Genomic DNA, 54,992 nt, shown 5'->3' on the forward strand with positions numbered 1-54,992 from the left:
CGAAACTTCTTCAAGGCAGCAGGATATGAGGCTGAATAGATGCGACACGCTTTAGAATACAAGCTTTCTCGTTTACGCCTCATGAAGGCCTGCATGTCATATCGGCCGAAAGGGCCGGTTTTGGGCAATGTCCGGTCTGCGAATAAGAGGGATGGGGAACGACATGAACGTCGGGAGCTTCGATCGCATTGGCCTCCGCAGGAAGCCGAAACAGGAACGCAGTATTCAGAGGCTGGACCTGATCTTGTCCGCTGCCTCGGAGCTGATCGCGGCCAAGGGTGTCGGCGCCATGCGCATGACCGAACTCGCCGTCGCCGCCAATGTGCCGATCGGCTCGGTCTACCAGTATTTCCCCGAGAAAGCGGCGATCGTCAAAGCGCTGTTCGACCGCCATTCGCTGGCCATCCGCGCAAGGGTCGCGGACGCCTTCGCGTCGGTGCAATCCGTACCGGAAGCGCTCGATGTGCTCGAAGCCACAATCGACTGGCATTATGAGGACTATCGCAATGATGCCGCGAGCCTCGGCATCTGGCTCGGCACCGAGACCGATCAGGACCTGTCGCAGCTCAACGTGGAGCACAACAGCCGCATCGCCAGGATCTTTCGCGAAACGGCCCAGCGCATCGCGCCAGAGCTCAGCGATGTCGATACCGAGGCGCGCACCTATCTGTTCAGCCACCTGATCGGCTCGTCGGTCAGGCTCGCTGTCACAAGCGATCCCTTCTTCGCCGCACGCATCCTGCAGGAATGCAAATGCCTCGTGCGCACGTCCTTCTTTACAGCCATGCCCGCGGAGCTGGTCGGCTGATGATGCGGATACCGGCTGGTGCCAATTACCAGCTGGTCACGGTGTTCGCGACCTTCAGGCGCGGCTGGGCGCGCACGTAAGTGCCCTTCACCTCCGCGTCGAGATTGTCCTCCACCACGGCAGGCGTGATGTTGTCGAGGCAGGCGGTGATGTGTGCGGTGATCGCGTTCATCAGCGAGATCGAGACGCCCGGCCGCTTCATGATGCCGATCTGCACCGGGGGGAGCGCTGGGAAGCCGTCCGCCTGGGTCAGCACCTTCATGCCGGTGCGTAGCGCCGATTCCGGCATGGTCGAAACAGCAAGCCCGGAGAGAACCGCGGCCGCGATGACGGTGCACGACCAGCTGGTGAACAGGATTTGATGTTCGCGCCCGCCCGCGTCGAGCGCGGCTATGGCGGTCTGCCTCCACGGGCAGTCGCGGCGGCCGACGGCCAGCGGCACCGGCGCATCGTCGCGGATCGGATGGTTGGCCGAACCGACCCAGCAGAGCGGTTCGGTCCTGACCACGTCGGACATGCGCACGCGCGGATTATGCGTCACCAGCGCGATGTCGAGTTCGCCCCTGTGCATGCGCTCGGCGAGATCGACCGATGGCTCGCACACGATATAGAGCTCGACATTCGGATGCGTCTTGGCGAAGCGGCCGATGATCTCCGGCATGTAGCGCTCGGCATAGTCGTCGGGCGTGCCGATCCTGAGCGTGCCTTCCAGCCGGTTGTCGTCGAAGGCGGCGATCGCCTCGTTGTTGAGGCGGATGATGCGGCGGGCATAGTTGAGCAGCTTCTCGCCCTCTACCGTCAGCCGGTTGCCGCGGCCGTCCTTGATGAACAGCTGCTTGCCGATCCGCTCCTCGAGGCGGCGCATCTGCATCGAAACGGCGGATTGCGTCTTGTAGACCCGGTCGGCGGCCTTGGTGAAGCTGCCGGAATCGATGATGGCGATGAAGGTCTGCAGCTGGTCAATATCAAGAGGCGCGGCCATGGTTCTCACCTATAAACATCTCTGATGTTAATCATTAGAAACATTCGTTGGACTGATCAATAGCCCTTTGGCATCTTGTGGCTGCAAATCAATCAAAGTGATGGCCAGGCAAATCGGCCTGTCCGCTCGAAAACCAACTTGCCTCTCCGTGCCCGATCGCGCGGAAAGGGCGGGTTGTTGCGCGCCCATGAAAGGATCATCCCATGCGCACGACAGACCGGATATTAGAACTCGACTGCAACCCCGCGACCAAGACCTTTTCGCAGCGTCTCGTCGCCGGTTTCGCAACGCTGGCATCCGTACTGCGCGTGTTCCGCAATCGTATGGAGATCAACGCGCTGCACGAGCTCGACGACAACCAGCTGAGGGATATCGGCCTTTCCCGGGCCGATCTCGACGCGGCCTTCCTGGCGTCCACCTTCTTCGAGGATCCGTCGGATCAGCTGACGCGGTCCGCGCGCAATCGCGGCCGTAATTCGCTTCATCGGCTCAATCAGGATTGAGCCGAATCTAGTTTTCCCCGCAGGGTGATAGCCAATAACCCTGCCTCTTGCCCGGTGCCGACCTCCCAGTCGTCTCCGGGTTTTTTTATGCGCGTTCTTAGGGCTTGGAGGAGGAGGGCGGCGTCTTCGGCATGTAGCTCTCGAAGATCGCTTCCATGTTCTTCTGGTAGCCCTTCTGCACCTCAAGCCCGCTGTCGAACATGGTGTTCAGCATGTCCATATAGCTGGAGGCCTCGGGCGCCTTCTCCGTCTTTTCGCTGGCTTTCGGCGTTTCCGTCGGTTTCTGCGGCGCGGGCTGGGCGAAGCTGCCCATCATGTCCTGGAATGCCTTGGTAAAGGGATTGTCGAGGAACGGATTGGCCGGTGCCGCCTTTTGAGGCTCCGGCTTCGGCGCGCTGAACATCAGCTGCATAGCCTGCGTGAATGGATTGTCGAAGATGCTCGGTGCCGGCGTCGGCGCCTGCTTCGGCGCGAAGCCGGTGGCCTGCAGCCACTGCTGGATGCTCTCGCCCATCGCCGTGTTGACGAAAGGGTTCACCGGCGCATTCATCTGCCCCATCGATTGCTTGAACAGCCCGCCCATCAGCGTGCCGGCCATGATCGGCAGCATCTGCTTGTAGATTTCCTGGCCGATCCCGGTCATCTGCGCGGCCTGCGCCGCAACTGCCCGCGACACGTCCTTGGAGCCGAAGAGCTGCGCCAGGATGTCGTTGCCGTCGGAGATCCCCTGCGGCGTGAATGCCTTGCTCATATCCTCGAAATACTTGGCATAGTTGCCTGACGACACCGCCTGCATCAGGCCCATGAAATCGTAGGGGTTGCTGCTGCTGCGCTTCAGCCCGGCCGAGAAAGCCGGCATCAGCGCGGCCATCGCCTGCGTCGCCTGTTCCTGCGCCAGGTTGAACTGCTTGGAGATCGCGTCCATCGCCGCGCCGTTCTGCGCCTGCATCATCATGTCGAAGAGTGGCAGCATGGAAAAGCCCTTTCCCGGTTCGCGACGCATGATCGCGTCACTATAGCCGGAAAAAGGAATGCGCAAACCGCTTTTTGCAGAAGGGCTTAGTGGTTGCCCTTAGTATTGGTACTCTTCGAACGCGGGCTCCACGGAGCCGTTCCAGCGGCCGTTGTAGAGCGCCAGCAGGTCTTCCGCCAGCGTCGCCTTCTTGGCCATGACCTCATCCAGCGGCGACAGGAAGATCGTCTCGTCCTGGCCTTCGCTGTTGAGCTTGCCGCGCGCCTTGAGGCCAGCCTTGGAAATGGCAAGCACGTCGCGTGCCGTATCGTAAAGCGTGTGGCCACGGAATGCTGCCTTCAGCCCCTCGGCCGGCACCGTGTTGCGCAGTGCGTTGACCTCGTCGAAGCCCCAGTCCTTGGTCAGCTGGTCGGCGGCCTCGAGTGCCGTTGCGTCGTAGAGCAGGCCAACCCAGAAGGCCGGCAGCGCGCAGATGCGGCGCCACGGGCCGCCATCGGCGCCGCGCATTTCGAGGAAGCGCTTCAGGCGCACGTCGGGGAACAGCGTCGAGAGATGGTTGGTCCAGTCGCCCATCGTCGGCTCCCAGGCGGCAATCTCGCCCTTCAGCGCGCCGTTCATGAACTGGCGGAAGGTGACGTGGGTACAGTCCTTGTAGCGGCCGTCGCGGACGATGAAGTACATCGGCACGTCGAGCGCCCATTCAACATAGTCGTTGAAGCTGAAATCGTCGCGGAAGGTGAAGTCGAGCAGGCCGGAGCGGTTGTTGTCGGTGTCGCGCCAGATATCGCCGCGCCAGGATTGCAGCCCGTTCAGCTTGCCTTCGGTGAAGGGGGAGGAGGCGAACAGCGCCGTTGCCAGCGACTGCAGCTTCATCGAGACGCGCATCTTCTTGCGCATGTCGGCTTCCGACGAGAAGTCGAGGTTCACCTGGATCGTGCAGGTCCGGTACATCATGTCGAGGCCCTGCGTGCCGACCTTCGGCATGTAACGGCTCATGATGCCGTAGCGCGACTTCGGCATGACAGGGGTCTCGGCCAGCGTCCACTTCGGGCTGCCGCCGATGCCAAGGAAGCGGATGCCCATCGGCTCGGCGATCTCGCGGAGCACGGCTAGGTGCGCGTTGGATTCCTTGCAGGTTTGGTGGATGTTTTCGAGCGGCGCGCCAGAGAGCTCGAACTGTCCGCCCGGCTCGATCGAGATCGCGCCCATGCCCGATGGCTCGGCAAGGCCGATGATGTTTTCGCCGTCGAGGATCGGCTCCCAGCCGCTCTTCGCTTCCAGACCCTTCAGCAGGCCGGAAATGCTGTTCTCGCCGAAATAGGGAACCGGGCTGTTGTCGGCGCGGAAGAAGGCGAACTTCTCATGCTCAGTGCCGATGCGGAACTTATCTTCCGGCTTGTTTCCCGCCGCAAGATAATCGGTCAGCTCCTGAACCGAAGAGAGCGGGGTCTGGTCGGTGGTATCGCGAGCCATTCAAGTAACCTGTATTCGGGAAACGCCCGGAAAGTATCCGGACAGTAGGAAGGGTGATTAGGACCGCTGGCACGTATGTTGCAAGTGAAATTGTTTCAACCAGCCATCAAAAAAATACCAGCAACTGTGGCCCGTTGCCCACGCGGCTATTGGTTCCAGTCGCCGAGTGCCGCCTGTATCACTGCCATGGCGGCAACGGCTGCGGTATCGGCGCGCAATATTCTCGGTCCGAGCGGGATCGCGGTCACGAAATCGAGGCTGCGCAGCCGCGCGCGCTCGTCCTCGGAAAACCCGCCCTCGGGCCCCACGAGCAGCGCCAGCTTGCGCTCCTTCACCGCCGAGAGGATCGGCAGCGGGTTCTGCCCGGCATCGCCCTCGTCGCAATAGATGATCCGCCGGTCGCTCGGCCATCCGTCGAGCATGTCGAAAAGCCGCACCGGCTCGGCGACCTCTGGGATGCCGAGAATGCCGCATTGCTCGGCCGCCTCGATGACGTTGGCGCGGAGCTTGTCGAGATTGTTGATTTTGCCCTGCACGTGCTGCGTCATCACGGGCTGCAGCACGCCGGCGCCCATCTCCACGGCCTTCTGCACGAGATAATCCAGCCGCCCCACCTTCAGCGGCGCGAAGAGATAATGCAGGTCGGAAGGCTCCGGCTGCGGCCGCGTTTGCTCCTCGGGCACGATCATGATGCGCTTGCGGGTGGGCAGCGAAAGCCTTGCCTTCCATTCGCCGTCGCGGCCGTTGAAGACAAGGATCTCGGCGCCGTCGCCCATCCTCAGCACATTGGCGAGGTAGTTGTACTGGTCCGGCGTCGCCTCCGCCGCCACGCCTTTGGAGAGGGGTGCGGCGACAAACAGCCGTTGCATTCTAAAATTGGCGCGCATCGAAATGTCCTGGCTAAACGAAGAGCGCGACCATAACCCAATAGAGCGCGGCCGCAAGCGCGGCGGATGCCGGCACGGTGATGACCCAGGCGGCGATGATCGTCATGAAGTGCGAGCGTCGAACCAGCCGGCGCCGGCGCACCTCGTGGGTATTGGGATCGTCGGGCTCCTCCAGCATCCAGACCTCGGCCTTGCGGCGCATGTATTCGATCCGGCGCTTGGAGTTGCGGGTGTACCATTCACGAAAGAAGCCGACACCGAACACCGCACCAACCGCGATATGGGTGGTACTGACCGGCAGGCCGAGCCAGGAGGCGACGATGACGGTAAACGCCGTCGCCATCGCCACGCAATAGGCGCGCATCGGGTTGAGCTTGGTGATCTGCTCACCGACAAGGCGGATCAGGCGCGGCCCGAAGAGCAGCAGACCGACCGAAATGCCGAGCGCCCCGATCAGCATCACCCAGAGTGGCGGAGCCAGCCCGCGGACGAGCGGCTGGTCGAAGGAAACGCGAACTATCGCCGAAAGCGGGCCGACGGCATTGGACACGTCGTTGGCGCCGTGAGCGAAGGAGAGCAACGCTGCCGCGCCGATCAGGGGCATCTGGAACAGCACCCGCAGCGAGCTGTTGCGGTTCTCCAGCCCCTGCGCCCGCCTATTGACCAGCGGCCGCGCCACGAGCCAGCCGACCACGCCCGCCGCGATCCCGAGCAGGATGATCGTCGACGCCGAGAACGCGTTCATGCTTTCAAGCTGCAGGATCATGTAGGCGGTGAAGCCGCCCACCATGAGCGCGATGAGCACGGGCACCCAGCGCTTGGCCGAGGTAATCTTGTCCTCGCGGTAGATGATCAGCGTCTTGACGAGATAGAGCATGCCGGCGGCAATCACACCGCCGATCAGCGGCGAGGTCATCCAGCTGGAGGTGATCTCGGCCAGCACCCGCCAGTTGACGGGCCCCGGCCCGAGCGCGCCCACGCCCGCGCCGATCACCGCGCCGACGATCGAGTGCGTGGTTGAAACGGGCGCGTGCAGCCATGTCGCGAGGTTGATCCAGAGTGCGGCCGCCATCAGCGCTGCCATCATGATCCAGGAGAGCGTGGCGGGCGGGATCTGCGAGGGATCGAGGATGCTGGACGAGATCGTCTTCACCACCGCGCCACCCGATATCGTCGCGCCGAGGATCTCGAAGATAGCGGCGATGACGAGTGCCTGCCCCATGGTCATGGCCCGCGCGCCGACGGCAGCGCCGACGTTGTTGGTCACGTCGTTCGCGCCGATGTTCATGGCCATGTAGGCAGCAAGGGCGGCCGCCGCGATCACCAGACCGGCGCCGGGGCGATCGAAGACGTAGATCGCCGCAAAAAGCATGGCGAGGCCGAGGAAGACGAGGCCGATCCCAGGCGCCACCAGCTTGCGCGAGACGTATTTCGACGCGTCCTCGACCTGCGTGAGCTTGTCGAGATCCTTGTCGAGCGTTCGTTTGGTGAGGACGGTGGGGCGTTCGGGCATGCTGTTCCTTGTGATTGAGGCCCGCTTTTGCGCCGCGAATTCTAGCAGCGCAAGATGGCAGGAATCATTCAGCCGGAATCTGTTGCAGCGCCAGCGGCTCGAGTTGCTCCGTCATGCGGCGTTTGAAGAGCAGGAAGAGATCGCGCAGTTCCGGCTCGTTGACGCGCTTGGCGGCCTCTTCGCAGGAGACCCACTCGTAACGCCGCTCGCCCTTTTCCTTGAAGCTCTTGGCGATCGTCGAGACCTCGAGCACATAGACCTGAACCTTGCAGGTCACCTTCAGCCCGTTCTTCAGCACCTTGGGATAGTGGTAGCAGCCGATCGTCTGGCTCTCGACCGTCCCGCGTACGCCCGCTTCCTCGTAAGCTTCGCGGGCGGCGACCTCGTAGGAGGTCTTGCCGTCCATCGGCCATCCCTTGGGGATCACCCAGCGGCCGGTGTCGCGGCTGGTCAGAAGCAGCACCTCAAGCGCGCCGGTCTTGCCCTTCGTCCGGTAGCAGAGCGCAGCATATTGCTGGCGCGGAGGGCGCCGGAACATCAGCTGAACATCGGAGGCGAGGCGGGCAAGTAGGCTCAACGGTCAGGTCACCTTTATCGGTTGGGTGCGTATATTAGTGTCTCATGGAAAGCTTGCGCGATCCATGTGTGTGTTTTGCTTTCGGTTCAGGCTTTATATCTATCAATAGAGCCTTTCGTTTTGGTTTCGGTTTCAAAAAACCGCCATCGAATGCTCTATTTCCGTCACGTCGAGTGCCATTCAATATGATATCGACTTTCGTCATAATCAATCGGGACGTGATGCCGCATGCCGATAGCCCCAAACATTGGCAATTCTGCGTCGGTTCTCCACAGAAAAGATTGTCCGGCTAACATCCTGATGGGGTAATTTTGACCCTCAAAGCCTGCTGAGGCAGGTGATCTGCCGCAGGTGAGTCGTCGTGTTTGCGTCGCTCTCCGCGAAAAAATATCCTTGGTCGCCACCCGTCATTCGGCTTATCAATGCGTCGAAAACAGGAGGATGGTTCATGGTATCGGAAGCAACGCGCATCGATTGGATCGGAGGGAGCTGCCGGCTGCTGCAGGCAACGGCGGCGGAGTTCCGCGATACCCGCCCCTTTGAGGGCCTGACGATCGGCACCGGCATCCATCTCGAACCGAAAACGGTGGCACTTCTGATGACGCTCAACGCTGGCGGCGCGCGTCTGGTCTGCACCGGCAACCTGAACAGCACCCAGCCGGCGACCGTGGAATATCTGCGCAGCCAGGGCATCACCGTCTTCGCCACCCAGACCACCGACCCCGCCGCGCATCATCAGAGCCTTGTTGCCGTGGTTGCCGAGAAGCCGGATCTGCTGCTCGACAATGGCGGTGATCTCTTCGCCATCGCAGCGGAAAGCCCCTACGCCAATCTCCTTGGTGGCACCGAGGAGACCACTTCCGGCCGCACCCGGCTGCTGCCGCTGCGCGACAGGCTGAACATGCCGATCCTCGTCATCAACGACAGTCCGATCAAGCAGTTCGCCGAAAACAAGCATGCCGTCGGCCAGAGCCTGTTCGAGAGCTACATGCGCTTCACCAATCGCTCCACCAACGGCAAGCGCGTCACGGTCTTCGGCTATGGCGCCTGCGGCAAGGGCACGGCCGCCTGCTTCCGCAATGCCTTCTCGCAGGTGAGCGTCGTCGATATCGATCCTGTCACCACGCTCGAAGCGCATCTGGATGGTTTTGTCACACCGCTGCGCGATGACGCCATCCGCTCCGCAGACGTGCTCGTCACCGTCACCGGCCATCCCGATATCATCACCTTGAAGGACCTGCCGCTGATCAAGAACGGCGCCATCCTGATGAACGGCGGCCACTTCCCCAACGAGATCGACGTCGCCGCCTTCCGCGCCCATGAGGACGTCGTCGCGACCGATCGCTATGAGGCCGATGGCATCGAGACCCTTCACCTGAAGGACGGCCGCGCCCTCCACATCCTGGGCGGCGGCCATATGGCGAACCTCGCCGGCCCGCGCCCACTTGGGAACTCGGTGGAATCCATGGACCTCGGCTTCACCCTGCAGGTCCGCTGCCTAGAACGCGTGGCCAAAGGCGGCGTCGGCCCCGAAGCCTGCATCGTGCCGGTGCCTGCGGATATCGACGCGATGGTGGCGAGCGCCTATCTCGATCTGGCGCGGTAGCCGCGAAAGCTCGTCAGGGCTGGCGCGCGATCGTCCCGATGACGTTGGTGACCAGCCGCGCTGCCGTTAGCGCGGAAATACCGTCAATGTCTGCAGGCGGATAGAGTTCGACGAGGTCAAAGCCGACGATCCGGCCTCGTCTGCCGACGCCGGCAATCAGATCGATGACCTGTGTGTAGGTAAGGCCACCGGGCGATCGGGCAGCCACGCCGGGCATGAGGCTGGGGTCGAGGCCATCGCAGTCCAATGTGATCACGACCCGCGCGCCTTCGGGAATATGCCGGAGGGCGGCGTCGACGCCGAGGGAGCGAACCTCGCGAGCGGTGACGAAGCGGCTGCCATAGGCCTCGGCTGCCTCGATCTCACTGCGCCGAGCGCTTCCGACGCCGCGCATGCCCACCTGCACCATCCCGGCGATATGTCCCATCTCGCTCGCCCGGCGCATCGGGTTGGAATAACCGTGACGCTCGCCATGGAGCTCATCGCGCCAGTCGATATGTGCATCGATCTGGACAATCCAGATCGGCCCGTGATCCGCGAAGCCGGCGAGGAACGGAATAGGGACGGAATCGTCGCCGCCGAGCAGGATCGGCACGGCTGACATCGCCAGTATTTCCCGTGTCTTTGCCTCGATCAGCGCTCGGTTCCGCGCGTTGTCATGCATCTCCGTCGGCAAATCACCGGCATCAAAGCAGCATACAGGCTTGCCGTCAAAAAGCGGTCCGCCGAGATCAAAATCCCAATGCTCGACAAGTGGTGCGTCTTCCTGGCTCGCGGCGCGGATGGCATTGGCCGCAGTCGCGTAGCCGCTGCTGTCCTTGCCGCGATAGGTGCTGCCGTGAGCGGCGCCGAAGATCACCATGCGAGGCGTGGCGCCGTCGGGCATATGAGAATTCAGACCAAGAAAGGCAGGCGAAGCGGTCATTGTGGGATCCGGATCATTGTTCGGTGGGCGCATGCACTCAAACACCGGCGGCGCTCAACGTCCATGGGAATGTTGAGCGCTGTAACCGAGCCTCAATCGATCTCGACCACCAGCTTGCCCTCAGCCTCGCGGCTTTCGATCAACCTGTGCGCCTCGGCGACATCGGCAAGCGAAAACCGCCGGCTGTCCATGCGCGGCAACAGCTTGCCCGCTTCGGCCAGTCGCGTCACCTCGCGCAGGATCTCGCCGTGATGCGCGCGGCCTTCGCCGCTCAACAAGGGCAGCAGCGTGAATACGCCGGAATAACTCGCCGCCTTGAACGAGAGCGGCGCCAGCGCATGCGTGCCCCAGCCGAGCGCGCTCACGACATGGCCGAACCGGCTCGCCGCCTTGAACGCCATGTCGAGCCCGGCGCCGCCGACCGTGTCGTAGACGACATCGAAGCCACGCCCGCTAGTATAGGTCGCGACGTGATCCTCGATGGTTCCAACCGCGCGGTCGACCGCGGTCGCGCCTAGGCTGCGGAGATAGTCGGCCTTCGCCGCACCATCGATTGCGTAGACGTCGGCGCCGACAGCCCGGGCGATCTGCACCGCGATATGCCCGACCCCGCCGGCACCGCCGATGACGAGCACGCGCTGGCCGCTCGCAACCTTCGCCCGGTCCACAAGCCCTTCCCATGCGGTAATCGCAGCGAGCGGCAGGGCTGCGGCTTCCCGCATCGACAGATTGCTCGGCTTCAGCGCGATAAGATCGGCGTCGACTGCCGCGAACTCAGTCAGCGATCCTTGAATGCCGCCGACCCCGCCGGTCATGCCGTAGACCGCGTCGCCGCGCCGGAAACCGCTCACATCAGGGCCGACCGCCTCGACGATCCCAGCCATGTCGATGCCGAGGATGGCGGGCAGGGGATGGCGGGCATGGGCGGCGTTGCCGGCGCGGATCTTGGTGTCGAGCGGATTGACGCCGCTGGCCTGGATGCGCACCAGGACTTGGCCTTTTGCGGCCTCGGGCCGGGCGATCTCCGTCTGGCGAAACGCGCCCTGCGGTGCATCGACCAGAAGCGCTTTCATCGTGGATTTCGAAGACATGGAACACTCCTTTCGTGTTTGTGAAAGAAGGATGCGCCGTTGAAGATCGAATGGAAATCATAGATAACGTATGAAGATCATGCAAAAATGTTTGGGTTGAGCATGGAGTGGAGCGATCTTAGGCTGTTCCTGGTCATTGCCAGGCTGGGCACCTTGGGTGCGGCCGCGCGCAGCCTCGGGCTGACCCAGCCGACCATGGGCCGGCGTCTGCGCGCCCTTGAGGCAGCGCTCGGCCAGACGCTCTTCCAGCGCACCGCCGATGGTTTCGTGCTGACCGACGAAGGCGTTGCGGTCTTCGCCCATGCCGAGCGGATAGAGGACGAGGCGCTCGCCCTGCAGCGCGAACTCGCAGGCACCGCCAGCGACCTCACCGGCTTTCTGCGCCTCTCGTCCTCGGATTGGTTCGGCACCCATCTTCTGGCGCCCGTCATTGCCGAGTTTTCGCTCGCCTATCCCAGGGTTGTCGTCGAGCTTTTGACCGATAGCCGCCTGCTCAGTCTCTCCCGGCGCGAGGCCGACCTCGTCTTCCGCATCGCGCCCTTCACGGAGCCGGAAGTGATCTCCCGCCGGCTGATGCGCATCGAATACGGCCTCTATATCAGGCGCGGCCTGCCACATCCTGTTGCAGGAGACGGGGAGGGTGCGCGCTTGGTCACCATGGACGAGGCCTTCGGCGGCATGCCCGATGTCTTGTGGCTTCAGCGCCTGCTGCCGAAGGCGTCGATCGCGCTTCGCAGCAACAATCGCGATGTGCAGGCAACGCTCTGCGCCAACGGCGCCGGCCTCGCCGTGCTGCCGCGTCCGCTTGGCGACAGCATGGCCGCGATCGAGCGCGTCGATCTCGGCGAGCCGCCACCGGGGCGCGACACCTGGGTCGGCTATCACCGCGACATGAAGCGCATGGCGCGGCTGCGCGCGCTGCTCGATCACGTCATCGAGCGGCTGGCCAACTGACCGTCACCGCTCCCAATAGGGCACGGGCCCATAAAGCTCTGCGAGATAATCGATGAACAGCCGCACCTTGGCCGGCAGGAACTGGCGGCTTGGGTAGACGGCCGACAGCGTCACGTTTCGCGATCCCTCATAGGCCGTTAGCACCTGCACCAGCTGGCCGGATTTCAGCTCCGCGCCGATATCCCAGGTCGAGCGCAGCGCGATGCCGAGGCCGGCAATCACGGCCTCGCGGATCACCTCGCTGGAATTGGTGACGAGCATACCCTCCGGCCGGATCGACAGCGCGCCCTCAGGCCCCTCGAGCCGCCAGACATCGTTATTATGCGCCGGCAGGCAGCGATGCCGCTTGAGATCGTCGATGCTATCGGGCGTGCCATTGGCCTTGAGATAAGCCGGCGAGGCGCAGAGCACCCGGCGCACCGGCGCCAGGCGGCGGGCGACGAGGCTGGAATCGGTAAGCTCCGCGATGCGGATCGCCAGATCGAACCCGCCGCCGACGATATCGCTGAACTCGTCTGACAGCACGAGGTTGATGGCGAGATCGGGATGGGCGTCCATGAAGCGCTTCAGATGCGGCGCGATATGCATGCGCCCGAAGGAGGTCGGCGCCGAGACCTTCAGCGTTCCATGCATCTGCGCCGAGCGGCCGGAAATGTAGAACTCCGCCTCCTCGAGCCCGGCCAGAATGCCGAGCACCCGGTCATAAAAACCCTGGCCGGCTTCGGTGAGCGAGATCTGCCGCGTCGTGCGCTGCAGGAGCCGCGTTCCCAGCCGGTCTTCCAGCCGCTTGATGCGCTTGGAAACCACCGCCGGCGAGAAGCCTAGCGCCCGCCCGGCAAGCGACATGCTGCCCGTCGCCGCCACCTTGGCGAAGATTTCGAGATCCCCCAGATTGGTCATGTCGCCCCGATAATTTCTTATTTTGTCATAAGTGCTTAGCATTTGCGCCGAATTGGGGAAAGTGTTAAGCCCGAAGCCTTGGCAGTATGGAGGATACAGCCGGTTTCTCCTTGGATGGAGAAGGGAGGAAAGGCATGTCCGACGCCATTTCGTTTCTCGCCCCGCGCGCCGATGTCATGGCGCGCCGCCGGCAGATTATTGCCGATCTCGCCGATCTCCTGCCGCCGGAATGTCTGGTTTCCGAGCTGCGCGAACTCATGCCCTTCGAGACCGACGCCTTCGTCTCCTACCGCCGCATGCCGCTTGCGGTCGCGCTCCCACGCAGCACGGCAGAAGTCGCGGCGGTGATGAAATATTGCCATCGCTACGGCATCCCCGTCGTCCCGCGCGGGGCCGGCACCTCGCTGTCGGGCGGCGCCATTCCGCAGGAGGATGCGGTCGTCGTCTGCGTCTCGAAGATGAACCGCATCATCGAGATCAACCTTTTCAATCGCGCTGCGGTGGTCGAGGCCGGCGTCACCAATCTCAACATTTCCGAAGCCGTCTCCGCCGATGGCTTCTTCTACGCGCCCGATCCGAGCTCGCAGCTTGCCTGCACCATCGGCGGCAATATCGGCATGAACTCCGGCGGCGCCCACTGTCTGAAATATGGCGTCACCACCAACAATCTGCTCGGCGTGAAAATGGTGCTGGTCGATGGCACGGTCATCGATCTCGGCGGAAAGGGGCTGGATGCCGGCGGCTATGATCTCCTAGGCCTCGTCTGCGGTCATGAGGGCCAGCTCGGCATCGTGACCGAAGCCACGGTGCGGCTGATCGCCAAGCCGGAAGGCGCGCGGCCGGTGCTCTTCGGCTTCCCGACCTCTGAGGAGGCGGGCTCCTGCGTCGCCGATATCATCGCATCCGGCATCATCCCCGTCGCCATCGAGTTCATGGACAAGCCCGCGATCGAGATCTGCGAGGCCTTCGCCAAGGCCGGTTATCCCCTCGATGTCGGAGCGCTTCTCATCGTCGAGGTCGAGGGCTCCGAGGCCGAGATGAACGATATGCTGAAGGATATCGTCGACATCGCCCGCCGCCATGGCGTCAGCACCGTGCGCGAATGCCAGTCGGCGACGGAAGCAGCGCTCATCTGGAAGGGCCGCAAATCCGCCTTCGGCGCCACCGGCCGCATCGCCGATTATATCTGCATGGATGGCACCGTGCCGCTCAGCCAGCTCTCCTACGTGCTGAAGAAGACATCCGAGATCATCGAGCGCCACGGCCTGCGCGTCGCCAATGTCTTCCACGCGGGTGATGGCAACATGCACCCGCTCATCCTCTTCAACGCCAATGATCCCGAGGACGCTGCCCGCGCCGAGACGGCCGGAATGGAAATACTGAAACTCTGCGTCGATGCCGGCGGCTGTCTCACCGGTGAGCATGGCGTCGGCATCGAGAAGCGCGATCTGATGCGCCATCAATATTTCGATGCCGATCTCGCCCAGCAGATGGCCGTCCGCGCCGCCTTCGATCCCGGCTGGCTGCTCAATCCCTCCAAGGTCTTCCCGCTCGAAGGGCGCCAACCCGCATGATCGAGCTATGCCCAACCACCGAGGAGGAAGCCGCCGAGATCATCCGCGCCCATGCGCAGGCCGGTACGCCGCTTGCCGTTGCGGGCGGCAACACCCGCTCCGGTTTCGGCAATGTTGTGACGGCCGAACACCGCCTGCGCTCGACCGCGCTGTCGGGCATCGTCGCCTATAACCCCGGCGAGATGGTGCTCACCGCCCGCGCCGGCACACCGCTTGCGGAAATCGAGGCGGCGTTGGCCGAGAGTGGTCAGACCATGGCCTTTGAGCCGATGGATCACCGCCCCCTCATGGGCACATCGGGTGAGCCGACCATCGGCGGCGTCTTCGCCGCCAACGTCTCCGGCCCGCGCCGCCTGATATCGGGTGCCGCCCGCGACAGCCTGCTCGGCGTCCGCTTCGTCAATGGACGCGGCGAGGCGATCAAGGCCGGCGGGCGGGTGATGAAGAACGTCACCGGCCTCGACCTCGTCAAGCTGATGGCCGGCTCGCACGGCACGCTCGGCCTTATCACCGAGGTCACCTTCCGCGTGCCGCCGAGGCCCAAGTCGGAAGCGACGGTCGTGATCTCGGGCCTCAACGACGCCGAGGCCGCCAATGCCATGGCTGCCGCAATGGCGCTGCCGGTCGAGGTTTCGGGCGCCGCACATTTGCCCATGACCGTCGCCTGGACCTTCCTCGGCAATCGCCTGCCCGAGGGCGAGGCGACCGTGCTGCGCATCGAAGGCCTGCCGGCCTCCGTTGCAACGAGGGCCGAAAAGCTCGCCGCCGCCATGTCGGCCTTCGGCCCCGTCGCGCGCCTCGGTAAGGATGACAGCGCCGCCCTCTGGCGCGAAATCCGCGACGTGAAACCCTACGCCGATGGCGGCCAGCGCCCCGTCTGGCGCGTCTCGATGGCGCCCTCCGTCGGCCACCAGCTGGTCGCGGCACTGAGGCTGGAGACCGGCGTCGACGCCTTTTACGATTGGCAGGGCGGTCTCGTCTGGATGCGCATGGAAGCGGATGCCGAAGCCGACGTGCTGCGCCGCTTCATGGCGGCACTCGGCGGCGGCCACGCCACGCTGATGCGCGCGCCGGCTTCGATGCGCGCGGCGACCTCGGCGTTCGAGCCGCAGGTCGATGCCGTGGCGCTGCTGTCGGCGCGGGTGAAGGAGAAGTTCGATCCGGCGGGGATTTTCAGTCCGGGGAAGATGGGGTGAGTTGGATGCTGTGCCGTGTTGCATACCCCCCTCTGTCCTGCCGGACATCTCCCCCACAAGGGGGGAGATCGACTCGTGGCTTGCTCTCAGCCAACCAATGGGAGTGGAACGAGCGGTTGCGCCCAGCCAATCTCCCCCCTTGTGGGGGAGATGCCCGGCAGGGCAGAGGGGGGTACCACACCCACCAACGCAGCAATAAGGGCGGACGAGCCTGACATGCAAACCAACTTCACTCCCGCCCAGCTTGCCGATCCCCAGGTCGCGGCCTCCGAGCAGATCCTGCGCAAATGCGTCCATTGCGGCTTCTGCACCGCCACCTGTCCGACCTATGTGACGCTTGGCAACGAGCTCGACAGTCCGCGCGGCCGCATCTATCTCATCAAGGACATGCTGGAAAATGACCGCCCGGCCGACACGGAGGTGGTCACCCATATCGACCGCTGTCTCTCCTGCCTTGCCTGCGTGACCACCTGTCCCTCGGGCGTCGATTACATGCATCTCGTCGATCACGCCCGCGCCCATATCGAAAAGACCTACAAGCGCCCCTTCATGAACCGGCTGACGCGCGGCATTCTCGCCGCCGTTCTGCCCTATCCCGGCCGCTTCCGCCTGGCGCTGCGTCTGGCCCGCCTCGGCCGGCCGCTGGAAGCCCTGTTCCGTCGACACACCGCGCTGAAGCCTTTCGCCGCCATGCTGGCGCTCGCCCCGCGCAGCCTGCCCGCACCCTCGCATCTGGCGACGCCGGCAACACACGCAGCGCAGCAGGCCGAGCAACGAGGACGTGTGGCGATCCTCACCGGCTGCGCGCAACAGGTGCTCGACCCCGCCATCAACGCCGCGACCATCCGGCTTCTCACTCGTCTCGGCGTCGAGGTGGTGGTGCCCAAGGGAGAGGTCTGCTGCGGGTCGCTGGTCCATCACATGGGCCGCGAGGAACAGGCGCTGGCAAGCGCCCGGGCCAATGTCGATGTCTGGACCCGCGAGATCGAGAAGGGCAGGCTCGATGCCATTGTCATCACCGCGTCCGGCTGCGGCACGACGATCAAGGATTACGGCCACATGCTGCGGCTCGATCCTCTCTACGCCGAAAAGGCCGTCCGCGTTTCCGCGCTCGCCCGCGATGTCACCGAGTACCTGGCGACGCTCGATCTTCCCTCGCACATGCCGAGGGGGCTGACGGTCGCCTATCACTCCGCCTGCTCGATGCAGCACGGCCAGAAGATCACCATGGCGCCGAAGCAGCTGTTGAAGGCTGCGGGCTTTACCGTGCGCGATCCGGCCGAAGGCCACCTCTGTTGCGGCTCGGCCGGCACCTACAACATCATGCAGCCGGATATTGCCGACGCGCTCAAGGCCCGCAAGGTGAAGAACATCGAGGCGACGAAACCCGATATCATCGCCACAGGCAATATCGGCTGCATCACGCAGATCGCGTCGGCGACCGCGATCCCCATCCTGCACACCGTGGAACTGCTCGATTGGGCCTATGGCGGCGAGATGCCCGTCAAATTAGCGGCCAGAAAAATTTAAGGGTTTCGGGCTAGCCTGACGCGGCCGGATCGTCCGGCGGCATTTGGAGCTCAAGCATGCATCGTTTCCTCCTGGCGTTCACCGCTCTTGTTGGCGCCACCGAAGTCGCACACGCCGACAGCCGTTTCTTCTGTTCCGCCGATGACAAGAACGTCCGCTTCACCGTCGAAAGCGGGTTCAAGGCCGAGCCCGGTCATGAACTCAACCACTTCAGGGGCGCTTTGATCATCAAGAACGAAACAGCCCCGCAGCCGCTCGGCCGCGTCTCGATCGATTCCGATAGCCTGAGCAATCGCTGGTCGCACAATGGCGAGTTGCGTCTCGAAATTCTCTACGATGGTGGAAAGGCCGCCGGTGGACAGAGCGTCAATCTCACCGTCTCCGCTGAGCAGCCGAACGGCGCAACGGCGTTTCAGGGCGTCTATGACATGACGGTTTACGGCGGCGACAAGCCGATCGCCTTCAATGGTAAGGTCAGCTGCGGCGCCAAGTAGCATTGGCCGCGTGAAACGGGCTCATTCCCTCGCAGCACAAACGAAACAGGTGGCCAGCAAGCCGGCCACCTGTCCTAATCTTTACTATTAACGCGTGCGGCCTTAGCCGCCGAAGATCGTTCTCAGAACGTCGATGCCGCGGTCGTCGAAGGCGACATTGCCCTGCTTGTTGCCGGGGCCGACGACGATGACCTTGGTGCCGACGGGAACGCGGTCGTAGAGATCGGCGACGTCGTCATTGACCATGCGGATGCAGCCCGAAGACAGGTTGAGGCCGATCGTCCAGGGCTGGTTGGTGCCGTGGATGCGGAAGATCGTGTCGCGGTTGCCCTGGTAGAGATACATGGCGCGGGCGCCGAGCGGATTGTCCGGGCCACCCGGCTGTACGGCCGGCAGGTTGTGGCCGGCGCGGGCCTCGCGAGCGCGCATTTCAGCCGGCGGCGTCCAGGTCGGCCATTCAGCCTTGCGGCCGATCTTCACCACGCCCGACCAGCCGAAGCCTTCGCGGCCGACACCGATGCCGTAGCGCGTGGCCTTGTTGCGGCCTTCGACGAGGTAGAGATATTTGTTGACCGTATCGACGATCACGGTGCCCGGGGCTTCATTGGTGATGAGGCGGACGACACGCTTCTTGTATTGCGGCTTGACCTGCTGGCTGTGCTTGACGCCACGAACGGCATCCGTCGCCGTCATTACGGGCTCGGCGCTGGCAACGGCCACCATACCCGACATCGCAACGGCAACGGCCGCCACGAGCAGAGACACTTTCTTCATTTCGATTTCCCTCTCAAGGCACGATCGCCGGCAAAGCTAACGGAATCGACCGGGATTTCAAGCTGGAAACCCTGAAAATGCGGGGGTAGGCGGCAAGGTGTGTCCTTGCCGCCATAAGAAAATTCAGATCACGATGACCCGCGTGCCCACTTTGACACGTTCGTAAAGGTCGACGACGTCCTCGTTGCGCAGGCGGATACAGCCCGAGGAAACGGCGCTTCCGATCGTCCATGGGGCATTGGTGCCGTGGATGCGATAGAGCGTCGAGCCGAGATACATGGCGCGCGCGCCAAGCGGATTTTCCGGTCCGCCATCCATGCGCGCCGGGAGATAATGGCCCTTCGCCGCCTCGCGGCTGATCATTTCCGACGGTGGTGTCCAGTCCGGCCACTCGGACTTGCGGGTCACCTTATGCACGCCGGCCCACTCGAAGCCTGGCTTGCCGACGCCGACGCCGTAACGCCGCGCCTTGCCGTTTGCCATGACCAGATAGAGGAAGCGGTTGTTGGTATCGATGACGATGGTGCCAGGCGCTTCCTTGGTCTGGTAGTCGACCATCTGCGGCAGGAACTGCGGCTCGATCTGGCCGCGGATCACGGGGACGCCGGGATTGATCGCCGAGACCTGCTGTGCTGCCGGCGCGCGACGAACGGCGCGCGGAGCAAACAGCCCGCGCTGCTGCTGCACGATGACGGGGCGCTGGTAGACGACGGGGCGAACATTGCCGCCGCCGCTGAGCTGCATGATCCACGGTGCCGCGAGATCAGGGCTTAGCACGACAGGCGGACGGGAAACGTAACGGTCGTCGCCAAGGGCGGCCGTGGAAAAGACGCCGAGCAGGGCTGCGGCGAGCAAAACGGATTTCATCATCGGACGAACTCTCTACAATGGCCGAAAATGGACGGGCGGCATCCGCCACCTGCCGATCATGCTGCCACCGCGCTCGCCAGCGAATGGTAAACCCGCGTTCACTAAAAGCCGAACTGGCCCATAAACTTTTCGTCAGGGTTATCGTTCGGTTTGGAAACAGGGTTTGCAAATGGTAAAGCCGGATTCGCAGCCGCTGAAACGAATGGAACGTGATGAGCGAGACAGGCATTACAATCGGTGAGGACGGCAAGAGCCGCTGTCATTGGCACGGCAACCTGCCGGATTATCTGCGCTATCACGACGAGGAATGGGGCAGGCCGGTTACCAACGATATCCGCCTGTTCGAGAAGATCTGCCTCGAAGGCTTCCAGTCCGGCCTCTCCTGGCTCACCATACTGCGCAAGCGCGAGAATTTCCGCGCGGCCTTCGCCGGCTTCGATTTCGAGAAGGTGGCGCTGTTTACGGATGAGGATGTCGAGCGTTGCGTTAACGATGCCGGCATCATCCGCCATCGCGGCAAGATCGTCTCGACCATCAACAACGCCAAGCGCGCGATCGAGCTGCGCGACGAGTTCGGCTCGCTGGCCCATTATTTCTGGAGCTACGAGCCCGGTCACAATGAGCGCCCCAAGGTGGTCGATCGCGCCACGATCATGGCCAATCCGACCACGCCCACCTCGGTCGCCATATCCAAGAATTTGAAGAAGCGCGGCTGGACCTTTGTCGGCCCGACCACAGTTTACGCATTCATGCAGGCAATGGGTCTCGTCAACGATCATCTCGAAGGCTGCTACTGCCGTCCCGAAGTAGAGGCGATGCGCGACGCATTGGTACGTCCATGAAGAAACTGAAGCTGATGGCAATGGCGATCGCCGTAATCGCGATCGCGCCCGCCGCTATGGCGCAGACACCCGAGCTACAGCGCGGCGAAAGGCTGGAAAAGCTGCAGTTTCCGGCAGCGACGATGGAGCTGAAGGGCTGGACGAAGTTCGGCAATGGCAAGGTCTACACCTTGCCCGTCAAGGCCGGCCAGCAGGTGAAGATCGATTTCTCGACGAAGAGCCAGTTCGCTTTCCTGGCGATCTTCGATCTCGCGGCCCCCGACGACGAGGCGATCTTCGGCACCGACGAGGACGGGCAGACCTTCCAGACGACGGTCAAGCAGGACGCCACCTGGCTGCTCCGTCCCTATTATTCCAAGGCCTCTCCAAGACGCGGCCTCGGCGCACCCTACAGCATTCTCGTGGAACCGCAGGCGGCTTCAAGTGCGCCGGCAACAACCGAGCCTGCGCCAGCCCCCGCCGACGACAGCAAGCCATCGCCGCTCTTCCCCTCGCGCAAGTAAACGATCTCTAGCCCAGACTATCGATCACGCCGCGCAGTTCGCCGAGCCGTTCGATCTTGCGAAAGCGTGGCGCCTCCGTCGGCTCCTCGACATGCTCGAGCACCCAGGTCAGTTCGTGCGGCACGAACACGCCGTAGCTGCCGGCGGCGATTGCCGGCACGATGTCCGACTTCAGCGAATTGCCCACCATCATCGCCCGCTCCGGCCCGCCGCCGATCTTGGAGAAGATCCGGCGATAGGTAACCGCCGTCTTGTCGGAAACGATCTCGACGGCATGGAAGAAATCCCCAAGACCGGACTGCGCCAGCTTGCGCTCCTGGTCGAACAGGTCGCCCTTGGTGATCAGCACGAGCAGGTAATGTTCGGCTAGCGCCGCCAGCGTCACGCGCACTTCGGGCAGCGTCTCGACTGGATGCGAGAGAAGATCCCGCCCGGTATCGAGGATCTGCGCGATCACCGAAGCCGGCACATTGCCCTCGGTAATCTCGATCGCGGTCTCGATCATCGACAGCGTGAAGCCTTTGATGCCGAAGCCGTAATGCTGAAGATTGCGCTTCTCGGCGGCCAGCAGCCGCTCCGAAACCACCGTACCCTCCGCATAGTCGGAAAGCAGTTCGGTGAAGTGCGTTTCCGTCAGCCGGTAGAATTGCTCGTTCTGCCACAGCGTGTCGTCGGCATCGAAGCCGATCGTGGTCAGCGTGCGGGTCGTCATGGGCGCACCCTCTTGTTCATTCAAAAACAATTAGGAGCCTCGCGCCTTCGCCGCAAGGGATGGTGTCACTGATAGACGATGGCGCCGATGAAGCGCGGGCGTGAAAAGGCGGTCTCGGCGAACGTCATGCTGCCGAAGCCCATGATGCTGGTCATCGCCGTGTAGCTGGCCGCACCCTCGACATAGATCACCGAATCTCCGTCCGTCAGCTGCGGCAGCGTCGAGCTGCTGAGAACCTGCGCCTTCAACAGGCCGGCCGTGCCGCTCTCCTTCGTCCAATCCAGCTTGTAGACCCCGGCGGTCTTCTTGATGCTGGAGATCCTGAGCGCGATCGGGGCCGTGCTGTTCTGCTGCAGATGCGTGAAGACGCTGTAGAGGTTGGACACGAAGGTATTGTCGATCGAGGTTTGCCGCGAGATCACGTCGGCGACGATACCATTGGCCTGCACGATATTCTGGTAGGTCCGGTACATGTCGAAAACCGTTATGCTCGCCATGAAGAAGAACAGCAGGATCGGCGCCAGCAACGCGAACTCGATCGCGGATGCGCCGGAGCGCTCGCGGATCAGGCGGGAAAAGGCGTGCTTCAACATCAGGTCGGCTCGTTGACGAAGGCAAAGCTGGAGGTCAGCTGGATGGCGCCGGTGTTGTCCTTGGGAAAACTCAGGCCGAAGCCGAGCCCCGGCACCAGGGGATCGACGACATAGCAGGCGCGGGTGAAGATGATCTGCGAGGGCTGGCCGGAATTGTAGCTGGTGACAGGATCTATGGCGACGGAGCGGTCGACGCAGGGCGTGCCCGTCGTCGGAAAGTCCGAAGCCTTGGTGACCGGCGTGAACTCGATGCGGATCGACTTGACGCAATCGCTGAGGATCACCGCTTCCTTGCACACCGAAGCCTTGAAATCGGCATAGCTCATCTTGGCGCCGTTGATCTGCAGCGCGCGCGAACTGCGGCTGACGGCACGGTCGAGCATGATCGACTGCGTCATGATGAAACCAGCCTCGAAGATCGAGAAGATGATGCTGAAGACGATCGGCGCCAGGATGGCGAACTCGATCGCCGCCGCGCCCTTGCTGTCACCGAAAAGCCGGCGCGCGCTACTGAAAAAGCCCACTCTCATTACTGCGTCAGTCTCAGTTTGCGGATCGATGTCGAGATCGACTTGAACGCGTCGCCGATGCCGGAACCGGAGGCCTGGTAGAAGTGGGCCGAGCTCGTCGCGCAGTTCTTCATGGCGTTGATCGCCGTGGTGTCGCTGCCGAGTTCGAAGCCGATGGTGAAGATGGTGATGCCCTTGCCCTTGGCGGTCGTGCAGATATTGCTCAAGTAGGTCGCCGTGTTGCCTGACATCGTGTAGTTGCTCGGGCTGAGATCCGGAGAGCGCTTGTAGTCGTTCGGGCGAAATTGCGCGGTGATCACGCCGTCAGTCATCAAGACGAGCACCTTCATCGTATCGGCATCGCTGAAGCTGGACGGGCGGTTGGAGAACTTCGAAGACATCTGCCCGCTCGCGATCGCCGCCTGCACGATACTGGATGAAGCCGGATTGAGCAGCATGTAGCCCCACTGCATGGCGTTCTGCGTGCCGGTGCCGTCATAGAGCTGCAGCGCGCTCAGCCGGGCTTTGAGATAGGTCGCGTCATTGGAGAAATAGGTGATCGCGTCCTCTTCGCCGGGGCACCACCACCATCTCTTTTCCTTGTCCGTCGTGTTGTAATTCCAGTTCGTGAAGATCGGCAGGTTCGACCGAGCCTTGAAGCTCGGGATCGCATCGCTGCCAAAGCCCGCATTGTCGAGCTCGAAGCACGATCCCTTGTAGTTCGGATCCTTGGTCGGCTGCGACTGGCCGGTGAGGCGCGTGCCGCCGAGCTTGTCGAAGACCGCGGAACCCACGTTGACGTGGCCCGCATAGGGCACGACGCTGATCGTCGTATAGTCCTTGGTGTCGTCGGTCAGGATCTGGTCGATGAACTGCTGCGAGGCGATCTTCAGGTTCTTGATCTTGCTCCCCACCATCGAGCCCGACATGTCGAGCATCAGCGACAGCTCGATATTCTGCTTGGCCTCCTCGGCGCTCGACGCCGTCTTGATCGTCAACGTCTTGACGCCGGCCAGATGCATGAAGGCGGTGTTGATCGTATAGGAGGCGTTGGCCGAGATCTTGCGCGAGTTCATCGCCGTCGCCTCGGAAAAATCGATGGCCACGTCGGCGCCGTAGGCAAGGTTGTTCATGTAGCTTTTCAGGACGTCGGCGGTCTTCTGCTTCTGCGACAGCGACGCCGCCGCGAGCACGCCGCGATCGAGCCCGTCCTGCATTTCCACGCGCACGGCTTCATAGCGCGCGAGATCGACCCCGGCGCCACCGGCCAAGACCATTGGCACGAAAAGCAGCGCGACGATCATCGCCACATTGCCGCGCTTGTTGCGCAGCAGTGAACTCACAAGCTGAACCAAGAATGTCATGATTGCCCCCGCATCTGCGAGGATTGTTTAGGTGGATATCAATTAGAATTTTATGAATCCGCTCGGAAAACCCGGTAAATACAATCACTAAGAGCGACAATCGTATGGTGCAATCACGGTTGTGCGCCAATGAGTTGCGAGCGACCTATGTTGCTGCAACCCCTGCGTATCGCGTGAGCCGTTGAAACCGAACGCGCGCAACTTATGTCTGATGGGTTCATGCCTGCGGCAGGCGCTGCCATGCCAGCGCTGCGCCGCCCAAAAATCATAGAACCGGGATCATTCCCTCCGCCGGCTTCACGGCGGTCCTCACAAGGAAACGTTTGACCATGCGTTACAACCAGCTTGGAAATACCGGCCTGTTCGTCTCCGAAATCTGCCTGGGCACCATGACCTTCGGCGCTCCTGACCCAAGCAGCCCGTGGGGCTCCATCGCCGATGTCGACCAGAAGGCGGCCGATGCGATCGTCGAACGGTCGCTTTCGGCGGGCGTCAATTTCATCGATACCGCCGACGTCTATTCCTTCGGCGACTCCGAAAAGCTGCTCGGCCAGTCGCTGAAAAACCTCGGCGTCGCCCGCAAGGACGTCGTCATCGCCACCAAGGTCTACGGCGCGATGGGAGACAAGCCGAACGATCGCGGCGCCTCGCGTGGCCACATCATGGATTCCGTCGAAAAGAGCCTGGAGCGTCTGCAGACCGATCATATCGATCTCTACCAGATCCATGGCACCGACAGCGTCACCCCGATCGACGAGACGCTGCGGGCGATGGACGATCTCGTCTCGCGCGGCCTTGTCCGCTATGTCGGCGTTTCCAACTGGCAGGCATGGCGCATCGCCAAGGCGCTTGGGATTTCGGAACGTCGCGGCTTCGCCCGCTTCGAGACCGTGCAGGCCTATTACTCCATCGCCGGCCGCGACCTCGAGCGCGATATCGTACCGATGATGAACGAGGAGAAGGTCGGCCTGATGGTCTGGTCGCCGCTCGCAGGCGGCCTGTTGTCGGGCAAATACGGCCCCGGCGCGCCCGGCAACGGCGAAGGTCGCCGCGCCGCCTTCGACTTCCCGCCTGTCGACAAGGACCGCGCCTGGGCCTGCGTTGCCATCATGCGCGAGATCGCCGAAAAGCACGGCGTAAGCGTCGCCACCGTGGCGCTCGCCTATGTGCTCGCCAAGCCTTTCGTGACAACTGTCATCATCGGCGCCAAGCGCATCGAACAGCTCGACCAGAACCTCGCAGCCGTCGGACTGAAACTCGATGCCGATGACCTGAAGAGGCTGGACGAGGTGAGCGAACTGGCCCCCGAGTATCCCGGCTGGATGCTCTCCCGCCAGGGTGCGGGTCGCCGACCCGCACCGTTCGAACCGAAGGCTTGAGAGCAGATTGAAAGACTGGACGCCGGGGCAAACCCGGCGTCCAGCTTACAGAGGTAGCTCGCTTACCTGGCGTGCGCCTTCAGCCACGCCTGCATCTCGGTGATCTCAGCCTCCTGCGCCTTGATCACGCCCTCCGCCAGCTTGCGCATCTCGGGATCCTTCCCGTATTGCAGCTCCACCTTGGCCATGTCGATCGCCCCCTGATGATGGGCGATCATTCCGCGCACGAAGTCGATATCGGCGTCGCCGCTATATTCGATCATCATGTCCTTGTGCATCTTGTTGTTGGCCTCGGAAAAGGCATGGCTGGACGGGCTGTGGTCGCCCATCGGCATGCTCATGTCCATATCCATCGGCTTGTCTTCCGCACTTGCAGGAAGAGCGATGAACGAAAGGCCGGCGACGAGACCGGTGGTGAGAGCAAGTAGTTTCAAAGACATGGGATTTCCTTCCTCAGTCTGGCAATGAAAGTCCGATGCGGCGTATCGTGCCGCGTTTCTCAGGGGCTTGATGTCAGATCAGTCGGGGAGGGGGCGCCTGAGGCGCCGGCCGTGCGCCGGGAAGGGCAAGCGCGATCGCCGGCGAGGGATAGGAAAACACCTGCTTGCCATCCGCATGAACAATCACGTCGACGGGCACGACCAGACAGGCGGAACAGAGCGGCATATGCGCCATGCCTCCGTCAGCACACGGGTTCTTCGCCGGCACTGAGCCCTTAACGGTCTCGCCCATATCCATGCCTGGCATATGACGATGCTGCATGGTCATCGAGTCGGCGGCCGGCTGGCTCATCGAAGCACACATTGGACATCCGGCCCACGCGAACATCGTTCCGTAGGTCAGCCAAGCCAGCATCATCGTCGCGATAGAGAAAAGCCGCATCGGTCGAACATAGGCAAGCGCGCCACCGCTGCCAAGACGTCGCGTCGCGCTAATCGAGCTTGGCGGCCTTGCGTAACGCATCATTGATCCGCCCCTGCCATCCCTTGCCAGTCGCCTTGAAGGCGTCGATCACATCGGGATCGAGCCTCAGCGATATCTGCCGCTTCGGGCTCTCCACCGCCGGCCGCCCTCGCGAACGCCGGATGCTCTCGGCAAGCTCGGGGAAGACCTCCGCGAAGGGGCGAGCCTTCTTGAAGTCCGCTTCGGTCCATTCGGGGTTGTCGGGGTCCTCGGCAATGCCGCGCTGGATCGCGGCCTCTTCCTCGTCAGTGAGGCCGAGGATCTTTCGACTGGAATTGTTCATAGAGCCTCCTTTCCTGGCGGCTTGCCCGGCGCATCGAGATGACGGAAATCCCCTCGCTCCCGAGAACCGCGAAAACGACGGCGATTACATCCTCGATCAGGACACCCACGGCCTTCAGCCTCGGGCTCCTGGCGTCGAGGATCATCGCCGCCGCGAAGAAATCCTCATCCAGGTCACAAAAATCCAGCCCATGCTTCGCAGCATTACGGACACGTTTCGGCTCATCCCAAACGATCTTCATCGATACGATATCGCAAAATAAAAGTGATACAATAAATCTTTGATTGCATCACGATATCTTGCAATTCACCAAGCCGCAATCACCTGATGGATAACCTGATAATCCGCGCTTTCCTCGCCTATCGGCACCACTGGCCAGGCCCACGACGCCCGCGCCTCCGGCACAATAACCCCATGCATCAGGTCGCTCTCTTCATGGGTCTTTCCGTTGCGATCGACCACCGTATAGGAGACGTCAGTGACAAGGCAGCTCTTGAACGGCATGCGCGACAAGCCGGAAAGATGCGCCGCAATCAGCTGCTCCACCGTATCGGCAGGCATCCGCTCCCGCTCGGCCTCGAACCGCCGCTGCACCCCACGCCCGATCTGCGAGAGCAGATTGGCCGAAACCACGAGGTCGAGATAGGGCACATTGCGCAGGAAGCCCAGCGGCTCCGGCGTCTCGCCGGCCGCAAGCGCGTCATAGCCGGAGGGATCGCGCTCGATCAGCCGGACATTGCGATAGGCCTTGCGGCGCATCTTCATCCTCACTGTCGCGACATGCACGAGATCGATCAAAACGACCGTATCGAAGCTGGCCGCCAACTCCCGGATCGGCACGTCGCGCAGCAAGCCGGACCCCAGCACAACGGCCGTCCGCCGCTGCTTGCAGCCCGCTATCGCCGCAAGGATCGCCCGCCTCGTATTCTCCTCATGCTCCGCCCACTGCCGGCTGCAGCGATTGGCGCGGGACCAGAGATTGACGGAGTAGCGGATATATTTGCGGTGCGGCTTGCTGGTGAAGGGGAGAGTGGCGGCGTAGAGGAGGGCTTCTGCGATCACTATGTTGCTTTCAGCGATAAATGTCCCGGCGATGGCCGATTTCGACCACGAGCACAATAAGCTTCTGGTCCTGAATATCGCAGATGATGCGGTAGTCGCCGACCTCATAGCGCCAATAGCTGCGAAGTGCATGGCCCTTCAAGGCCTTGCCGAGGTCGCGTGGATTTTCGTGAGTGACAAGCCGCTCATCCAAGAACTGCCTGATACGCCTGCGAATGACCGGATCGAGCTTCTTGGTGTATTTCTGGACCGAGATCGTATACTCAATCGTCCATGCCACGCCAGAACTCCTCGGAGCTTATGACCTGGTCTTCTCCCTTGCGGATGCGCTCCATTGCCGCCTCGGCGAGCGCGATGTCGTGCAGATCCTCGAGGTGCTGTCCGATCACGTCGCGCACATAGGCGTCCGGCGCAGCACCCGCTTCGGCCGCATATTCCTCGACGAGCTTCATCATCTCATCCGGCATTTCGATCGTGACGCGCTTGTTCATGGCGATGATCCCTTCAGGTGATGGAGATATACCATCGGATCGCACACTTCGCCAGCCGCCGACACTTGCCGCATCCGGCCCTTTCCGCTAGGAAACCGCCACTGTCACACTGAGCGGAAGACGTTGGAAATGAACGACAAGCAGAAGAAACCACAAAAGCTCAAGGCCAGACTTCCCCGCGGCTTCGTCGATCGTTCGGCGGCCGATATTCGCGCCGTCAACGAGATGACCGCGAAGATCCGCGAAGTCTACGAGCATTATGGTTTCGATCCTGTCGAAACGCCGCTCTTCGAATACACCGATGCGCTCGGCAAGTTCCTGCCGGATGCCGATCGTCCGAACGAAGGTGTCTTCTCCCTGCAGGATGACGACGAGCAGTGGATGTCGCTGCGTTACGACCTGACGGCGCCGCTCGCCCGCCATGTCGCGGAAAACTTCAACGAGATCCAGCTGCCCTACCGCACCTACCGCGCCGGCTATGTCTTCCGCAACGAAAAGCCCGGCCCCGGCCGCTTCCGCCAGTTCATGCAGTTCGACGCTGATACCGTCGGCGCGCCCGGCGTGCAGGCCGATGCCGAGATGTGCATGATGATGTCGGACACGCTGGAAGCCCTCGGCATCAAGCGCGGCGACTATGTCATCCGCGTCAACAATCGTAAGGTTCTCGACGGCGTTCTGGAAGCCATCGGCCTCGGCGGCGATGACAAGGCCGCCCAGCGTTTGAACGTACTGCGCGCCATCGACAAGCTCGACAAGTTTGGTCCAGAGGGCGTGGCTCTCCTGCTCGGCCCCGGCCGTAAGGATGAGTCCGGCGATTTCACCAAGGGTGCCGGGCTCGACCAGGGTCAGATCGACAAGGTTCTCTTTTTCGTCGGCATCAAGGATTACGCCGAAAGCGCCGCCCAGCTTGCCGAACTCGTCGCTGGCACCTCGAAGGGTGCTGAAGGTGTCGAGGAACTGAACCTCATCGGCAGTCTCGTCACCGGCGCCGGCTACCAGTCCGACCGTATCAAGATCGACCCCTCCGTCGTCCGTGGCCTCGAATACTACACCGGCCCGGTCTACGAAGCCGAGCTGCTGTTCGACGTCACCAACGAGAAGGGCGAGAAGGTTGTCTTCGGCTCCGTCGGCGGCGGTGGTCGTTATGATGGACTGGTTTCCCGCTTCATGGGCCAGCCGGTTCCGGCAACTGGCTTCTCCATCGGCGTCTCGCGTCTGATGACGGCGCTGAAGAACCTTGGCAAGCTCGGGCAGAGCGAGGTTATTGAACCCGTCCTCGTCACCGTCATGGATGGCGATGTCGAGGCCATGGGCCGCTACCAGCGCATCACCCAGGAACTGCGTGCGGCCGGCATTCGCGCGGAAATGTACCAGGGCAACTGGAAGAAGTTCGGCAACCAGCTGAAATACGCCGACCGCCGCGGCTGCCCCGTCGCCATCATCCAGGGTGGTGACGAGCGCGCAGACGGCGTCGTGCAGATCAAGGACCTGATCGAGGGCAAGCGCCTCTCCGGCGAGATCGAGGACAACGCCTCGTGGCGCGAAGCCCGCGTGGCGCAGGAGACCGTCAAGGAGGCCGATCTGGTCGCCAAGGTGAAGGAAATCCTGGCGGCGCAGGCGGAAGATCGCAAGCGAGCCTCTGATGTTTGAGGGGCGGCGCCAGCACCCCCCTCTGTCCTGCCGGACATCTCCCCCACAAGGGGGGAGATTGGCTGGGCGCACCCGCTCGCTCCACTCTCATTGTTTGGCCGAAAGGCTGCCACGAGTCGATCTCCCCCCTTGTGGGGGGCGCGAAGCGCGGGCAGAGACACGCGGCTCTGCCCCGGTAGCCCGGCAGGGCAGAGGGGGGTATTCCCCGGAGACACCAACCCCATGCCCCTGATCAACCTCCCAGCCTTCTCCGAAGACCTGCTCGCCGAATTCGCCGCCCGCAGCACCGAGCGCGTCGACACCCCGGTCATCCAACCGGCCGAACCCTTTCTCGATATCGCCGGCGAGGATCTTCGCCGCCGCATCTTCATGACCGAGAGCGAAACAGGCGCTAGCCTGTGTCTGCGTCCGGAATTCACCATTCCCGTCTGCCTGCGCCATATCGAAAGCGCCATGGGCACGCCGAAGCGCTACGCCTATCTCGGCGAAGTTTTCCGCCAGCGCCGCGAAGGCGGCAATGAGTTCTATCAGGCGGGCATCGAGGATCTCGGCGATATCAACATCCCGAGCGCCGACGCCCGCGCCATTGGTGACGCGGCCGGCGTGCTGTCGCGGCTGCTGCCGGGCAAGAAACTGGCCGTCACGCTCGGCGATCAGGCCGTCTTCGAAGCCGTCGTCCAGGCGCTCGGCCTGCCGCTCGGCTGGCAGAAGCGGCTGATCCATGCCTTTGGCGACACCACCCATCTCGAAGCCCTGCTCGCTAGCCTCGTCAGCCCGCAATTCGTCACCGGTCTCAGCGACGATGTCGCGCGTCTTCTCGGAGCCGACGATGAAGAGGCGCTGGTCGCCCACATCGACGCCACCATGCAGGCGACGGGCTATTCCACCAATGCCAGCCGCTCGCCGCAGGATATTGCTCGCCGGCTGAAGGAGAAGCTGATCCTGTCGGAAACCCGGCTCGATGACGCAGCCTTCCTTGTGCTGAAGGAGTTCCTGTCGCTCAACGTGCCGCTGATCAATGCCTCAGCAGCGCTCTCCGGCTTCGCCGATGCCGCCGGCCTCAAGCTCGGCAACGCCCTGTCGCGCTTCGATGGCCGCGTCGCCGCACTCGCCAATGCCGGCGTCGATCTCTCGTTGATCGATTACCGCGCCGCCTTCGGCCGCCCGCTGGATTATTACACCGGCCTCGTCTTCGAGATCGGCGTCGAGGGCTCGGCTGCCGTTCTCGCCGGTGGTGGTCGCTTCGACAAGCTGATGACGCTGCTCGGCGCCAAGGAACGCATACCGGCTGTCGGCTTCTCGCTGTGGCTGGATCGCATCGAAACGGAAAGGGCCGCCTGATGACCATCACCATCGCGCTGCCCTCCAAGGGCCGGATGAAGGACGACGCATCGGCCATCTTCGAGAAGGCCGGAATGAAGATCACCGCTGTCGGCAACGATCGTTCCTATCGCGGCCGTGTCGAAGGCTGGGATGATGTCGAGGTCGCTTTCCTTTCGGCTTCCGAGATCTCCAAGGAGCTCGGCAACGGCACCGTCGATTTCGGCGTTACCGGTGAAGATCTGATCCGCGAAGGCTTGGCGGAAGCCGACAAGCGCGTCGAATTCTGCGCCCGTCTCGGCTTCGGCCACGCCGATGTCATCGTCGCCGTGCCGGAGATCTGGCTCGATGTCGACAGCATGGCCGATCTCGGCGACGTCGCCACCGATTTCCGCGCCCGCCACGGTCGCCGCCTGACGATCGCCACCAAATACTGGCGACTGACGCAGCAGTTCTTCTCGCGCCAGCACGGCATCCAGCTCTATCGCATCGTCGAGAGCCTGGGCGCGACCGAGGGAGCACCGGCATCGGGCTCTGCCGATATCATCGTCGATATCACCTCGACCGGCTCGACGCTGCGCGCCAACCACCTGAAGATCCTGTCGGATGGCGTGATCCTGCGCTCAGAGGCTTGCCTCGTGCGCGCCCGCAAGCAGAGCCACGCCGACGAGCCTTCCGTTGCGCGCCTGATCGAAGCCGTCCGCGCCGCGCTCTGATATCTATCGTCGTATCAATTACGAAAAAGCCCGCCGCCAGATGAACTGGCGGCGGGCTTTTTTATGCTTGGGAGAATGAGGTGCCGATTAAGCGGCGACCGGCAGGGCGCCACGGCGGGCATCGATCGAGTAGAGGCCCGGGCCGAAGGTGGCGAGCAGGATGTAGGCGCCAGCCAGCGTGAAGTTCTTCATCAGCATGATGCCGTTGAGAGCGTTGATCCAGCCGAGAGCGGCATCCGGCCAGCCGGGAACGGCAACGGTGCCGGAGTGGAAGACAGCGCCGGTGAAGATGCAGAATGCGGCCAGTGCCCAGCCAACGATCTTCGTCTGGAAGCCGACGAGAACGGCAAGACCGGTGACGAGTTCGAACAGGCCGGCGAGATAGGCAAGGGCGGTCGCGGCAGGCAGGCCGGCGCCGGTGATCATGCCGGCGGTACCAGCCGGGTCGGTCAGCTTGCCGAAGCCGGAATAGATGAAGATGAAGGACAGGAGGATGCGGGCGACGAGAATGACAATGTTCTGGGTATTCGACATGGAACTGTCTCCGGTTGAATGAGCTGAGACCGGTGTGCCCCCGGCACGGTTGTCGATCTCGTATGCACTGTTTCTCCTCTTTTTTGGCCGTCATGGAAAGATAGACGGGAGCGGACAGTTTGTTCAGTAATGGTGAACGATTGATCGCGCACGATCACCGCTTGCCATGTCCCTCGGGGCTCTTCTATGGTCGGCCGCCTTATCCCGCATGGAGAATTCAGATGGCAGACCTTTCCGCATTCCCGATCACCAAACGCTGGCCGGCAAGCAACCCCGATATCATCCAGCTCTATTCGCTGCCGACGCCGAACGGCGTGAAGGTATCGATCGCGCTTGAGGAGCTGGCTCTGCCCTACGAGCCGCATCTGATCTCTTTCGGCACCAACGACCAGAAATCTCCGGAGTTCATGTCGCTCAATCCGAATGGCCGCATTCCGGCGATCATCGATCCCAATGGCCCTGATGGAAAGCCGATCGGCCTGTTCGAGTCCGGAGCGATCCTCGTCTATCTCGCGGAAAAGACCGGCAAGCTCATGCCCCAGGATAGCGCCGGCCGCTACGAGACGCTCCAGTGGGTGTTCTTCCAGATGGGCGGCATCGGGCCGATGTTCGGCCAGCTCGGCCACTTCCACAAGTTCGCCGCCGACAAGGTCGCCAACAACTCCTATCCGGTGGAGCGCTACCGAGATGAATCCAAGCGCCTGCTCGGCGTGCTGGAAGAGCGCCTGCAGGGCCGCCAGTGGATCATGGGCGACACCTACACCATCGCCGATATCACCACGTTCCCATGGGTGCGCGGCGCCGACGTCTTTTATGGCGGCAGGGAGCTTTTGGAATACGACAAGTTCCCGGCGGTCATGGACTGGCTGAAGCGCTGCATCGCGCGCCCGGCCAGCGAAAAGGGCCTGAACATCCCGGCGCGTCCGGCCTGAGCCAAGCCCTCGGCGCAAACGCAGTGCCCAGAACGTCAAAAGCCGGCCCACTGGGCCGGCTTTTCCGTGACAGCAGGTAGATTTTACTGGCGGCGAATGGCGGCCTTGTTCGTGTCGGCTTCGATGCGCGGGAAGATGAACATGCCGATCATGCTGCCATTGCCTTCCTCTTCGTAGCCGTTCGATTCACCCATGCAGAAAAGCGGCTGGCGGTAGCCGTTTGGCATGATGATCGTGGTCGAAAAACAGAAGGACGAGGATAGCGCCGCGGCCTGTTCGAAAATCTGGACGATACGGCCGCGATCCTTGGGATCGTAACAGCGCATCAGGCTGAGCAGGCCGCATTCGGGTACGCTCAGGCCATGAAGCCGGGCGCTGCGTTCCTGAAGGCGGATCACGCCGCTGGAAAAGTCGCCGACCCAGCTTTCCGATATCGAGAGCTGAGCGAGCATGTCGGGATTGTTGTCGTTGAGTTCCAGCGATCCGCGCAAGAGCGGTGCCGCTGCGGTGGTTTTTGTTATCTTAAACACATTGTTCCCCAGTTTGGGCGCAGCGTTCTCCCATGCTGCACACCCGGCAAACATCACAGATTCAGTCGACGCCGGGCATCATGCTCGGTGGCTGGAAAATAGCGTTCCGAGCGGTCGCTCCGTAAAGTGAGCCCACTCTGCCCAGCCTTTCCAAAATATGCAACTTCTAATTTAATTCAGGATAAGTAACTCTGTCCATGCGTCAATGCAATTCTGAGCGGTGTCGGCGATGCGGCGGCAAGAGCGCCTGAACGAAACGCCGAACACAGCGCGAATCTATAAGTTTTTTTGCAGAAACGGCAATGGCTTTTCACACGCTGGCGTACGCTGACGCTCAACGGTTAACGATCAGAAATAGCGGAAAGGTTGATGAAAACACTGCTAAATAATGCAGAATTGATGGACTTGCGGGCTTTTCAAGCTGCTGACGACAACCATTGGATCGAAAACTCGATTGTTACGGGAATTTGACCCCTCGGTAAAAATCGCCCGTCGAGCAAGCTTCACGAAAGCCTCGCCAAGCTCAACGGCTCACCATTTGTATGATTATACGTTTCATCACGTGGTTGAAAAATGTTGTGTTCAAATGTGAGTACGAATCACAAAACGAAAAGGGCGACCCGAGGGCCGCCCTTCCGTAACTGAACCTGATGGCTCAGATGCAAGACCTTCCGGTCTTACATCATGTCCATGCCGCCCATTCCGCCCATGCCGCCAGGCATGCCGGCAGGAGCGTCCTTCTTCGGCAGCTCGGCGATCATGGCTTCGGTGGTGATCAGCAGCGAAGCAACCGAAGCTGCGTTCTGCAGAGCCGTGCGAACAACCTTGACCGGGTCGACGATGCCCATGGCGATCATGTCGCCATATTCAGACGTCTGGGCGTTGTAGCCGTAGTTGTCTTCGTTCTTCTCGAGGATCTTGCCAACAACGATCGATGCTTCGTCACCGGCGTTCTCGGAGATCTGGCGAACCAGCGACTGCAGAGCGCGACGGATGATGTTGACGCCAGCTTCCTGGTCGTCGTTTGCACCCTTTGCGGTGATCTTGGAAGCCGAACGGAGGAGAGCAACGCCACCACCAGGTACGATACCTTCCTGAACAGCAGCGCGCGTTGCGTTCAGAGCGTCGTCGATGCGGTCCTTGCGCTCCTTGACTTCGATTTCCGTGGAGCCGCCAACGCGGATGACGGCAACGCCGCCAGCGAGCTTGGCAAGACGTTCCTGCAGCTTTTCGCGGTCATAATCGGAAGAGGTTTCTTCGATCTGAGCCTTGATCTGAGCAACGCGGCCTTCGATGTCGGACTTGGCGCCAGCGCCGTCGACGATCGTCGTGTTTTCCTTGGAGATCGAAACCTTCTTCGAACGGCCGAGCATGTCGAGCGTTACGGATTCGAGCTTGATGCCGAGGTCTTCGGAGATGACGGTGCCGCCCGTGAGGATGGCGATGTCTTCCAGCATGGCCTTGCGGCGGTCGCCGAAGCCAGGAGCCTTGACGGCAGCGATCTTCAGGCCACCGCGCAGCTTGTTGACGACGAGCGTAGCAAGAGCTTCGCCTTCGACGTCTTCAGCGATGATGAGGAGCGGCTTGCCGGTCTGAACGACGGCTTCGAGAACCGGGAGCATCGCCTGCAGGTTCGAGAGCTTCTTCTCGTGGAGGAGAATGTAAGCGTCGTCGAGGTCGGCGACCATCTTTTCCGGGTTGGTGACGAAGTAAGGCGACAGGTAGCCGCGGTCGAACTGCATGCCTTCGACGACTTCGAGTTCGGTTTCAGCGGTCTTGGCTTCTTCGACGGTGATGACACCTTCGTTGCCGACCTTCTGCATGGCTTCAGCAATGTCGTCACCGACCTGCTTGTCGCCGTTTGCGGAGATCGTGCCGACCTGGGCAACTTCAGCCGAGGTGGAGATCTTCTTGGCCTTGGCCTGCAGGTCCTTGACGACTTCTGCAACAGCGAGGTCGATACCGCGCTTCAGGTCCATCGGGTTCATGCCGGCAGCAACTGCCTTGGCGCCTTCGCGAACGATAGCGCGGGCCAGAACGGTAGCCGTCGTGGTGCCGTCGCCGGCGATGTCGTTGGTCTTCGAAGCAACTTCGCGGACCATCTGGGCGCCCATGTTTTCGAACTTGTCTTCGAGTTCGATTTCCTTGGCGACCGATACACCGTCCTTGGTGATGCGCGGAGCGCCGAAGGACTTGTCGATAACGACGTTACGACCCTTCGGGCCGAGGGTTACCTGCACTGCGTCAGCGAGGATGTCGACGCCGCGCAGCATCTTTTCGCGCGCAGAGCGGCCGAACTTTACTTCTTTAGCTGCCATTTTGAGAACTCCTGAAAAGGGGTGTCAGCGAATTGGGATGAAGTGGGAAACCGGCTGATTAGCCGATGATGCCCATGATGTCGGCTTCCTTCATGATCAGAAGGTCTTCGCCGTTGATCTTGACTTCGGTGCCGGACCACTTGCCGAACAGAACGCGGTCGCCAGCCTTGACGTCGAGAGCGACGACCTTGCCGGACTCGTCACGAGCGCCGGTGCCGACGGCGACGATCTCGCCTTCCTGCGGCTTTTCCTTGGCGGTGTCAGGAATGATGATGCCGCCCTTGGTCTTTTCTTCGGACTCAACGCGGCGAACAACGACGCGATCGTGAAGGGGGCGGAAGTTGGTGCTTGCCATTGTCTAATCCCTCGATCAAATGACACTCGCAGGCCGGTATGGCCCACACGGATGGGTGTTAGCACTCTCCTCTGGTGAGTGCTAGCGACCTGCATTTAGGAGCGGCCATCTGGGGAGTCAAGGGAAGCTGTCGTAATTTTCCGACGCCCCATGTCTATAGCCGTTTGATGGCAAAGTTGTGAACCTGCCGCGCGCCTTTCGAGCACGGGAAAACGCTTCGATGGTTAATGCCGGAAAGGGCAGGGACAGAGCCGCATCCCCCGGCGCCGAGCTTTGTCATAAACCCGTGTCCGGAATTTGCGAAATGCCAACAGGAAGCGCCGTCTCAGCCACGCCGCCGGGCCGGGATTGTCCAGCCCCGATGCGGGTGGTATCGAGCGACAGGGGCAGCCGGCAGAGGTCGGCAAAGGGGTGGATATATATGAGCGTGGACGAAGCGGTGATGGCGGATGACAGCGTGGCATCGGTGCCGTTTGGCGAGGCCGTCCGCGTCTGGGCCAGGATCGGCTGTCTGAGCTTCGGCGGCCCTGCCGGCCAGATCGCCCTGATGCACCGGACCATCGTCGACGAAAAGCGCTGGATCTCCGAGGATCGCTTCCTGCATGCGCTGAACTACTGCATGCTGCTTCCCGGACCCGAGGCGCAGCAGCTTGCCACCTATATCGGCTGGCTGATGCACGGCGTGCGCGGCGGCATCCTCGCCGGCCTGCTTTTCATCCTGCCGGGCTTCGTGGTCATGCTGGGGCTCTCCGCCCTCTACGCCGTCTTCCAGGAGACCGCCTGGCTTCCAGCCCTGTTCTTCGGCCTCAAGGCGGCCGTGCTTGCTGTTGTCGTCGAAGCGCTGCTGCGCCTTGCCCGCCGCGCCTTAAAGACCAGCGCGCATTATTACATCGCCGGCGCCTCTTTCCTGGCGCTGTTCATGCTGAACGCGCCGTTCCCCATCGTCGTCATCCTGGCCGGCCTCACCGGCTTTGCGCTGCACCGCTATGCCAATCGCCACGCGCCGACGCAAGAAGCCAAAGCGCAATCGCCCCGCCGCCTGCCCACGTTTACGACCCACGCCATCGCCCGACCGTTGCTGGTTCTCGTCTTCTGGATCCTGATTTGGCAGGCGCCGCTGCTCCTCGTACGCAATCTGCATGCGCCCTCCGATCTCATCGCCGAGGCGCTCAGCGGCGAGACCAATGTCTTCGGCGCGCTCTTCATCTTCTTCTCCAAGATGGCGGTGATCACCTTCGGCGGCGCCTATGCGGTGCTCACCTATGTCGCGCAGGTCGCCGTCGGTCATTATGCCTGGCTGCAGCCGGGCGAGATGCTGGATGGCCTAGCGCTGGCCGAAACCACACCCGGCCCGCTGGTTCTCGTCCTCTGTTTCGTCGGCTTCCTCGCGGGCTACCGCAACCCGCTTTTCATGGCGCCGCTGATGGGCGGCGCGCTCGGCGCCACGCTGGTCGCCTGGGCCACTTTCGTACCCAGCTTCGTCTGGATCTTCGCCGGCGCACCCTTCGTCGAGAAGCTGCGCGACAATGCCGGTCTGTCGGCGGCGCTGTCGGCCATCACAGCGGCCGTCGTCGGCGTCATCCTCAATCTGTCGCTCTGGTTCGGCCTGCATGTGCTCTTCGCCGAGGTCGGCCGGATCGCACTTCTGTCGCGTGGTGCTGGCCTTCCCATCGTCAGCCTCGCCTGGCCCCAATGGGCCACGATCGATATCGCGGCGCTGGCGATCTTCGTGATCGCGTCTGTCCTGCTGTTCTACGTGAAGATGGGCATGGTCAAGGTGCTGGGGCTTTGCGCTGTTGCCGGTCTCGCCATCAAGGGCGCCGAACTGCTGCTCTGAAGGCCGCCGGAGCGCACCGGGTCGCAAGAATTTCATCGTTCCGCATTGCAAAATTTCTTGCCATCGCGGCGGGGCTTTGCGATGTCAGCCCTCATCGAATGAAAACCGGGACTTTGAAATGGCGCAGCGCATCGAGAATTTCGCAGAGATCACCAGCCACTATGATGCGGTGTTCTGCGATGTGTGGGGCGTTTTGCACAACGGCGTCTCGCCCTTTCCGAAGGCCGCCGCAGCCCTGCAGGCCGCGCGCGAAGCCGGTCTTACGGTCGTCCTGATCACCAATTCGCCGCGCATCGCGCCGCTCGTCGTCGATCAGCTCCGCAACATCGGCTTCCAGGACGAAGCCTATGACCGCATCGTCACCTCCGGCGACGTCACCCGTGGCCTGATCGCCGAAGGCCCGAAGAAGGTCTTCCTGCTTGGTCCGGATCGCGACATCGCCATCATCGAAGGCATCGGCGTCACCCGCGTTTCCGAAGAGGAAGCCGATTGCGTCGTCTGCACCGGCTTCTTCGACGATGAGACCGAAACGCCCGAGGATTACACCGACATGCTCAAGGCCTTCCAGGCCCGCGACGTGCCGATGATCTGCGCCAACCCCGATCTGATCGTCGAGCGCGGCCACAAGATGATCCCCTGCGCCGGCGCCATGGCTGCCTATTACGATCAGCTCGGCGGCAAGACCCGCATTGCCGGCAAGCCGCACAAGCCGATCTATGACGCCGTGCTCTCGGTCGCCCGCGAAATGCGCGTCGATCTCAAGATGGACCGCATTCTGGCGATCGGCGACGGCATGCCGACGGATGTGCGCGGCGCTCTCGATTACGGTCTCGATCTTCTCTATATCAGCGGCGGCATCCACGCGGCCGAATACACGCTGAACGGCGAGACCGACGAGGCGATCCTCACCGCCTATCTCGAACGCGAGAAGGCAACGCCCAGGTGGTGGATGCCGCGCCTGGCCTGAGCCGCCCTGTGACCACCTTGTGTAAGCCCGAAGCATCAGTAAAGTCTGCCCGATGACCGTCTTCCATCGCAATGAAACCCGAGAACCCTTGCCGGATCACCTCAGCGGCGGCGTGATCGCCATCGGCAATTTCGACGGCGTTCATCGCGGCCATCAGTCGGTTCTGGAAAGGGCGCTGGAGATCGCGCGGGATCGTGGCGTTCCCGCGCTGGTGCTGACCTTCGAGCCGCATCCGCGCACCGTGTTCCGCCCGCAGGAGCCGGTTTTCCGCATCACGCCTGCGCCGCTGCGCGCCCGCATTCTCGAAGCCATGGGCTTCGGCGCGGTCATCGAATATCCGTTCGACCGTGAATTCTCGCAGCGCTCGGCTGACGATTTCATCCATTCGATCCTCAAGGATTGGCTGGGCGCATCCGAGGTGGTGACCGGCGTCGATTTCCATTTCGGTCGCGGCCGCGAGGGTGGTCCGGCCTTCCTCATGGACGCCGGCAATAAATACGGCTTCGGTGTCACCCTGATCGACACCTTCCGCGACGAGAACGCCGACGTGGTCTCTTCCAGCCGCATCCGCGCGCTGTTGAAGGAAGGCGAGGTCAGCGAGGTTGCCGGCCTGCTCGGCTATCACTACACGGTCGAATCCGAGGTGATCGGCGGCGAAAAGCTCGGCCGCCAGCTGGGCTTCCCGACAGCCAACATGCGCCTTCCAGCCGAGGTCGAGCTGAAGCCCGGCATCTACGCCGTCCGCTTCCGCTTCGAGGATGGGTCGATGCACGACGCGGTGGCGAGCTACGGCCGCCGCCCGACAGTCACCGACAATGGCGCGCCGCTGCTCGAGACCTTCGTCTTCGATTTTTCCGGCGACCTCTATGGCCAGATCTGTTCCGTCTCCTTCTTCTCCTACCTGCGCCCGGAACTGAAGTTCGACGGCCTCGAACCGCTGGTCGAGCAGATGAACCGCGACAAGGAAGAGGCGAGGGCGGTGCTATCAGGTATGCAGCCGATCAGCGAGCTCGACCGCAAGCTCTGCGGTCTCGTCTAGGGCTTCATTCCTCTTCCGCATTGCGTTGAAGCAATGCCGCCACCGGATCCTCCGGCTCGATCGTCACGATGACGATCGAGAGAAAGATCAGCGCCGCCCCGACGCAGGCCATCACAGGCGGCCGCTCCAGCAAGACAAGGCAGGCGCCGATCGCGCCGAATATGCTCTCGCCGGAGACGAGCACTGCCGCCTTCGATGCCGGCACATGGCGCTGTGCATAAGTCTGCAGCCCAAACGCGGCCGCGGTGGAGAGAATGCCGAGCATCGCCAGTTCCGGTGCCGCCCGCCACATCATCTCGCCCGTCAGCGGCTCCAGCACCGGCGCCACCGGCATCAAGAGCAGCGCGGCGATCGCGAATTGCACGAAGGCCGAGGTGAACGGCCCGCCATGACGCCGCGCGTGGCGCCCGAGCAGCACCATCCAGAACGCATAAAAGACGGCGGAGACCAGGCAGGCGACATCGCCCGTGTTCAGCGCCGCGAAGCCGCCGATGCCGTCGGCCATCAGCCCGATGCCGGCAAGCGTCAGGCAGGCGGCGAAGATACCCAGCCGTCGCGTCGTCTCGCCGAAAGAAACCCATGCCACGACGGGCGTGAGTACGGTTGCTGTGTTGACGAGGAAGCTTGCATTGACGACCGTGGCGTTGACATAAGCCGTCTGCTGGATCGCGATCGCCACGGTGAAAGTGAGCGCAACACGAAGGATGCTTCGCGTCCATCCCGTGCTGCGCGCCCGTTACGCTCGAGGACCGCCAGCGGCAGCATCACCAGCGCCGCGATCAGGCAGCGCAGCATGGTGGCCGACAGCGGGCCCATATGCGTCAGCACCGTCTTTTGCGCGATATTGCCGAAGCCCCAGAAGGCGGCGGCGAGGATCAGCGAGACATAGGCGCTCCGCTTCGACATGGCGGTTCAGACCACGACCAGGCGATGCGCCGCCCGCAAACCGGGCAAGATGTCGCCGCGCGCCGCATGATATGGAAAATCATCCATCGACATGCCCTCCCGAAAAGAGATCGAGCCGAGGATGCCATAAGGGTATCGAGCGCTTGCGGCCGACGGCCGTCGCCGCCGCCCGCAAGCGTCGCCCCTCAAACACCCTGTCCGTTATTTTGATCTGCTAATTGGTATTGTTGGGATAGCGCCGGTCGCTATCGATCACATGTTTCATCCGCGCCCCTCTCGCTGAAAACAGGCAGCCCTTCGCGCGCGGCGATTTCGCCACGAGCCACTGCCTGGAACCATGTAACGTCAGATTGAAATCAACTTATAGTATATTAGCAATGTTTGAATTGAATGTGAAGGTAGCCGAGGAAAGCGGCGTGGCGAGGGAACCTCCGCGCCTAACTCGCTATCGGTCGCTCACGAACTGTGTCTTTTTCGCGGCGGGGATGCTTGTCGCGCCGCGCGGCTGGCAAATGTCATCTATTTGATAAGACGCGGATAAGCCGCGCCCGATCCGCGAAAGGCACTCTCCCCATGGACAAAAGATTTGGAACGGCGGCCTGCTGGTTGCTCATCATTCCCTATATCGGGCTGCTCTGGGTCCCCTTCTACAATTTTCACGATCCGGTTCTTTTCGGCTTCCCCTTCTTCTATTGGTATCAGCTCCTCTGGGTGCCGATCACCGCCTTCCTGACCTGGATCGCCTACCGGAGCATGCGTAATGACGACTGATCTCAACGTCACGGCGCTCAGCGTCTTTATTTTCTTCTTTGTCCTCGTCACCGTCATGGGCTTCGTCGCCTCGCGCTGGCGCCGGCCCGAAACCATGGCGCATATCGACGAATGGGGCCTCGGCGGCCGCTCCTTCGGCACCTGGATCACCTGGTTCCTGGTTGGTGGCGATTTCTACACCGCCTACACCGTCATCGCCGTTCCGGCGCTCGTCTATACCGTCGGCGCCTATGGCTTCTTCGCGCTGCCCTATACGATTGTCGTCTACCCCTTCGTCTTCATGGTCATGCCGGTGCTCTGGAAGCGGGCGCGGGACTTCGGCTATGTCACGGCCGGCGACGTCGTCCATGGCCAGTATGGCTCGCGTGGGCTGGAGCTTGCGGTCGCGGCAACAGGCGTCATCGCCACCATGCCCTATATCGCCCTGCAACTCGTCGGCATGACGGCGGCGCTGAAGGCGCTTGGCCTGCATGGCGAGGTACCGCTCGCCATCGCTTTCATCGTGCTGGCGCTCTACACCTATTCGGCGGGCCTCAGGGCGCCGGCGCTGATCGCCTTCGTCAAGGACATCATGATCTATATCGTGGTGATCGCCGCAGTGGCGCTGATCCCCTCGAAGCTCGGCGGTTACGCCAATGTCTTCGCTTCCGCCGACGCCGCCTTCCAGGCCAAGGGCTCCGGCAGCCTGCTGCTCGGCTCCAACCAGTATGTGGCCTATGCAACGCTGGCGCTCGGCTCGGCACTCGCGGCCTTCATGTATCCGCACACGCTGACCGGCATCTTCGCCTCCAACAGCGGCAACACCATCCGCAAGAACGCGGTGCTGCTGCCGGCCTACACGCTGCTGCTCGGCCTCTTGGCGCTGCTCGGCTACATGGGCCACGCCGCCGGCCTCAAGCTCGACAGCGCCAACGATGTCGTGCCGGCGCTGTTTCAGACGCTCTTCCCCAGCTGGTTCGCCGGCTTCGCCTTCGCGGCCATCGCCATCGGCGCTCTGGTGCCGGCGGCGGTGATGAGTATCGGCGCCGCCAATCTCTTCACCCGCAACTTCTGGAAGGCCTATGTAAACCCTGAGGTGACGGATGCAGGCGAAGCGAAGGTCGCGAAGATGACCTCGCTGGTCGTCAAGGTCGGCGCGCTTCTGGTCATCATCTTCCTCCCAACCCAGTTCGCCCTCGACCTGCAGCTCCTCGGCGGCATCTGGATCCTGCAGACGCTGCCGGCCCTGGTCTTCGGCCTCTACACCAACTGGTTCCGCGCCCCCGGCCTCCTCGCCGGCTGGTTCGTCGGCTTCTTCGGCGGCACGCTGCTGGTCTGGATCAACGGGTTGAAACCACTGCAGCCGGTGACGATGGGCGAGACCTCGTTCACCATCTACATCGGGCTACTGGCGCTGGCGGTGAACATCATCGTCGCGGTGGTGGTGAACGCCGTGGTGCCGGGCAAGGCTGTGGCGCGGGCGTGAGCGTGTTGTGGGGGGAGGGCTGCGGGAAGAGCCGTGGCCCTTTCACCGTGACATCAGGAACGAAGCAGCCGGCTGTCGAAAGGATAGCGTTTCACGTCTTCGATCACGATTTCGCCGGCTCTGGAATGCGATGGATTGATCAGCAGGTTGCGTGCCTCGGGCATGATGGCCGAGGTGACCCGGATGAGGCAAACGGTCTGATCTTGAAGAAGACGGTCACCAGCCATCCGCGTCCGATTGATATCTTTGAGGTCCACGTCGTCAGCGTCGACGTCGGTGATAGCGATATCGTCGGGGCAAGTGATCTTCAGCAGCTGAAAATCCCGGGGAAGCTGGCTAACATCGATCTGAACCAGAATTTCAAGCAAGGCCGTTGATGGGTGGTCACAGCAATAGACAACAGGCGTTCCAAGATTGTGCCAACGGCCGGGAGCGACGAGACCGCCGCGTCCGGATAGATCGGCATAATTGGAAATTCGCCACAGGAACATCGTCAGATGTAGATCCCGAAGTCGATCTGATGCAGAGCCTGCTCAACCAGAAGAGCGCCGGTCTCCGATTCCAAAAGATCGATCGGGACGATGCCCTGCATTCCGCGATTGGGCTTGCGGAGCCATCTGCGTGCGATTTCGGAATCTCCAAAAACGCGCTCCGCCATCGTCATGATCCGCACCAGCCGCAGCGCGCTGTCATTCTCTTCGACAGTGAGCGGCTGATGACTTCCGATCCGTCTTGTCAGCGTTCGGCGCGGTGCGACGAGGCGATAGATTTCATCCATGCTGAAGCCGAGTTGGGTGAGGTCGAACACCGACGATCCGTCATAGACGCGCACTTGGCCGTGCGAAGCGATCTTCAGCCGCTCCTGGATTGTCATGGCGTCCTGCTCGGCTGCCTTTGTCGCCACCATCGAAGCCTCCTGTGCCAGTTGCCCATAAATATAAGCGCAAATGGCCAGACTGCAAATGCAGCCTTTCGGCAGTCGATCTCCTCTTCCTTTTCCCACCAAAAGCGCCTATGAACCGGCGCGATGAACAAGTTCCGGCTGGCGATCACGATACGAATTATCGGCCCGGCCTTCCGCGCGCGCTAAGCGGCCGGAAGGTCCGGGTTTTCGGCGCTCGACCTCAGAGCGCTTCCGCCGCCACGATATTTCCAAGTCCGTTGCGCCCGTTTGCGAGGCGTAAAGCACGATCGCTAGAAGAGACGATTGCCAGACATGACCGATACAGCCGAAAAGATCGATTACTCCAAGACCCTCTATCTCCCCGAAACCGATTTCCCGATGCGCGCCGGCCTGCCGCAGAAGGAGCCGGAGACGGTTGCCCGCTGGCAGGAGATGGGCCTCTACAAGAAGCTGCGCGCATCCGCCGCCGGCCGCGAGAAATTCGTCCTCCACGACGGCCCTCCCTATGCCAACGGCAACATCCACATCGGCCACGCGCTGAACAAGATCCTCAAGGACGTCATCAACCGCTCGTTCCAGATGCGCGGCTTCGATGCCAACTATGTTCCCGGCTGGGATTGCCACGGCCTTCCGATCGAGTGGAAGATCGAGGAAGAGAACTACCGCGCCAAGGGCAAGGCGAAGCCCGACCTCAAGCAGGCCGACGCGATGATCGAGTTCCGCAAGGAATGCCGCGCCTATGCCGAAAAGTGGATCAAGATCCAGGGCGACGAGTTCAAGCGCCTCGGCATCGAGGGTGATTTCGACAATCCGTATCTGACGATGAACTTCCACGCCGAAAGCCGCATCGCCGGCGAACTGTTGAAGATCGCCATGAGCGGCCAGCTCTACCGCGGCTCGAAGCCGATCATGTGGTCTGTGGTCGAGCGCACGGCGCTGGCGGAAGCCGAGGTCGAATACCACGACATCGAGAGCGACATGATCTGGGTGAAGTTCCCGGTCGTGGGTGGCGCCGGCGAGCTGGCCGATGCCCATGTCGTCATCTGGACGACAACGCCGTGGACGATCCCCGGCAACCGCGCCATCGCCTACTCGCCGAAGGTCGCCTACGGTCTCTATGAGATCACGGCTGCTGAAAACGACTTCGGCCCGCAGTCTGGCGAGAAGCTGATCTTCGCCGACGCGCTGGCCGAAGAGTCCGCAAAGAAGGCCAAGCTCACCTTCAAGCGCCTGCGTGGCCTCTCTGCCGACGAGATGGCATCAATCACGACCGCCCACCCGCTCAAGGGCCTCGGCGGCGGTTACGAATTCCCCGTCCCGCTGCTTGCCGGCGACCACGTCACCGATGACGCCGGTACCGGCTTCGTCCACACCGCCCCTTCGCATGGCCGCGAAGACTTCGAGGCCTGGATGTCCTCCGCCAAGGAGCTGGAAGCCAGGGGTATCGACACCCGCATCCCGTTCCCGGTCGACGACAGCGGCACCTATACCGCTGACGCTCCCGGCTTCGAAGGCGCCCGCGTCATGGACGACAACGGCAAGAAGGGCGATGCCAACGAGCACGTCATCAAGACGTTGATCGAGCGCAACGCGCTGTTTGCCCGTGGCCGCCTGAAGCATTCCTATCCGCATTCCTGGCGCTCCAAGAAGCCGATCATCTTCCGCAATACGCCGCAGTGGTTCGTGTACATGGACAAGGACCTCAAGGACGGCACGACGCTGCGCACCCGTGCGCTGAACGCCATCGACGATACCCGTTTCGTACCCGCTGCCGGCCAGAACCGCCTGCGCGCCATGATCGAGCAGCGTCCTGACTGGGTTCTCTCGCGCCAGCGCGCCTGGGGCGTTCCGATCTGCGTCTTCGCCGATGAGGACGGCAACGTCCTGCAGGACGAAGAGGTCAACAATCGCATCCTCGAAGCCTTCGACGTCGAGGGCGCCGATGCCTGGTTCGCCGAAGGCGCCAAGGATCGCTTCCTCGGCAACGGTCACGACCACGCCAAGTGGACCCAGGTCATGGACATCCTCGATGTCTGGTTCGACAGTGGCTCGACCCACACCTTTACGCTGGAAGACCGCCCTGATCTGAAGTGGCCGGCCGATCTCTATCTCGAAGGCTCCGACCAGCATCGCGGCTGGTTCCACTCGTCACTCTTGGAATCGGCCGCTACCCGTGGCCGCGCGCCTTACAACGCCGTTCTTACCCATGGCTTCACCATGGACGAGAAGGGCGAGAAGATGTCGAAGTCCAAGGGCAACGTCACCTCGCCGCAGGAGATCATGAAGGATGCCGGCGCCGACATCCTGCGCCTCTGGGTCATGACCTCGGACTATGCTGACGACCTGCGCGTCGGCAAGACAATCATCCAGACCAATGTCGATGCCTACCGCAAGCTGCGCAACACCATCCGCTGGATGCTCGGCACGCTGGCGCACGACAAGGGCGAGACCTTCGAAGTCTCCGAAATGCCGGAGCTGGAGCAGCTGATGCTCCATCGTCTGGCCGAGCTCGACCAGCTGGTGCGCGAGAATTACGACGCCTTCGATTTCAAGAAGATCGCCCGCGCGCTGATCGACTTCGCCAATGTCGAGCTATCGGCCTTCTACTTCGACGTCCGCAAGGATGCGCTCTATTGCGACGCGCCGTCGAGCCTGCGCCGCCGCGCCTCGCTGCATGTCATCCGCAACATCTTTGATTGCATGGTGACCTGGCTGGCCCCGATGCTGCCGTTTACGACGGAAGAGGCATGGCTGTCGCGCAACCCCGGTGCCGTCTCCGTCCACCTCGAGCAGTTCCCCGAGATTCCAGGCAACTGGAAGAACGAGGCGCTGGCCGATAAGTGGAAGAAGATCCGCGCCGTGCGTACGGTCGTTACTGGCGCTCTGGAAATCGAGCGCAAGGACAAGCGCATCGGCTCCTCGCTGGAAGCGGCTCCGGTCGTTCACATCGCCGATGCCGAGCTCCTGAAGGCGCTTGAAGGCCAGGACTTCGAGGAGATCTGCATCACCTCGGGCGTCGTCATCGAGGGCAATGAAGGCCCGTCGGATGCCTTCCGCCTTGCTGAAGTGGCCGGCGTCAGCGTCGAGCCGAAGCTTGCGGAAGGTGAGAAGTGCGCCCGCTCGTGGCGGATCACGACGGATGTCGGCTCCGATCCCGAGTATCCCGACGTTTCCGCCCGCGATGCTGCCGCATTGCGCGAACTTGCGGCATAAACGCAAGAAAGTTGCCGGATGAATTGCGCTATCGCGGTTCATCCGGTAAAAGCTGCCTGAAATTGGCCGGATTTTTCCGTCACGGGGAGGATGTCCGGTTGAGCATTGACTGCACCGGCATGGCTGGAAGGGTTTTCATGTTATCGAAGCGTTGGTTCCGTTTGGGCGCATGCCTGACTGTTGCGATGGCAGGCACTGCGATGATGTCAAGCTGCACGAGCGGCCCCCGCTACGGCACGGACAAGACCGCATTCGAGCAGCTGACCGATGACCTTGGCCAATCCACCTCGCTGACCGGCACCGAGCCCAAGAACAAGGGCGTGAAGTACAATCCGCGTCCGGGCCTTGTGGTTCCGAAGGCTGGCGACAAGGAAAACCTCGTCGCGCCGCAGCAATCGATCGCCAGCAAGGACAATCCGCAGTGGGTCGAATCGCCTGAGGAAACCCGCGCCCGCCTCGTCAAGGAAGCCGACGAGAACAGCGACAAGTCCGGCTACCAGTCGCCGCTCGCCAACAACGAGGTCGAAGGCGGCCGCCGCACGACGGAAGCCCAGGCCAAGGCCTTCCGCGAAGCCCGCGCCATCCAGAAGGGCGCCTATATCGACCAGCGCCGCTACATCTCCGACCCGCCGACCGAATACCGCCAGGTCGACGACCCCACCAAGCTCGACGATCTCGGTGAGCCTGAGCTGAAGAAGATGAAGAAGAAGAAAAAGGACGCCGCTGTCGCCGGCTCCGGCAAGCAGTGGTGGAACCTGCTGCAGTAAGGTTTAGGGCTGGGCGGTAGCGAAAGCTGCGTTTTCTAGGCTATGATTCTTCGTTACGGCAGTGACGCTGGCGTGGTTCCGTGTGGCACCCCCCTCTGTCCTGCCGGACATCTCCCCCACAAGGGGGGAGATCGACTTGCGGTGAGGTTTACGCCAAACAATCAACGTGGAGCGAGCGGATGCTCCTAGCCAATCTCCCCACCTGTGGGGGAGATGCCCGGCAGGGCAGAGGGGGGTACCCCAGGGCACAACCTATCCATAGTCCCTAATCCCGCTTCCCCTGAAAGAACCCCCGCAAGATCTCCGCCGCCTGCACTTCGCTCATCCCGGAATACACCTCCGGCGCATGATGACATGTCGGTTGCGCGTAAAACCGCACCCCGCTGTCCACCGCACCACCCTTCGGATCTTCCGCCCCATAATATAGCCGGCGGATGCGGGCGAACGAGATCGCCGCCGCGCACATTGTGCAGGGCTCGAGCGTCACATAGAGGTCTGCCCCCGCCAGCCGCTCCTGGCCAAGCGCCTCGCAGGCCATACGGATGGCGGCCACTTCGGCATGCGCGGTGATGTCGTTGAGCTCGCGGGTGCGGTTGCCGGATGAGGCAATCACGGTGCCGTCGAGGACGACGACAGCGCCGATCGGCACCTCGCCGCGCGCGCCCGCGGCACGCGCCTCCTCAAGCGCCAGCTCCATAAATTGATTTGTCTTCACGATCCGACAATTTCCACTTAACCGCAGGGGCGCGAACTGATAGAAGGCCCCAAAAGGCAGGCAAACAACAAATGACATTCAAAGACAAGCCAAAACGGCCGGGTGGCAAGCCATCCCCGCGCGATACCGGCGCGAAATCGGGCGAGAAGCCCGCAAGGAAGTTCGCAAAATCGGCTGACAAGGCGGATGCCGTGTCCGACGTGACGAGCGACAGCAAGGCGGAACGCATCTCCAAGGTGATGGCGCGCGCCGGCGTTGCCTCGCGTCGCGATATCGAGCGCATGATCCTCGATGGCCGCGTCACGCTGAACGGAAAGCCGCTGGACACGCCCGTCGTCAACGTCACGCTGACCGACAAGATCGAAGTCGATGGCATGCCGATACGCGGCATCGAGCGCACCCGCCTGTGGCTCTACCACAAGCCCGCCGGCCTGGTGACCACCAACGCCGATCCGGAAGGCCGCCCGACCGTATTCGACAACCTGCCGGATGATCTGCCGCGCGTCATGTCGATCGGCCGCCTCGACATCAACACTGAAGGTCTGCTGCTACTTACCAACGATGGCGGCCTTGCCCGCGCGCTGGAACTGCCGACGACCGGTTGGCTGCGCCGCTACCGCGTGCGCGCCCACGGCGAGATCGACCAGGAAGCGCTCGACAAGCTGAAGGACGGCATCGCCGTCGACGGCGTGCTCTACGGCGCCATCGAAGCGACGCTCGACAAGGTGCAGGGCTCCAACGTTTGGCTCACCATGGGCCTGCGCGAAGGCAAGAATCGCGAAATCAAGAACGTGCTCGGCGCGCTCGGTCTCGACGTCAACCGTCTGATCCGCATCTCCTACGGCCCGTTCCAGCTCGGCGATATCCCCGAGCGGGCGGTGATCGAAGTGCGTGGCCGCACCCTGCGCGACCAGCTCGGCCCGCGCCTGATTGAGGACGCCAAGGCCAATTTCGACGCGCCGATCTACAACGCGCCCGCTGTGGCCGAGGAAGAAGAGGCCGACGCCAGGCCCGAGCGCCGCGAGCGTTCGTGGAAGCCGGAAGACAAGCGCGAACGCGCGCTGAGCCGCCTCGACACCAAGCGCGATGATAAACGCGATGACCGTCGTGGCGGTGATCGTGACCGTGGCCCAAGCCGTGGTGGCGACCGCAAGGACGAAGTCCCGAAGCGCCCGGCGCTCGGCAGCCGCCGCAACGCCAATGTGTGGATGGCGCCCGGCGCCCGTCCGCTCGGCGAAAAGGCAGCCGCCAAGGCCGAGAAGAACGCCCAGACGGCGCTCCGCCGTGGCGAAAAGCCCGGCCGTTCCAAGCCGCAGCCGACAAGCTACGACGAAGGCCCGCGCGTGCAGATCAACCGCGCCCGCGACGAAGAGGGCGAATGGATCCGCTCCAGCGATGTGAGCCGCGACGACGACCGCAAGCGCGGCGACCGCGGCTTCGGTGACCGTCCCCGTGGCGACCGCTCCTTCGGAGATCGTGGTGACCGCTCCGGCGGCGACCGCACGGCACGCGGCGACCGGCCTTATGGTGATCGCCCACCCCGTGGCGACCGCCCCTTTGGCGACAAGCCTCGCGGCGAGCGCAAGCCGCGCGAGGATGGCGACCGTCCGCGCTCCTTCGGCGACCGCCCACCACGCGGCGATCGGCCTTTTGGTGATCGTCCTCCCCGTGGTGACAGGCCGACAGGCGACCGCCCATTCGCAGGAAAGCCTCGCGGCGACCGGCGTCCGCGTGAAGACGGCGACGACCGTCCGCGTTCCTTCGGCGATCGTCCCCCACGTGGTGATCGGCCGTTCGGCGACAAGCCGCGCCGTCCGCGCGAAGAGGGCGATGATCGTCCCCGCGCGAACCGTTTCTCCGGCGAGGCTCGCTCCGAGCGTCCGGCCGGCGAACGTTCGTATGGCGACCGGCCACGTGGCGACCGTCCCCAGGGCGAGCGCCCGAGAGGCGACCGGCCCTTCGGCGAAAAACCGCGTGGTGACGGGCCGCGCGGCAAGAGCTTTGGCGGCAAGCCTGGCGGCTCCAAGCCGGGTGCGAAGAGTTTTTCGGGCAAGCCTTCGGGCGATCGTCCCGGTGGCGGTGGCAAGCCCTCGGGCGGGCCGTCTCGTGGTGGACCTAAGGGCAAGGGAATAGGACGCGGTGCGGATCGTCGGCGGTGAGTTTCGCGGACGGTCGCTCGCCGTGCCTAAATCCAACGACATCCGGCCGACTGCCGACCGGACGCGTGAGAGCCTGTTCAATATTCTGAGCCATGCCTATCCGGAATGCGTCGATGGCACCCGGATACTCGATCTCTTCGCCGGCACCGGCGCCGTCGGTCTGGAAGCCGTCTCGCGCGGCTGTCGCCATGCGCTCTTCGTTGAAAACAGCGTCGAGGGCAGGGGCCTGCTCTGGGAAAACATCGATGCGCTCGGCCTGCACGGCAAGACGCGTATCCTGAGGCGCGACGCGACCGATCTCGGCAGCGTCGGCAATCTTGAGCCGTTCCAGTTCCTCTTCGCCGACCCGCCCTATGGCAAGGGTCTCGGCGAAAAGGCGATGGCCGCGGCCGCGAGGGGTGGTTGGCTGTTTCCGGGCGCGATTGCCGTGCTCGAGGAGCGCGCTGACGTTGCCGTTTCGGTCGATCCTTCCTATCTGTTCCTGGAAAGCCGGATTTTCGGCGATACCAGGGTGCATTTCTACCGCTACCAGCCTGAATAGGTAGTGGTATCAGGGGGCAAAGGGTGACACAGCAGGCCGAAAAGACCAGTTCCGCGTTCCCTGCTCTCGAAGATGTCGCCTCCGGCGCGTCGCCGCGCGTGGCCATCGCGTTCGGCGGCGGCGGTGCCCGCGGCCTCGCCCATATCCACGTTATCGAAACACTCGACGAACTCGGCATCCGCCCAGTAGCGATTTCGGGCTCATCGATCGGCGCCATCATGGGCGCCGGCATGGCGGCCGGCATGACCGGCGAGGCGATCCGCGAACATGCGCTGATGACCGTCGGCAACAAGACTGCCGTGGTGAGTCGCCTCTGGGGCCTGCGCCCGCAGACGGTGCGCGATGCGGTGGCGAACGGCGTGCGCATCGGCCAGTTCAACCTCGAGCGTATCCTCAAAGCATTTCTCCCGGCCGATCTCCCCGATCGCTTCGAGGACCTGCCGATCCCGATGACGGTGACCGCCACCGATTATTACGGCCAGCAGGAAGTGCTGGTGAGCGAAGGCCAGCTGTTTCCGGCCCTCGCGGCCTCTTCCGCCATCCCCGCCGTCTTCATGCCGGTCCGGCTGCATGGCCGGGTGATGATTGACGGCGGCATCAGCAATCCTGTCCCCTATGAGTGCCTGATGGACCGCGCCGATATCGTCATCGGCATCGATGTCGTCGGCGCCCCTGAGGGCGACGGCACCCATATCCCGAACCGCATGGAGAGCATCTTCGGCTCCGGCCAGCTGATGATGCAGACAGCGATCACCCTCAAACTCCGCATCCAGCCCCCCCACATCTTCCTGCGCCCCGCCGTCGGCCGGACCGGTGTCATGGATTTTCTGAAGGCCCGCGAAGTGCTGGCCCTGTCTCAGGGCGTGAAGGACGAGCTGAAATATGCGCTCGATGGGGCGATCGAGGCGCATGCGAGATCCGAGCGGCTGTGATAACGTCCGCTTAGGAGGGCGTCATGAGCAACGCGAACTCACCACTGCGCACAGTCAGATTGAAAGCGTCCGACGACGTCTGGTCACTGATCGACCGCGTCGCGAAGCTACGAGGGCAGACAAGCGCCGAGTTCATAGTCGGTGCCGCGCAGCGCGCCGCCGAGGATGCCCTTGCCGATTGCCCGGTCGCGTATGTCCCGGCGTCAAGCTACGACCACTATCTCCAAATCTTGGATCAGCCGCCACGCAATGATGGTTTTCGACGGCTCATGCGCGTGGAAAAGCCCTGGCAGGGCTAAGCATCCGCCACCGCATCCCCCGTTCCCGCAAGCGGGTCCTGCGAGAAATCCATCGTCCGCTTCGGCTTGACCAGCGGTTCCGGCTTGACCGGCTGCGAGTAGAGCATATCGCGGCCGGCCTGTAGTCCCTCGGTGACCTGCAGCACCAGTCGCTGCTCGTCGCGGCGGCGGATGTCTTCGCCGATCTCGTAGGCGGCGGCCTCGCTGATGCCGAGGGCTTCCAGCGTCCGGCGGCCGAACAAGAGGCCCGATTCCAGCGTTTCGCGCAGCTCGTAGTCGACATTGAGGTTACGTAGCGCGATCGAGTGGACGCGGTCGTAGGAGCGCACGAAGAGCTTGGCCTCGGGGTAGTCGGCCTGCACTAGCTCGACGATCTTGTCGGTCACTTCCCGCTTCTGCGTGCAGACGACGACGATCTTGGCATGGTCGATGCCGGATGCGCGCAGCACGTCCTTGCGCGTGCCATCGCCGAAATAGATGCGAAAGCCGAAGGAGGAGGCCTGGCGGATGCGGTCGGCCGAGGTGTCGATGACGGTCACCGCGCGCCCGCCGGCAAGCAGGATCTGCGCCGCGATCTGGCCGAAACGCGAGAAGCCGATCATCAGCACGTCGGCGCCGGCACCCTCGAAGTCCTCTTCCAGCGTCTCCTTCGTCTCGCCGCTCTCGAGCCTTTTGGCAAGCTTGGTGCCGATCGGCGTCAGCGCCATGGAGAGCGTCACGATGGCGATCAGGAGAGACGCCGTGCTCGATGGCATGAGCGACGAAGCGCCCGCCGTCGAAAACAGCACGAAGCCGAATTCCCCGCCCTGCGGCAGCAGGAAGGCGATGCGGATCGCGTCATTGTGATCGGAGCCGGTTGCCCGGCAGAGCCCGTAGATGATCAGCGCCTTCGCCGCCATGACAACAGGCACGGTAACGAGGATGACCAGCGCATTGTCCCAGAGCACGTCGAGCTGCAGCGACAGGCCGACGGCGATGAAGAAGATGGCGAGAAGCACGCCGCGGAAGGGCTCGATATCCGCCTCGAGTTCATGCCGATAAGAAGATTCCGCCAGCATCACGCCCGCCAGGAACGCTCCCATGGCCATCGACAATCCGGCCATCTGCATCAGCGTTGCCGATCCCATGACGACGAAAAGCGCTGCCGCGATCATCGCCTCGCGCGCGCCGGTGCTGGCGATGATCTGGAACAGCGGTGTCAGCAGATAGCGCCCCATCACGATCATCGCGCCGACGGCGCCGATGGCGATCCCGAAATCGACGATCGGCGTGCCGTGGCCCTTGCCGGTGTCGAGAATGTTGATCAGCGCCAGAAGCGGCACGATGGCGAGGTCCTGGAACAATAGCATCGAGAAGGAGCGCTGGCCATATCGAGTGCTCACATCGCCGTCATCCTCGAGGATCTGCATGGCGAACGCGGTGGACGACAGCGCCAGGCCGAAGCCGGCGATGATGCTGCCGCGCCAGTCGAGCAGGCCGGAGAGGTCGGCAAGCGCCGTCAGCACCAGCCCGGTGAGGATCACCTGCGCCGTGCCCAGTCCGAAGATGTCGCGCCGCATCTGCCAGAGGCGGCTCGGCTTCAGCTCCAAACCGATGATGAAGAGGAGGAACACGACGCCGAGTTCGGCGACGTTGAGGATCTGCTCGCCATCCGTCAGCCCGTGAAAAATCGGGCCGATCACCACGCCGGCGGCCAGATAGCCGAGCACCGTTCCAAGCCCCAGCCGCTTGAAGATTGGGGCTGAAACGACGGTGCCGCCGAGCAGCAGGATCGTTTCGGTGAAGAGGGCG

Annotated in this window: 57 protein-coding genes and 1 pseudogene (1 of these 58 running past the window's edge); 26 read left to right on the forward strand and 32 right to left on the reverse strand. The window is 62.7% G+C overall.

Going from position 1 to position 54,992, the window contains the following annotated elements:
* The first annotated feature begins 163 nt into the window (after positions 1-163).
* Positions 164-808, forward strand: a complete 645-nt coding sequence (locus tag ACODTZ_RS23250) for a TetR/AcrR family transcriptional regulator (protein WP_047508486.1) — start codon at positions 164-166, stop codon at positions 806-808.
* Between the two features lie 25 nt (positions 809-833).
* Here the strand turns inward: ACODTZ_RS23250 and ACODTZ_RS23255 are convergent, their stop codons facing one another.
* Entirely contained in the window at positions 834-1,790 is a 957-nt protein-coding gene (locus ACODTZ_RS23255) for a LysR substrate-binding domain-containing protein (RefSeq protein ID WP_018898533.1), read from the reverse strand.
* A gap of 203 nt (positions 1,791-1,993) precedes the next feature.
* Between ACODTZ_RS23255 and ACODTZ_RS23260 the strand changes: the two genes are divergently transcribed.
* Positions 1,994-2,293, forward strand: a complete 300-nt coding sequence (locus ACODTZ_RS23260) for a YjiS-like domain-containing protein (protein ID WP_047508238.1) — start codon at positions 1,994-1,996, stop codon at positions 2,291-2,293.
* A 97-nt stretch (positions 2,294-2,390) separates the two neighbouring features.
* Here the strand turns inward: ACODTZ_RS23260 and ACODTZ_RS23265 are convergent, their stop codons facing one another.
* The 5 genes from ACODTZ_RS23265 to ACODTZ_RS23285 form a co-directional block, all read right to left on the reverse strand.
* Complete coding sequence (locus ACODTZ_RS23265) at positions 2,391-3,266, reverse strand: DUF937 domain-containing protein (RefSeq protein ID WP_489028718.1); 876 nt, start codon at positions 3,264-3,266, stop codon at positions 2,391-2,393.
* A gap of 99 nt (positions 3,267-3,365) precedes the next feature.
* Positions 3,366-4,739, reverse strand: coding sequence for a glutamate--cysteine ligase (locus tag ACODTZ_RS23270; RefSeq protein WP_489028468.1), 1,374 nt, complete (start codon positions 4,737-4,739; stop codon positions 3,366-3,368).
* A gap of 146 nt (positions 4,740-4,885) precedes the next feature.
* A complete protein-coding gene (locus ACODTZ_RS23275) occupies positions 4,886-5,626 on the reverse strand; it encodes a 16S rRNA (uracil(1498)-N(3))-methyltransferase (protein ID WP_489028470.1) in 741 nt (246 codons plus the stop codon).
* 13 nt (positions 5,627-5,639) lie between these two features.
* Positions 5,640-7,139 carry an inorganic phosphate transporter gene (locus ACODTZ_RS23280; protein ID WP_489028472.1) on the reverse strand — a complete coding sequence of 500 codons (1,500 nt, stop codon included), beginning with the start codon at positions 7,137-7,139 and terminating at the stop codon, positions 5,640-5,642.
* 64 nt (positions 7,140-7,203) lie between these two features.
* A complete protein-coding gene (locus ACODTZ_RS23285; RefSeq protein ID WP_112979930.1) occupies positions 7,204-7,716 on the reverse strand; it encodes an NUDIX hydrolase in 513 nt (170 codons plus the stop codon).
* Between the two features lie 448 nt (positions 7,717-8,164).
* Here ACODTZ_RS23285 and ACODTZ_RS23290 point away from each other — a divergent pair, with 448 nt between their 5' ends.
* Complete coding sequence (locus ACODTZ_RS23290; protein WP_489028474.1) at positions 8,165-9,322, forward strand: adenosylhomocysteinase; 1,158 nt, start codon at positions 8,165-8,167, stop codon at positions 9,320-9,322.
* 13 nt (positions 9,323-9,335) lie between these two features.
* On the opposite strand, the gene ACODTZ_RS23295 is transcribed toward ACODTZ_RS23290, so the two are convergent.
* Both ACODTZ_RS23295 and ACODTZ_RS23300 read right to left on the reverse strand, forming a co-directional pair.
* Positions 9,336-10,247: an agmatinase gene (locus ACODTZ_RS23295; RefSeq protein ID WP_489028476.1), complete on the reverse strand. Its 912-nt coding sequence runs from the start codon at positions 10,245-10,247 to the stop codon at positions 9,336-9,338.
* A 92-nt stretch (positions 10,248-10,339) separates the two neighbouring features.
* The gene (locus ACODTZ_RS23300) at positions 10,340-11,338 is read right to left on the reverse strand and encodes a zinc-dependent alcohol dehydrogenase family protein (RefSeq protein ID WP_489028478.1); all 999 of its coding nucleotides are present in this window, start codon (positions 11,336-11,338) and stop codon (positions 10,340-10,342) included.
* A gap of 102 nt (positions 11,339-11,440) precedes the next feature.
* Between ACODTZ_RS23300 and ACODTZ_RS23305 the strand changes: the two genes are divergently transcribed.
* Positions 11,441-12,292, forward strand: a complete 852-nt coding sequence (locus tag ACODTZ_RS23305) for a LysR family transcriptional regulator (protein ID WP_489028720.1) — start codon at positions 11,441-11,443, stop codon at positions 12,290-12,292.
* A 3-nt stretch (positions 12,293-12,295) separates the two neighbouring features.
* On the opposite strand, the gene ACODTZ_RS23310 is transcribed toward ACODTZ_RS23305, so the two are convergent.
* On the reverse strand, positions 12,296-13,192 hold the full coding sequence (locus ACODTZ_RS23310) for a LysR family transcriptional regulator (RefSeq protein ID WP_489028480.1): 897 nt from the start codon (positions 13,190-13,192) through the stop codon (positions 12,296-12,298).
* A gap of 134 nt (positions 13,193-13,326) precedes the next feature.
* On the opposite strand from ACODTZ_RS23310, the gene ACODTZ_RS23315 reads away from it, so the two are divergent.
* The 4 genes from ACODTZ_RS23315 (at position 13,327) to ACODTZ_RS23330 (ending at position 17,986) form a co-directional block, all read left to right on the forward strand.
* On the forward strand, positions 13,327-14,766 hold the full coding sequence (locus ACODTZ_RS23315) for an FAD-binding oxidoreductase (protein ID WP_489028482.1): 1,440 nt from the start codon (positions 13,327-13,329) through the stop codon (positions 14,764-14,766).
* The gene (locus ACODTZ_RS23320) at positions 14,763-15,962 is read left to right on the forward strand and encodes an FAD-binding protein (RefSeq protein ID WP_489028484.1); all 1,200 of its coding nucleotides are present in this window, start codon (positions 14,763-14,765) and stop codon (positions 15,960-15,962) included. The genes ACODTZ_RS23315 and ACODTZ_RS23320 overlap by 4 nt, the downstream gene beginning before the upstream one ends.
* 216 nt (positions 15,963-16,178) lie before the next feature.
* On the forward strand, positions 16,179-17,492 hold the full coding sequence (gene glcF, locus ACODTZ_RS23325; RefSeq protein ID WP_489028486.1) for a glycolate oxidase subunit GlcF: 1,314 nt from the start codon (positions 16,179-16,181) through the stop codon (positions 17,490-17,492).
* Between the two features lie 56 nt (positions 17,493-17,548).
* The gene (locus ACODTZ_RS23330; RefSeq protein WP_047508210.1) at positions 17,549-17,986 is read left to right on the forward strand and encodes a hypothetical protein; all 438 of its coding nucleotides are present in this window, start codon (positions 17,549-17,551) and stop codon (positions 17,984-17,986) included.
* Positions 17,987-18,088: 102 nt separating this feature from the next.
* Here ACODTZ_RS23330 and ACODTZ_RS23335 read toward each other — a convergent pair whose 3' ends face one another.
* Positions 18,089-18,760, reverse strand: a complete 672-nt coding sequence (locus ACODTZ_RS23335) for a L,D-transpeptidase (RefSeq protein ID WP_112979939.1) — start codon at positions 18,758-18,760, stop codon at positions 18,089-18,091.
* A 123-nt stretch (positions 18,761-18,883) separates the two neighbouring features.
* Positions 18,884-19,630 (reverse strand): L,D-transpeptidase, encoded by a 747-nt coding sequence (locus ACODTZ_RS23340; RefSeq protein ID WP_113200569.1) that lies wholly within the window; start codon positions 19,628-19,630, stop codon positions 18,884-18,886.
* A 212-nt stretch (positions 19,631-19,842) separates the two neighbouring features.
* Here ACODTZ_RS23340 and ACODTZ_RS23345 point away from each other — a divergent pair, with 212 nt between their 5' ends.
* Entirely contained in the window at positions 19,843-20,472 is a 630-nt protein-coding gene (locus tag ACODTZ_RS23345) for a DNA-3-methyladenine glycosylase I (protein ID WP_489028489.1), read from the forward strand.
* On the forward strand, positions 20,469-20,975 hold the full coding sequence (locus ACODTZ_RS23350; protein ID WP_489028491.1) for a hypothetical protein: 507 nt from the start codon (positions 20,469-20,471) through the stop codon (positions 20,973-20,975). The genes ACODTZ_RS23345 and ACODTZ_RS23350 overlap by 4 nt, the downstream gene beginning before the upstream one ends.
* A 7-nt stretch (positions 20,976-20,982) precedes the next feature.
* Here ACODTZ_RS23350 and ACODTZ_RS23355 read toward each other — a convergent pair whose 3' ends face one another.
* The 4 genes from ACODTZ_RS23355 to ACODTZ_RS23370 form a co-directional block, all read right to left on the reverse strand.
* Positions 20,983-21,687, reverse strand: a complete 705-nt coding sequence (locus tag ACODTZ_RS23355) for an HAD family hydrolase (RefSeq protein WP_489028493.1) — start codon at positions 21,685-21,687, stop codon at positions 20,983-20,985.
* 65 nt (positions 21,688-21,752) lie between these two features.
* Positions 21,753-22,280 carry a TadE/TadG family type IV pilus assembly protein gene (locus ACODTZ_RS23360; protein ID WP_489028495.1) on the reverse strand — a complete coding sequence of 176 codons (528 nt, stop codon included), beginning with the start codon at positions 22,278-22,280 and terminating at the stop codon, positions 21,753-21,755.
* Positions 22,280-22,810 carry a TadE/TadG family type IV pilus assembly protein gene (locus ACODTZ_RS23365; protein WP_489028497.1) on the reverse strand — a complete coding sequence of 177 codons (531 nt, stop codon included), beginning with the start codon at positions 22,808-22,810 and terminating at the stop codon, positions 22,280-22,282. The genes ACODTZ_RS23360 and ACODTZ_RS23365 overlap by 1 nt, the downstream gene beginning before the upstream one ends.
* Positions 22,810-24,153 (reverse strand): TadE/TadG family type IV pilus assembly protein, encoded by a 1,344-nt coding sequence (locus ACODTZ_RS23370; protein WP_489028499.1) that lies wholly within the window; start codon positions 24,151-24,153, stop codon positions 22,810-22,812. Before ACODTZ_RS23370 ends, ACODTZ_RS23365 begins: the two co-directional genes overlap by 1 nt.
* 329 nt (positions 24,154-24,482) lie before the next feature.
* Here ACODTZ_RS23370 and ACODTZ_RS23375 point away from each other — a divergent pair, with 329 nt between their 5' ends.
* On the forward strand, positions 24,483-25,532 hold the full coding sequence (locus tag ACODTZ_RS23375) for an aldo/keto reductase (protein ID WP_489028501.1): 1,050 nt from the start codon (positions 24,483-24,485) through the stop codon (positions 25,530-25,532).
* Between the two features lie 62 nt (positions 25,533-25,594).
* Here ACODTZ_RS23375 and copM read toward each other — a convergent pair whose 3' ends face one another.
* The 7 genes from copM to relB form a co-directional block, all read right to left on the reverse strand.
* Positions 25,595-25,972, reverse strand: a complete 378-nt coding sequence (gene copM / locus ACODTZ_RS23380) for a CopM family metallochaperone (RefSeq protein ID WP_489028503.1) — start codon at positions 25,970-25,972, stop codon at positions 25,595-25,597.
* Between the two features lie 73 nt (positions 25,973-26,045).
* Complete coding sequence (locus ACODTZ_RS23385) at positions 26,046-26,498, reverse strand: hypothetical protein (RefSeq protein ID WP_489028505.1); 453 nt, start codon at positions 26,496-26,498, stop codon at positions 26,046-26,048.
* Positions 26,464-26,778 (reverse strand): BrnA antitoxin family protein, encoded by a 315-nt coding sequence (locus ACODTZ_RS23390; protein ID WP_489028507.1) that lies wholly within the window; start codon positions 26,776-26,778, stop codon positions 26,464-26,466. The genes ACODTZ_RS23385 and ACODTZ_RS23390 overlap by 35 nt, the downstream gene beginning before the upstream one ends.
* Positions 26,741-27,019 (reverse strand): BrnT family toxin, encoded by a 279-nt coding sequence (locus ACODTZ_RS23395; RefSeq protein ID WP_489028509.1) that lies wholly within the window; start codon positions 27,017-27,019, stop codon positions 26,741-26,743. Before ACODTZ_RS23395 ends, ACODTZ_RS23390 begins: the two co-directional genes overlap by 38 nt.
* A 65-nt stretch (positions 27,020-27,084) precedes the next feature.
* Complete coding sequence (locus tag ACODTZ_RS23400) at positions 27,085-27,840, reverse strand: hypothetical protein (protein ID WP_489028511.1); 756 nt, start codon at positions 27,838-27,840, stop codon at positions 27,085-27,087.
* A gap of 10 nt (positions 27,841-27,850) precedes the next feature.
* Positions 27,851-28,120 (reverse strand): type II toxin-antitoxin system RelE family toxin, encoded by a 270-nt coding sequence (locus ACODTZ_RS23405; protein WP_489028513.1) that lies wholly within the window; start codon positions 28,118-28,120, stop codon positions 27,851-27,853.
* Positions 28,104-28,331: a type II toxin-antitoxin system RelB family antitoxin gene (gene relB, locus ACODTZ_RS23410; protein ID WP_402929302.1), complete on the reverse strand. Its 228-nt coding sequence runs from the start codon at positions 28,329-28,331 to the stop codon at positions 28,104-28,106. The genes ACODTZ_RS23405 and relB overlap by 17 nt, the downstream gene beginning before the upstream one ends.
* Before the next feature lie 129 nt (positions 28,332-28,460).
* Between relB and hisS the strand changes: the two genes are divergently transcribed.
* The 3 genes from hisS (at position 28,461) to hisG (ending at position 32,017) form a co-directional block, all read left to right on the forward strand.
* Positions 28,461-29,981 (forward strand): histidine--tRNA ligase, encoded by a 1,521-nt coding sequence (gene hisS / locus ACODTZ_RS23415; protein WP_489028515.1) that lies wholly within the window; start codon positions 28,461-28,463, stop codon positions 29,979-29,981.
* Positions 29,982-30,203: 222 nt separating this feature from the next.
* Positions 30,204-31,322 carry an ATP phosphoribosyltransferase regulatory subunit gene (locus ACODTZ_RS23420; RefSeq protein WP_489028517.1) on the forward strand — a complete coding sequence of 373 codons (1,119 nt, stop codon included), beginning with the start codon at positions 30,204-30,206 and terminating at the stop codon, positions 31,320-31,322.
* Positions 31,322-32,017, forward strand: coding sequence for an ATP phosphoribosyltransferase (hisG, locus tag ACODTZ_RS23425; protein ID WP_111561794.1), 696 nt, complete (start codon positions 31,322-31,324; stop codon positions 32,015-32,017). Before ACODTZ_RS23420 ends, hisG begins: the two co-directional genes overlap by 1 nt.
* Before the next feature lie 87 nt (positions 32,018-32,104).
* Here the strand turns inward: hisG and ACODTZ_RS23430 are convergent, their stop codons facing one another.
* The gene (locus ACODTZ_RS23430) at positions 32,105-32,551 is read right to left on the reverse strand and encodes a DoxX family protein (RefSeq protein WP_047508180.1); all 447 of its coding nucleotides are present in this window, start codon (positions 32,549-32,551) and stop codon (positions 32,105-32,107) included.
* Positions 32,552-32,772: 221 nt separating this feature from the next.
* On the opposite strand from ACODTZ_RS23430, the gene ACODTZ_RS23435 reads away from it, so the two are divergent.
* Complete coding sequence (locus ACODTZ_RS23435) at positions 32,773-33,483, forward strand: glutathione binding-like protein (protein WP_047508176.1); 711 nt, start codon at positions 32,773-32,775, stop codon at positions 33,481-33,483.
* A gap of 83 nt (positions 33,484-33,566) precedes the next feature.
* Here the strand turns inward: ACODTZ_RS23435 and ACODTZ_RS23440 are convergent, their stop codons facing one another.
* The 3 genes from ACODTZ_RS23440 to groES form a co-directional block, all read right to left on the reverse strand.
* On the reverse strand, positions 33,567-34,013 hold the full coding sequence (locus tag ACODTZ_RS23440; protein WP_489028520.1) for a hypothetical protein: 447 nt from the start codon (positions 34,011-34,013) through the stop codon (positions 33,567-33,569).
* A 677-nt stretch (positions 34,014-34,690) separates the two neighbouring features.
* The gene (groL, locus tag ACODTZ_RS23445) at positions 34,691-36,331 is read right to left on the reverse strand and encodes a chaperonin GroEL (protein WP_018898570.1); all 1,641 of its coding nucleotides are present in this window, start codon (positions 36,329-36,331) and stop codon (positions 34,691-34,693) included.
* A gap of 58 nt (positions 36,332-36,389) precedes the next feature.
* Positions 36,390-36,686, reverse strand: coding sequence for a co-chaperone GroES (groES, locus tag ACODTZ_RS23450; RefSeq protein ID WP_018898571.1), 297 nt, complete (start codon positions 36,684-36,686; stop codon positions 36,390-36,392).
* Positions 36,687-37,107: 421 nt separating this feature from the next.
* On the opposite strand from groES, the gene chrA reads away from it, so the two are divergent.
* From chrA to ACODTZ_RS23465, 3 genes are all read left to right on the forward strand, one after another.
* Positions 37,108-38,523: a chromate efflux transporter gene (gene chrA, locus ACODTZ_RS23455; protein WP_489028523.1), complete on the forward strand. Its 1,416-nt coding sequence runs from the start codon at positions 37,108-37,110 to the stop codon at positions 38,521-38,523.
* Between the two features lie 118 nt (positions 38,524-38,641).
* Positions 38,642-39,490, forward strand: coding sequence for a TIGR01459 family HAD-type hydrolase (locus ACODTZ_RS23460; protein WP_489028525.1), 849 nt, complete (start codon positions 38,642-38,644; stop codon positions 39,488-39,490).
* Between the two features lie 52 nt (positions 39,491-39,542).
* Entirely contained in the window at positions 39,543-40,529 is a 987-nt protein-coding gene (locus tag ACODTZ_RS23465; protein ID WP_489028527.1) for a bifunctional riboflavin kinase/FAD synthetase, read from the forward strand.
* Positions 40,530-40,533: 4 nt separating this feature from the next.
* On the opposite strand, the gene ACODTZ_RS23470 is transcribed toward ACODTZ_RS23465, so the two are convergent.
* Together ACODTZ_RS23470 and ACODTZ_RS23475 are read right to left on the reverse strand one after the other, a co-directional pair.
* Positions 40,534-41,208, reverse strand: coding sequence for a DMT family transporter (locus ACODTZ_RS23470; protein WP_489028529.1), 675 nt, complete (start codon positions 41,206-41,208; stop codon positions 40,534-40,536).
* A gap of 62 nt (positions 41,209-41,270) precedes the next feature.
* A pseudogene (locus ACODTZ_RS23475) lies at positions 41,271-41,435 on the reverse strand (EamA family transporter); the annotation flags it as partial.
* A 573-nt stretch (positions 41,436-42,008) separates the two neighbouring features.
* On the opposite strand from ACODTZ_RS23475, the gene ACODTZ_RS23480 reads away from it, so the two are divergent.
* Both ACODTZ_RS23480 and mctP read left to right on the forward strand, forming a co-directional pair.
* Positions 42,009-42,206: a DUF3311 domain-containing protein gene (locus ACODTZ_RS23480; RefSeq protein ID WP_018898575.1), complete on the forward strand. Its 198-nt coding sequence runs from the start codon at positions 42,009-42,011 to the stop codon at positions 42,204-42,206.
* Positions 42,196-43,671, forward strand: coding sequence for a monocarboxylate uptake permease MctP (mctP, locus tag ACODTZ_RS23485; RefSeq protein ID WP_489028531.1), 1,476 nt, complete (start codon positions 42,196-42,198; stop codon positions 43,669-43,671). Before ACODTZ_RS23480 ends, mctP begins: the two co-directional genes overlap by 11 nt.
* A gap of 53 nt (positions 43,672-43,724) precedes the next feature.
* On the opposite strand, the gene ACODTZ_RS23490 is transcribed toward mctP, so the two are convergent.
* Together ACODTZ_RS23490 and ACODTZ_RS23495 are read right to left on the reverse strand one after the other, a co-directional pair.
* Entirely contained in the window at positions 43,725-44,162 is a 438-nt protein-coding gene (locus tag ACODTZ_RS23490; protein ID WP_489028533.1) for an RES family NAD+ phosphorylase, read from the reverse strand.
* Between the two features lie 2 nt (positions 44,163-44,164).
* Positions 44,165-44,578, reverse strand: coding sequence for an Xre family toxin-antitoxin system antitoxin (locus ACODTZ_RS23495; protein ID WP_047508153.1), 414 nt, complete (start codon positions 44,576-44,578; stop codon positions 44,165-44,167).
* 309 nt (positions 44,579-44,887) lie between these two features.
* Between ACODTZ_RS23495 and ileS the strand changes: the two genes are divergently transcribed.
* Positions 44,888-47,788, forward strand: coding sequence for an isoleucine--tRNA ligase (gene ileS, locus ACODTZ_RS23500; RefSeq protein WP_489028536.1), 2,901 nt, complete (start codon positions 44,888-44,890; stop codon positions 47,786-47,788).
* A 137-nt stretch (positions 47,789-47,925) separates the two neighbouring features.
* Positions 47,926-48,555 (forward strand): hypothetical protein, encoded by a 630-nt coding sequence (locus tag ACODTZ_RS23505; RefSeq protein WP_413394510.1) that lies wholly within the window; start codon positions 47,926-47,928, stop codon positions 48,553-48,555.
* A gap of 265 nt (positions 48,556-48,820) precedes the next feature.
* Here the strand turns inward: ACODTZ_RS23505 and ACODTZ_RS23510 are convergent, their stop codons facing one another.
* A complete protein-coding gene (locus tag ACODTZ_RS23510) occupies positions 48,821-49,252 on the reverse strand; it encodes a nucleoside deaminase (protein ID WP_489028722.1) in 432 nt (143 codons plus the stop codon).
* An 89-nt stretch (positions 49,253-49,341) separates the two neighbouring features.
* On the opposite strand from ACODTZ_RS23510, the gene ACODTZ_RS23515 reads away from it, so the two are divergent.
* Genes ACODTZ_RS23515 through ACODTZ_RS23530 form a run of 4 tightly spaced genes read left to right on the forward strand, consistent with a single transcriptional unit; the run spans position 49,342 to position 53,201 of the window.
* Positions 49,342-51,429, forward strand: a complete 2,088-nt coding sequence (locus tag ACODTZ_RS23515; protein WP_489028538.1) for a pseudouridine synthase — start codon at positions 49,342-49,344, stop codon at positions 51,427-51,429.
* A complete protein-coding gene (rsmD, locus tag ACODTZ_RS23520) occupies positions 51,410-51,970 on the forward strand; it encodes a 16S rRNA (guanine(966)-N(2))-methyltransferase RsmD (protein WP_112944550.1) in 561 nt (186 codons plus the stop codon). Before ACODTZ_RS23515 ends, rsmD begins: the two co-directional genes overlap by 20 nt.
* 23 nt (positions 51,971-51,993) lie before the next feature.
* Positions 51,994-52,902, forward strand: coding sequence for a patatin-like phospholipase family protein (locus tag ACODTZ_RS23525; RefSeq protein ID WP_489028540.1), 909 nt, complete (start codon positions 51,994-51,996; stop codon positions 52,900-52,902).
* A 23-nt stretch (positions 52,903-52,925) separates the two neighbouring features.
* Positions 52,926-53,201 (forward strand): type II toxin-antitoxin system TacA family antitoxin, encoded by a 276-nt coding sequence (locus tag ACODTZ_RS23530; RefSeq protein WP_489028542.1) that lies wholly within the window; start codon positions 52,926-52,928, stop codon positions 53,199-53,201.
* Here the strand turns inward: ACODTZ_RS23530 and ACODTZ_RS23535 are convergent.
* Positions 53,198-54,992, reverse strand: partial view of a monovalent cation:proton antiporter-2 (CPA2) family protein gene (locus ACODTZ_RS23535; RefSeq protein ID WP_489028544.1) — the 3' portion only. Its footprint extends 14 nt past the window's final position; 1,795 of the gene's 1,809 nt are visible here — the last part of the coding sequence; the start codon falls outside the window, past its right edge — the gene reads right to left on this strand; the stop codon is at positions 53,198-53,200. The genes ACODTZ_RS23530 and ACODTZ_RS23535 overlap by 4 nt on opposite strands.

The organism is Rhizobium sp. FG113, assembly GCF_057809895.1.

Excerpts from the sequence above, each read along its gene's own strand:
- ACODTZ_RS23315 (WP_489028482.1), top strand. The coding sequence starts at position 13,327 with ATGTCCGACGCCATTTCGTTTCTCGCCCCGCGCGCCGATGTCATGGCG.
- ACODTZ_RS23335 (WP_112979939.1), bottom strand. The coding sequence starts at position 18,760 with ATGAAGAAAGTGTCTCTGCTCGTGGCGGCCGTTGCCGTTGCGATGTCG.
- ACODTZ_RS23430 (WP_047508180.1), bottom strand. The coding sequence starts at position 32,551 with ATGTCGAATACCCAGAACATTGTCATTCTCGTCGCCCGCATCCTCCTG.
- ACODTZ_RS23340 (WP_113200569.1), bottom strand. The coding sequence starts at position 19,630 with ATGATGAAATCCGTTTTGCTCGCCGCAGCCCTGCTCGGCGTCTTTTCC.
- hisS (WP_489028515.1), top strand. The coding sequence starts at position 28,461 with ATGAACGACAAGCAGAAGAAACCACAAAAGCTCAAGGCCAGACTTCCC.
- ACODTZ_RS23310 (WP_489028480.1), bottom strand. The coding sequence starts at position 13,192 with ATGACCAATCTGGGGGATCTCGAAATCTTCGCCAAGGTGGCGGCGACG.
- glcF (WP_489028486.1), top strand. The coding sequence starts at position 16,179 with ATGCAAACCAACTTCACTCCCGCCCAGCTTGCCGATCCCCAGGTCGCG.
- ACODTZ_RS23360 (WP_489028495.1), bottom strand. The coding sequence starts at position 22,280 with ATGTTGAAGCACGCCTTTTCCCGCCTGATCCGCGAGCGCTCCGGCGCA.
- ACODTZ_RS23355 (WP_489028493.1), bottom strand. The coding sequence starts at position 21,687 with ATGACGACCCGCACGCTGACCACGATCGGCTTCGATGCCGACGACACG.
- groES (WP_018898571.1), bottom strand. The coding sequence starts at position 36,686 with ATGGCAAGCACCAACTTCCGCCCCCTTCACGATCGCGTCGTTGTTCGC.
- ACODTZ_RS23295 (WP_489028476.1), bottom strand. The coding sequence starts at position 10,247 with ATGACCGCTTCGCCTGCCTTTCTTGGTCTGAATTCTCATATGCCCGAC.
- ACODTZ_RS23385 (WP_489028505.1), bottom strand. The coding sequence starts at position 26,498 with ATGATGCGTTACGCAAGGCCGCCAAGCTCGATTAGCGCGACGCGACGT.
- ACODTZ_RS23460 (WP_489028525.1), top strand. The coding sequence starts at position 38,642 with ATGGCGCAGCGCATCGAGAATTTCGCAGAGATCACCAGCCACTATGAT.
- ACODTZ_RS23505 (WP_413394510.1), top strand. The coding sequence starts at position 47,926 with ATGTTATCGAAGCGTTGGTTCCGTTTGGGCGCATGCCTGACTGTTGCG.
- ACODTZ_RS23435 (WP_047508176.1), top strand. The coding sequence starts at position 32,773 with ATGGCAGACCTTTCCGCATTCCCGATCACCAAACGCTGGCCGGCAAGC.
- ACODTZ_RS23365 (WP_489028497.1), bottom strand. The coding sequence starts at position 22,810 with ATGAGAGTGGGCTTTTTCAGTAGCGCGCGCCGGCTTTTCGGTGACAGC.
- copM (WP_489028503.1), bottom strand. The coding sequence starts at position 25,972 with ATGTCTTTGAAACTACTTGCTCTCACCACCGGTCTCGTCGCCGGCCTT.
- ACODTZ_RS23275 (WP_489028470.1), bottom strand. The coding sequence starts at position 5,626 with ATGCGCGCCAATTTTAGAATGCAACGGCTGTTTGTCGCCGCACCCCTC.
- ACODTZ_RS23515 (WP_489028538.1), top strand. The coding sequence starts at position 49,342 with ATGACATTCAAAGACAAGCCAAAACGGCCGGGTGGCAAGCCATCCCCG.
- ACODTZ_RS23250 (WP_047508486.1), top strand. The coding sequence starts at position 164 with ATGAACGTCGGGAGCTTCGATCGCATTGGCCTCCGCAGGAAGCCGAAA.
- ACODTZ_RS23300 (WP_489028478.1), bottom strand. The coding sequence starts at position 11,338 with ATGTCTTCGAAATCCACGATGAAAGCGCTTCTGGTCGATGCACCGCAG.
- ACODTZ_RS23320 (WP_489028484.1), top strand. The coding sequence starts at position 14,763 with ATGATCGAGCTATGCCCAACCACCGAGGAGGAAGCCGCCGAGATCATC.
- ACODTZ_RS23480 (WP_018898575.1), top strand. The coding sequence starts at position 42,009 with ATGGACAAAAGATTTGGAACGGCGGCCTGCTGGTTGCTCATCATTCCC.
- ACODTZ_RS23270 (WP_489028468.1), bottom strand. The coding sequence starts at position 4,739 with ATGGCTCGCGATACCACCGACCAGACCCCGCTCTCTTCGGTTCAGGAG.
- hisG (WP_111561794.1), top strand. The coding sequence starts at position 31,322 with ATGACCATCACCATCGCGCTGCCCTCCAAGGGCCGGATGAAGGACGAC.
- ACODTZ_RS23495 (WP_047508153.1), bottom strand. The coding sequence starts at position 44,578 with ATGGTGGCGACAAAGGCAGCCGAGCAGGACGCCATGACAATCCAGGAG.
- ACODTZ_RS23375 (WP_489028501.1), top strand. The coding sequence starts at position 24,483 with ATGCGTTACAACCAGCTTGGAAATACCGGCCTGTTCGTCTCCGAAATC.
- ACODTZ_RS23510 (WP_489028722.1), bottom strand. The coding sequence starts at position 49,252 with ATGGAGCTGGCGCTTGAGGAGGCGCGTGCCGCGGGCGCGCGCGGCGAG.
- ACODTZ_RS23465 (WP_489028527.1), top strand. The coding sequence starts at position 39,543 with ATGACCGTCTTCCATCGCAATGAAACCCGAGAACCCTTGCCGGATCAC.
- mctP (WP_489028531.1), top strand. The coding sequence starts at position 42,196 with ATGACGACTGATCTCAACGTCACGGCGCTCAGCGTCTTTATTTTCTTC.
- ACODTZ_RS23260 (WP_047508238.1), top strand. The coding sequence starts at position 1,994 with ATGCGCACGACAGACCGGATATTAGAACTCGACTGCAACCCCGCGACC.
- ACODTZ_RS23350 (WP_489028491.1), top strand. The coding sequence starts at position 20,469 with ATGAAGAAACTGAAGCTGATGGCAATGGCGATCGCCGTAATCGCGATC.
- ACODTZ_RS23420 (WP_489028517.1), top strand. The coding sequence starts at position 30,204 with ATGCCCCTGATCAACCTCCCAGCCTTCTCCGAAGACCTGCTCGCCGAA.
- ileS (WP_489028536.1), top strand. The coding sequence starts at position 44,888 with ATGACCGATACAGCCGAAAAGATCGATTACTCCAAGACCCTCTATCTC.
- ACODTZ_RS23305 (WP_489028720.1), top strand. The coding sequence starts at position 11,441 with ATGGAGTGGAGCGATCTTAGGCTGTTCCTGGTCATTGCCAGGCTGGGC.
- ACODTZ_RS23265 (WP_489028718.1), bottom strand. The coding sequence starts at position 3,266 with ATGCTGCCACTCTTCGACATGATGATGCAGGCGCAGAACGGCGCGGCG.
- ACODTZ_RS23490 (WP_489028533.1), bottom strand. The coding sequence starts at position 44,162 with ATGTTCCTGTGGCGAATTTCCAATTATGCCGATCTATCCGGACGCGGC.
- ACODTZ_RS23345 (WP_489028489.1), top strand. The coding sequence starts at position 19,843 with ATGAGCGAGACAGGCATTACAATCGGTGAGGACGGCAAGAGCCGCTGT.
- ACODTZ_RS23280 (WP_489028472.1), bottom strand. The coding sequence starts at position 7,139 with ATGCCCGAACGCCCCACCGTCCTCACCAAACGAACGCTCGACAAGGAT.
- chrA (WP_489028523.1), top strand. The coding sequence starts at position 37,108 with ATGAGCGTGGACGAAGCGGTGATGGCGGATGACAGCGTGGCATCGGTG.
- groL (WP_018898570.1), bottom strand. The coding sequence starts at position 36,331 with ATGGCAGCTAAAGAAGTAAAGTTCGGCCGCTCTGCGCGCGAAAAGATG.
- ACODTZ_RS23395 (WP_489028509.1), bottom strand. The coding sequence starts at position 27,019 with ATGAAGATCGTTTGGGATGAGCCGAAACGTGTCCGTAATGCTGCGAAG.
- ACODTZ_RS23390 (WP_489028507.1), bottom strand. The coding sequence starts at position 26,778 with ATGAACAATTCCAGTCGAAAGATCCTCGGCCTCACTGACGAGGAAGAG.
- ACODTZ_RS23330 (WP_047508210.1), top strand. The coding sequence starts at position 17,549 with ATGCATCGTTTCCTCCTGGCGTTCACCGCTCTTGTTGGCGCCACCGAA.
- relB (WP_402929302.1), bottom strand. The coding sequence starts at position 28,331 with ATGAACAAGCGCGTCACGATCGAAATGCCGGATGAGATGATGAAGCTC.
- ACODTZ_RS23290 (WP_489028474.1), top strand. The coding sequence starts at position 8,165 with ATGGTATCGGAAGCAACGCGCATCGATTGGATCGGAGGGAGCTGCCGG.
- ACODTZ_RS23255 (WP_018898533.1), bottom strand. The coding sequence starts at position 1,790 with ATGGCCGCGCCTCTTGATATTGACCAGCTGCAGACCTTCATCGCCATC.
- ACODTZ_RS23530 (WP_489028542.1), top strand. The coding sequence starts at position 52,926 with ATGAGCAACGCGAACTCACCACTGCGCACAGTCAGATTGAAAGCGTCC.
- ACODTZ_RS23370 (WP_489028499.1), bottom strand. The coding sequence starts at position 24,153 with ATGACATTCTTGGTTCAGCTTGTGAGTTCACTGCTGCGCAACAAGCGC.